The 57,031-nt window shown below is 55.1% G+C and carries 59 protein-coding genes and 3 tRNA genes (1 of these 62 cut by a window edge); 18 read left to right on the top strand and 44 right to left on the bottom strand.

The window, feature by feature from the left end; translation table 11 throughout:
* Positions 1-44: the end of a LysM peptidoglycan-binding domain-containing protein gene (locus WEB54_RS03825; RefSeq protein ID WP_368053407.1), read on the top strand. Its footprint begins 1,693 nt before the window's first position; 44 of the gene's 1,737 nt are visible here — the last part of the coding sequence; the start codon falls outside the window, past its left edge; the stop codon is at positions 42-44.
* A 70-nt stretch (positions 45-114) separates the two neighbouring features.
* On the opposite strand, the gene sohB is transcribed toward WEB54_RS03825, so the two are convergent.
* Positions 115-1,122, bottom strand: a complete 1,008-nt coding sequence (sohB, locus tag WEB54_RS03820; protein ID WP_368053405.1) for a protease SohB — start codon at positions 1,120-1,122, stop codon at positions 115-117.
* A gap of 113 nt (positions 1,123-1,235) precedes the next feature.
* Here sohB and WEB54_RS03815 point away from each other — a divergent pair, with 113 nt between their 5' ends.
* Positions 1,236-1,550, top strand: a complete 315-nt coding sequence (locus WEB54_RS03815; RefSeq protein WP_368053403.1) for an SCP2 sterol-binding domain-containing protein — start codon at positions 1,236-1,238, stop codon at positions 1,548-1,550.
* Between the two features lie 25 nt (positions 1,551-1,575).
* Here the strand turns inward: WEB54_RS03815 and WEB54_RS03810 are convergent, their stop codons facing one another.
* Both WEB54_RS03810 and WEB54_RS03805 read right to left on the bottom strand, forming a co-directional pair.
* A complete protein-coding gene (locus WEB54_RS03810) occupies positions 1,576-2,232 on the bottom strand; it encodes a multidrug transporter (protein ID WP_368053402.1) in 657 nt (218 codons plus the stop codon).
* Positions 2,233-2,241: 9 nt separating this feature from the next.
* On the bottom strand, positions 2,242-3,897 hold the full coding sequence (locus WEB54_RS03805) for a hypothetical protein (protein WP_368053400.1): 1,656 nt from the start codon (positions 3,895-3,897) through the stop codon (positions 2,242-2,244).
* A 429-nt stretch (positions 3,898-4,326) separates the two neighbouring features.
* Here WEB54_RS03805 and nhaB point away from each other — a divergent pair, with 429 nt between their 5' ends.
* The 4 genes from nhaB to WEB54_RS03785 all read left to right on the top strand — a co-directional run bounded on the left by nhaB (position 4,327) and on the right by WEB54_RS03785 (position 8,966).
* Positions 4,327-5,838, top strand: coding sequence for a sodium/proton antiporter NhaB (gene nhaB, locus WEB54_RS03800; protein ID WP_368053398.1), 1,512 nt, complete (start codon positions 4,327-4,329; stop codon positions 5,836-5,838).
* A 53-nt stretch (positions 5,839-5,891) separates the two neighbouring features.
* On the top strand, positions 5,892-6,896 hold the full coding sequence (gene dusA, locus WEB54_RS03795) for a tRNA dihydrouridine(20/20a) synthase DusA (protein ID WP_368053396.1): 1,005 nt from the start codon (positions 5,892-5,894) through the stop codon (positions 6,894-6,896).
* A gap of 77 nt (positions 6,897-6,973) precedes the next feature.
* The gene (tal, locus tag WEB54_RS03790; RefSeq protein WP_368053394.1) at positions 6,974-7,900 is read left to right on the top strand and encodes a transaldolase; all 927 of its coding nucleotides are present in this window, start codon (positions 6,974-6,976) and stop codon (positions 7,898-7,900) included.
* 208 nt (positions 7,901-8,108) lie between these two features.
* Entirely contained in the window at positions 8,109-8,966 is an 858-nt protein-coding gene (locus WEB54_RS03785; protein WP_368053392.1) for a DNA replication terminus site-binding protein, read from the top strand.
* Between the two features lie 117 nt (positions 8,967-9,083).
* Here WEB54_RS03785 and sthA read toward each other — a convergent pair whose 3' ends face one another.
* The 9 genes from sthA to WEB54_RS03740 form a co-directional block, all read right to left on the bottom strand.
* Positions 9,084-10,478: a Si-specific NAD(P)(+) transhydrogenase gene (sthA, locus tag WEB54_RS03780; RefSeq protein ID WP_368053390.1), complete on the bottom strand. Its 1,395-nt coding sequence runs from the start codon at positions 10,476-10,478 to the stop codon at positions 9,084-9,086.
* A 50-nt stretch (positions 10,479-10,528) separates the two neighbouring features.
* Positions 10,529-10,771, bottom strand: coding sequence for a (Na+)-NQR maturation NqrM (gene nqrM / locus WEB54_RS03775; protein WP_368053388.1), 243 nt, complete (start codon positions 10,769-10,771; stop codon positions 10,529-10,531).
* 80 nt (positions 10,772-10,851) lie between these two features.
* The gene (locus tag WEB54_RS03770) at positions 10,852-11,769 is read right to left on the bottom strand and encodes an FAD:protein FMN transferase (protein ID WP_368053386.1); all 918 of its coding nucleotides are present in this window, start codon (positions 11,767-11,769) and stop codon (positions 10,852-10,854) included.
* Between the two features lie 135 nt (positions 11,770-11,904).
* A complete protein-coding gene (gene nqrF, locus WEB54_RS03765; protein ID WP_368053384.1) occupies positions 11,905-13,131 on the bottom strand; it encodes an NADH:ubiquinone reductase (Na(+)-transporting) subunit F in 1,227 nt (408 codons plus the stop codon).
* A gap of 18 nt (positions 13,132-13,149) precedes the next feature.
* A complete protein-coding gene (gene nqrE, locus WEB54_RS03760) occupies positions 13,150-13,758 on the bottom strand; it encodes an NADH:ubiquinone reductase (Na(+)-transporting) subunit E (RefSeq protein ID WP_368053382.1) in 609 nt (202 codons plus the stop codon).
* Entirely contained in the window at positions 13,758-14,417 is a 660-nt protein-coding gene (locus tag WEB54_RS03755; protein WP_368053380.1) for an NADH:ubiquinone reductase (Na(+)-transporting) subunit D, read from the bottom strand. Before WEB54_RS03755 ends, nqrE begins: the two co-directional genes overlap by 1 nt.
* A 2-nt stretch (positions 14,418-14,419) precedes the next feature.
* Positions 14,420-15,202, bottom strand: coding sequence for a Na(+)-translocating NADH-quinone reductase subunit C (locus tag WEB54_RS03750; RefSeq protein ID WP_368053378.1), 783 nt, complete (start codon positions 15,200-15,202; stop codon positions 14,420-14,422).
* Entirely contained in the window at positions 15,192-16,394 is a 1,203-nt protein-coding gene (locus tag WEB54_RS03745; RefSeq protein ID WP_368053376.1) for an NADH:ubiquinone reductase (Na(+)-transporting) subunit B, read from the bottom strand. The genes WEB54_RS03750 and WEB54_RS03745 overlap by 11 nt, the downstream gene beginning before the upstream one ends.
* Before the next feature lie 3 nt (positions 16,395-16,397).
* Positions 16,398-17,735, bottom strand: coding sequence for a Na(+)-translocating NADH-quinone reductase subunit A (locus WEB54_RS03740; RefSeq protein ID WP_368053374.1), 1,338 nt, complete (start codon positions 17,733-17,735; stop codon positions 16,398-16,400).
* Positions 17,736-18,072: 337 nt separating this feature from the next.
* On the opposite strand from WEB54_RS03740, the gene mfd reads away from it, so the two are divergent.
* Positions 18,073-21,531 (top strand): transcription-repair coupling factor, encoded by a 3,459-nt coding sequence (gene mfd, locus WEB54_RS03735; protein WP_368053372.1) that lies wholly within the window; start codon positions 18,073-18,075, stop codon positions 21,529-21,531.
* 8 nt (positions 21,532-21,539) lie between these two features.
* Positions 21,540-22,334 carry a CsiV family protein gene (locus tag WEB54_RS03730; protein ID WP_368053370.1) on the top strand — a complete coding sequence of 265 codons (795 nt, stop codon included), beginning with the start codon at positions 21,540-21,542 and terminating at the stop codon, positions 22,332-22,334.
* Between the two features lie 104 nt (positions 22,335-22,438).
* Here WEB54_RS03730 and WEB54_RS03725 read toward each other — a convergent pair whose 3' ends face one another.
* Positions 22,439-23,191, bottom strand: coding sequence for an S-methyl-5'-thioinosine phosphorylase (locus WEB54_RS03725; RefSeq protein WP_368053368.1), 753 nt, complete (start codon positions 23,189-23,191; stop codon positions 22,439-22,441).
* Positions 23,192-23,322: 131 nt separating this feature from the next.
* Positions 23,323-23,398, bottom strand: a tRNA-Arg gene (locus tag WEB54_RS03720).
* Between the two features lie 146 nt (positions 23,399-23,544).
* On the opposite strand from WEB54_RS03720, the gene WEB54_RS03715 reads away from it, so the two are divergent.
* Complete coding sequence (locus WEB54_RS03715) at positions 23,545-24,090, top strand: YecA family protein (protein ID WP_368053366.1); 546 nt, start codon at positions 23,545-23,547, stop codon at positions 24,088-24,090.
* A 198-nt stretch (positions 24,091-24,288) separates the two neighbouring features.
* Here the strand turns inward: WEB54_RS03715 and WEB54_RS03710 are convergent, their stop codons facing one another.
* The 3 genes from WEB54_RS03710 to WEB54_RS03700 all read right to left on the bottom strand — a co-directional run bounded on the left by WEB54_RS03710 (position 24,289) and on the right by WEB54_RS03700 (position 27,039).
* Positions 24,289-24,594: a BolA family protein gene (locus tag WEB54_RS03710; protein ID WP_368053364.1), complete on the bottom strand. Its 306-nt coding sequence runs from the start codon at positions 24,592-24,594 to the stop codon at positions 24,289-24,291.
* A 98-nt stretch (positions 24,595-24,692) separates the two neighbouring features.
* On the bottom strand, positions 24,693-25,205 hold the full coding sequence (locus WEB54_RS03705) for an exonuclease domain-containing protein (RefSeq protein WP_368053362.1): 513 nt from the start codon (positions 25,203-25,205) through the stop codon (positions 24,693-24,695).
* Positions 25,206-25,320: 115 nt separating this feature from the next.
* Entirely contained in the window at positions 25,321-27,039 is a 1,719-nt protein-coding gene (locus tag WEB54_RS03700) for a protein-disulfide reductase DsbD family protein (RefSeq protein WP_368053360.1), read from the bottom strand.
* A gap of 448 nt (positions 27,040-27,487) precedes the next feature.
* Between WEB54_RS03700 and WEB54_RS03695 the strand changes: the two genes are divergently transcribed.
* Both WEB54_RS03695 and WEB54_RS03690 read left to right on the top strand, forming a co-directional pair.
* Positions 27,488-28,684 (top strand): transposase, encoded by a 1,197-nt coding sequence (locus WEB54_RS03695; RefSeq protein WP_368053358.1) that lies wholly within the window; start codon positions 27,488-27,490, stop codon positions 28,682-28,684.
* Positions 28,681-29,019: a hypothetical protein gene (locus WEB54_RS03690; protein ID WP_368053356.1), complete on the top strand. Its 339-nt coding sequence runs from the start codon at positions 28,681-28,683 to the stop codon at positions 29,017-29,019. Before WEB54_RS03695 ends, WEB54_RS03690 begins: the two co-directional genes overlap by 4 nt.
* Positions 29,020-29,022: 3 nt before the next feature.
* On the opposite strand, the gene WEB54_RS03685 is transcribed toward WEB54_RS03690, so the two are convergent.
* Complete coding sequence (locus WEB54_RS03685; protein WP_368053354.1) at positions 29,023-29,571, bottom strand: sugar O-acetyltransferase; 549 nt, start codon at positions 29,569-29,571, stop codon at positions 29,023-29,025.
* Positions 29,572-29,712: 141 nt separating this feature from the next.
* Here WEB54_RS03685 and arsC point away from each other — a divergent pair, with 141 nt between their 5' ends.
* The 3 genes from arsC to WEB54_RS03670 are packed head-to-tail and all read left to right on the top strand — an operon-like array spanning position 29,713 to position 31,063.
* Positions 29,713-30,060, top strand: coding sequence for an arsenate reductase (glutaredoxin) (gene arsC / locus WEB54_RS03680; RefSeq protein WP_368053352.1), 348 nt, complete (start codon positions 29,713-29,715; stop codon positions 30,058-30,060).
* Complete coding sequence (gene wrbA / locus WEB54_RS03675; protein WP_368053350.1) at positions 30,061-30,660, top strand: NAD(P)H:quinone oxidoreductase; 600 nt, start codon at positions 30,061-30,063, stop codon at positions 30,658-30,660.
* Complete coding sequence (locus WEB54_RS03670) at positions 30,650-31,063, top strand: DUF2069 domain-containing protein (RefSeq protein ID WP_368053348.1); 414 nt, start codon at positions 30,650-30,652, stop codon at positions 31,061-31,063. The genes wrbA and WEB54_RS03670 overlap by 11 nt, the downstream gene beginning before the upstream one ends.
* Here WEB54_RS03670 and WEB54_RS03665 read toward each other — a convergent pair.
* Positions 31,060-32,034 (bottom strand): GlxA family transcriptional regulator, encoded by a 975-nt coding sequence (locus WEB54_RS03665; protein WP_368053346.1) that lies wholly within the window; start codon positions 32,032-32,034, stop codon positions 31,060-31,062. The genes WEB54_RS03670 and WEB54_RS03665 overlap by 4 nt on opposite strands.
* 134 nt (positions 32,035-32,168) lie before the next feature.
* On the opposite strand from WEB54_RS03665, the gene WEB54_RS03660 reads away from it, so the two are divergent.
* From WEB54_RS03660 to WEB54_RS03650, 3 genes are all read left to right on the top strand, one after another.
* A complete protein-coding gene (locus tag WEB54_RS03660) occupies positions 32,169-34,010 on the top strand; it encodes a beta-ketoacyl synthase (RefSeq protein ID WP_368053344.1) in 1,842 nt (613 codons plus the stop codon).
* Positions 34,011-34,114: 104 nt separating this feature from the next.
* The gene (locus WEB54_RS03655; protein ID WP_368053342.1) at positions 34,115-34,273 is read left to right on the top strand and encodes a hypothetical protein; all 159 of its coding nucleotides are present in this window, start codon (positions 34,115-34,117) and stop codon (positions 34,271-34,273) included.
* Positions 34,270-35,427 carry a cation diffusion facilitator family transporter gene (locus WEB54_RS03650; protein ID WP_368053340.1) on the top strand — a complete coding sequence of 386 codons (1,158 nt, stop codon included), beginning with the start codon at positions 34,270-34,272 and terminating at the stop codon, positions 35,425-35,427. The genes WEB54_RS03655 and WEB54_RS03650 overlap by 4 nt, the downstream gene beginning before the upstream one ends.
* Positions 35,428-35,508: 81 nt before the next feature.
* Here WEB54_RS03650 and WEB54_RS03645 read toward each other — a convergent pair whose 3' ends face one another.
* The 24 genes from WEB54_RS03645 to pyrB all read right to left on the bottom strand — a co-directional run bounded on the left by WEB54_RS03645 (position 35,509) and on the right by pyrB (position 55,711).
* Complete coding sequence (locus tag WEB54_RS03645) at positions 35,509-35,892, bottom strand: DUF2914 domain-containing protein (protein ID WP_368053338.1); 384 nt, start codon at positions 35,890-35,892, stop codon at positions 35,509-35,511.
* Between the two features lie 48 nt (positions 35,893-35,940).
* A complete protein-coding gene (gene aroC, locus WEB54_RS03640) occupies positions 35,941-37,044 on the bottom strand; it encodes a chorismate synthase (RefSeq protein WP_368053336.1) in 1,104 nt (367 codons plus the stop codon).
* A gap of 134 nt (positions 37,045-37,178) precedes the next feature.
* Positions 37,179-38,120, bottom strand: a complete 942-nt coding sequence (gene prmB / locus WEB54_RS03635; protein ID WP_368053334.1) for a 50S ribosomal protein L3 N(5)-glutamine methyltransferase — start codon at positions 38,118-38,120, stop codon at positions 37,179-37,181.
* A 102-nt stretch (positions 38,121-38,222) separates the two neighbouring features.
* Positions 38,223-38,855 carry a methyltransferase domain-containing protein gene (locus WEB54_RS03630; RefSeq protein ID WP_368053332.1) on the bottom strand — a complete coding sequence of 211 codons (633 nt, stop codon included), beginning with the start codon at positions 38,853-38,855 and terminating at the stop codon, positions 38,223-38,225.
* Positions 38,852-39,682 carry an alpha/beta fold hydrolase gene (locus WEB54_RS03625; protein WP_368053330.1) on the bottom strand — a complete coding sequence of 277 codons (831 nt, stop codon included), beginning with the start codon at positions 39,680-39,682 and terminating at the stop codon, positions 38,852-38,854. Before WEB54_RS03625 ends, WEB54_RS03630 begins: the two co-directional genes overlap by 4 nt.
* A gap of 67 nt (positions 39,683-39,749) precedes the next feature.
* The gene (locus tag WEB54_RS03620) at positions 39,750-40,553 is read right to left on the bottom strand and encodes an alpha/beta fold hydrolase (RefSeq protein WP_368053328.1); all 804 of its coding nucleotides are present in this window, start codon (positions 40,551-40,553) and stop codon (positions 39,750-39,752) included.
* A 104-nt stretch (positions 40,554-40,657) separates the two neighbouring features.
* Positions 40,658-41,098, bottom strand: coding sequence for a histidine phosphatase family protein (locus WEB54_RS03615; RefSeq protein ID WP_368053326.1), 441 nt, complete (start codon positions 41,096-41,098; stop codon positions 40,658-40,660).
* Positions 41,095-41,391, bottom strand: a complete 297-nt coding sequence (locus WEB54_RS03610; protein ID WP_368053324.1) for a DUF4389 domain-containing protein — start codon at positions 41,389-41,391, stop codon at positions 41,095-41,097. Before WEB54_RS03610 ends, WEB54_RS03615 begins: the two co-directional genes overlap by 4 nt.
* The gene (locus WEB54_RS03605; RefSeq protein WP_368053322.1) at positions 41,391-42,428 is read right to left on the bottom strand and encodes an NAD(P)H-dependent glycerol-3-phosphate dehydrogenase; all 1,038 of its coding nucleotides are present in this window, start codon (positions 42,426-42,428) and stop codon (positions 41,391-41,393) included. The genes WEB54_RS03610 and WEB54_RS03605 overlap by 1 nt, the downstream gene beginning before the upstream one ends.
* A 90-nt stretch (positions 42,429-42,518) precedes the next feature.
* Positions 42,519-42,941, bottom strand: a complete 423-nt coding sequence (locus tag WEB54_RS03600) for an anti-anti-sigma factor (protein WP_368053320.1) — start codon at positions 42,939-42,941, stop codon at positions 42,519-42,521.
* Positions 42,942-43,025: 84 nt separating this feature from the next.
* Positions 43,026-44,210: a response regulator gene (locus tag WEB54_RS03595; protein WP_368053318.1), complete on the bottom strand. Its 1,185-nt coding sequence runs from the start codon at positions 44,208-44,210 to the stop codon at positions 43,026-43,028.
* A 178-nt stretch (positions 44,211-44,388) separates the two neighbouring features.
* Positions 44,389-45,192 (bottom strand): VacJ family lipoprotein, encoded by an 804-nt coding sequence (locus WEB54_RS03590; RefSeq protein WP_368053316.1) that lies wholly within the window; start codon positions 45,190-45,192, stop codon positions 44,389-44,391.
* An 11-nt stretch (positions 45,193-45,203) separates the two neighbouring features.
* A complete protein-coding gene (locus tag WEB54_RS03585) occupies positions 45,204-45,551 on the bottom strand; it encodes a hypothetical protein (protein ID WP_368053314.1) in 348 nt (115 codons plus the stop codon).
* A gap of 233 nt (positions 45,552-45,784) precedes the next feature.
* Positions 45,785-46,609: a MinD/ParA family protein gene (locus WEB54_RS03580; protein ID WP_368053312.1), complete on the bottom strand. Its 825-nt coding sequence runs from the start codon at positions 46,607-46,609 to the stop codon at positions 45,785-45,787.
* 191 nt (positions 46,610-46,800) lie between these two features.
* Positions 46,801-47,166, bottom strand: coding sequence for an Hpt domain-containing protein (locus tag WEB54_RS03575; RefSeq protein WP_368053311.1), 366 nt, complete (start codon positions 47,164-47,166; stop codon positions 46,801-46,803).
* A 121-nt stretch (positions 47,167-47,287) separates the two neighbouring features.
* Positions 47,288-49,078, bottom strand: a complete 1,791-nt coding sequence (locus tag WEB54_RS03570; protein WP_368053309.1) for a SpoIIE family protein phosphatase — start codon at positions 49,076-49,078, stop codon at positions 47,288-47,290.
* Entirely contained in the window at positions 49,075-49,380 is a 306-nt protein-coding gene (locus tag WEB54_RS03565) for an STAS domain-containing protein (protein WP_368053307.1), read from the bottom strand. Before WEB54_RS03565 ends, WEB54_RS03570 begins: the two co-directional genes overlap by 4 nt.
* A 554-nt stretch (positions 49,381-49,934) precedes the next feature.
* A tRNA-Pro gene (locus tag WEB54_RS03560) sits at positions 49,935-50,011 on the bottom strand.
* Positions 50,012-50,064: 53 nt separating this feature from the next.
* A complete protein-coding gene (locus WEB54_RS03555) occupies positions 50,065-50,427 on the bottom strand; it encodes a MerR family transcriptional regulator (RefSeq protein ID WP_368053305.1) in 363 nt (120 codons plus the stop codon).
* A complete protein-coding gene (gene ihfA / locus WEB54_RS03550) occupies positions 50,405-50,707 on the bottom strand; it encodes an integration host factor subunit alpha (RefSeq protein WP_028671389.1) in 303 nt (100 codons plus the stop codon). Before ihfA ends, WEB54_RS03555 begins: the two co-directional genes overlap by 23 nt.
* A gap of 2 nt (positions 50,708-50,709) precedes the next feature.
* A complete protein-coding gene (gene pheT / locus WEB54_RS03545; protein ID WP_368053303.1) occupies positions 50,710-53,085 on the bottom strand; it encodes a phenylalanine--tRNA ligase subunit beta in 2,376 nt (791 codons plus the stop codon).
* Between the two features lie 41 nt (positions 53,086-53,126).
* A complete protein-coding gene (gene pheS, locus WEB54_RS03540) occupies positions 53,127-54,143 on the bottom strand; it encodes a phenylalanine--tRNA ligase subunit alpha (protein ID WP_368053301.1) in 1,017 nt (338 codons plus the stop codon).
* Between the two features lie 145 nt (positions 54,144-54,288).
* Positions 54,289-54,765, bottom strand: coding sequence for an aspartate carbamoyltransferase regulatory subunit (gene pyrI / locus WEB54_RS03535; RefSeq protein ID WP_368053299.1), 477 nt, complete (start codon positions 54,763-54,765; stop codon positions 54,289-54,291).
* A gap of 1 nt (position 54,766) precedes the next feature.
* On the bottom strand, positions 54,767-55,711 hold the full coding sequence (gene pyrB, locus WEB54_RS03530; RefSeq protein ID WP_368053297.1) for an aspartate carbamoyltransferase: 945 nt from the start codon (positions 55,709-55,711) through the stop codon (positions 54,767-54,769).
* A gap of 287 nt (positions 55,712-55,998) precedes the next feature.
* Here pyrB and WEB54_RS03525 point away from each other — a divergent pair, with 287 nt between their 5' ends.
* A complete protein-coding gene (locus tag WEB54_RS03525; RefSeq protein ID WP_368053295.1) occupies positions 55,999-56,313 on the top strand; it encodes a ComEA family DNA-binding protein in 315 nt (104 codons plus the stop codon).
* A gap of 549 nt (positions 56,314-56,862) precedes the next feature.
* Here WEB54_RS03525 and WEB54_RS03520 read toward each other — a convergent pair.
* A tRNA-Gly gene (locus tag WEB54_RS03520) sits at positions 56,863-56,937 on the bottom strand.
* Between the last annotated feature and the right edge of the window lie 94 nt (positions 56,938-57,031).

Here is a 57,031-nt window from a genome sequence, read left to right as displayed (position 1 = left end):
GTCAGCATCTGACTCTTTATGTAGATGTAACCCGCTTGCAATAGACTTCGCCGATCGGCCATGCTGCGCCATAAGGCACTGCTTGGCCGATCAAACAAGAAAGCGCCTCTCAGCTCAAGGAAAATAGCGGTGAGACAGTGCGTCAACAGCGCCCTGAACAGACGATGAAAATGCCTTTTTGAGTCGCTGATCGACCCCTACCTGCGGAACCCAGGTAACAGAGACCACGTCGCCGCTTTTCGCTTTGGCCAACAGATACGCATCGCTGGTCTCCAGCTGATCCACCAATCCTAGTTCACGGGCATCTTCGGCCAGCCAGAAATCACCTTCAGTGACGACCGCCAGATCCAATTGTGGGCGATAGCGCCCTACCAACTCTTTAAACCGCTCATGAATGGCTTTGAGATCTTCCAGCAACTTCTCCCGGCCTTCTTCGGTTTTCTCACCCATCAGGGTCATGGGCGCCTTATGTTTACCCGCCGTCAGCACTTCTACATCCACCTGATGGCGTTGCAACAGCTTATGAATATTAGGCACCTGGGCCAATACTCCAATGGACCCGAGCACCGCAAAAGGTGCTGCGATGATGCGATCGGCAATACAAGCCATCATATAGCCCCCGCTGGCGGCCACTTTGTCGACGCACACCGTCAGTGACAACCCGGCTTCTTTTAGCCGAACCAGTTGCGAAGCCGCCAGACCATAACCCGACACCGCACCCCCCGGACTTTCAAGGACCAGAACCACCTCATCACCGGTACTCGCCACCTGGATAATGGCCGTTACTTCCCGGCGCAAACCATCCACCTGAGAGGCGTGGACATCGCCTTTAAATCGCATTACCCAGACGTTTGAAGACGGCTGCTCGGCCGCTTTTTTTTGTTCTGCCTTTTGAGCTTTGTGATGAGCTTTATAGGCTTTCTTCGACATCACCTCCTGGCGAACCCGGTCAGCGCTGGATTCCAGCCGAGTGTTCAGTTTATCGATCTGTAACCGCCCGCCAGATTTTCTGGAAGCACCACTGCTTCCCTGTGATGCCCGGGCTACCACAACCAGCGCGATCACCAGAATAGCCACCAGGGTGATGGTTTTTAATACAAATGCCCCGTATTCAGCCCACACAATTTTCTCCTTTTCATCAGTTAAACTTACGTTTCAAACAATCGTTTGATTTTACCCACTCGGCTCTCTACAATCCACCCAATGTCATTCACCCACACACCGGAGAGCAGACCATGGCTTCGACCGCAGACATGTTCAACAACATCGAATCCCAATTCAACGCCGACGCTGCCTCGGGTCTGGATGTTGTCTTTCAATTCAACATCGACGACAGCGACACCTACCATTTGATCGTTAAAAACAAGCAGTGCAAACTGGTATCCGGCGAGCATCAAGACCCATCGGTTACCCTGATCATGAATGAAGAGACCCTGAAAGAAATCGCTTCAGGCGATTTGAATGGCATGCAGGCATTTATGGCAGGTCGCTTGCGCACTGAAGGCGATATGATGCTGGCAACCCGCTTGTCGGATCTGTTTTCACTGTAATCGACTGAGCCAAAGCATCTGGTTTTCAGTCAGAAAACCACTGCCCCAGCGCTTCGCGAGCCGGTTCATTGACCGGTCTCGCGACCAACCCCTGTGCACCCAACCCTACCTCGAACAAGCCATTATCGACCATTGGCAGATACACACTACTGCCGAAACGTGCGCTGATCCAGGGTAACCAATCGCTGACCATACTGACCGACCAGAGTGCACCCGCCCGCAGATCAATGACGGTGCGTGGCGCATTCAGCTCCTGCTCCAATGATTGATATCGTCCGGTTATACGGTCCAGCCGATACACCGGCTCCATACCCAGCACAACCAGCGGACCAGACCAGATAAGGATACGGGCATCCAACTGCCATTCATCTCCATTTAACACCAGACTCCGGCGCTGCTGATCCTGATTGGTCTCCAGATTGACTTCATAGGCCTGCTCACCTTGTCGCCGAAAAGAAACCGTCGCCACGACGGTTTCCCGGGTAAAGGCCCGATACGCGGCCAAATCAAACATAAACAAGGAGATGATGAGCAATCCGACCAGGCAAACCACACCCAGAGCGCCGCGCACAAAGCCCCGAATCCAACCACGACGCAACAGCAGACGCAAGGCGATATAGGCTAGCACCAGGCCCGGTAGAACCAGCAAGGCAAACAATGGCCATTGCGTCATCAGCTTCATGATAGGGAATTACACCGACAGCGCTGCCAGGCTGTGATTGGCGAGCTTCAGAATATCTTCATTGGCCGAGTCACTGAGTAAGCCTTCCAGGAAAAACTCCAGACTCGACAAGGCATCAGCAAAGGATTCCAGTTGCCCGGGATCAACCATGGTGCCGGACTCTTCAAGATCCCGGCGGATGTAGTTGATGGCTCGCTGAATCAGGTCAGCGGCGGTTTTACTATTAAGGAACACAAAAGCCCCTTTCACGCTATGGAGCGTCGGCACCACATTGGACAAATGCAACCGATCGCCCTGAGAATCCATATAGGCGGTGATGGCCCGTTTCGCCAGGGCCAGACCGGCTTCGGCTTCATCGATCAGTACCACCCGGGCATCGTGCAACTGGGCGAGCGCCGCCTTGCTGTCACCGTTGCCCTCCAACTGTCGCTGACCCTGTAAAATACGGGATAACGCACTTTCGGCGTACAGCACGGCATCGGCAATGGTCAGCAACTGCTCATTGGACGGCGCGGCATTGTCGGCCCAGCCAGCGATAACCTTTGCCTGCTGTTTCAACACATTCGCTGGGCTTTGCAGACCCAGCATTACATAGACGTCCGCCACCTTGGCCATGCGCTCCTGAAGAATGCGCGCCGAAAAACCGCTATCGCCACGGGCCGCCTGATCAACGGTGTCTTTGATCACCGAGATGTCCTCTTTCAGCGCATCGGAAACACTCGATAGCACGCTGCGACCGGGGCTGAACAATATTTGCCGCTGCTCTTCGAGCATGTCATCGCTTTGTCCAAGCGTCGGCAACTTGTAATATTTGGCAACCTGCCGAGCCCTCAGGCTCTCAGCCGGGTTCATCGCCAGCAAAAACAGAAATTCTTTCATCAGCGCAAGCGACGGCTGCTTGTTCAACGATTTCGGCGCGTTGCTGATCAGGTCTTTGAGGTGGCGGTCGAGTTGGGCGAACAGCATCTTGCGCGGCCCGGTCATCAGGGCACTGCGATTGGCCATTGACTCAAGCGCACCCGAAGCAACCCACCACAACGGGGCACAGGGTGCGTTGGCCAGCAGTTGATCTATCCGGTTAAGAGCCAACCCCATGTACTTGAAAGCACCCACAGTCCGCTCACCGCGTAACAGGTGTAGCAGCCCCGCCTGGTACATGTGTCGGAATTTTTTAAGCTGGCGGATTTTCTGGGGCGAAAACTCGAAGACTTTGCTATCAGCAGGCTTGCCAGGCTTGAACGAAAACTGGAAAAAATGCCCTTCTCCGAGCAAAGAGACTCCCCTCGCCCGCCGAACCAGATTGATGGTCGGCAACAGGACAGCGGGAATCGCCTTCTGACCAAGACTGAGAAATTCCAGGTAGCGGCTGAGAACAACCAAACCACCACTCATGGCATCCAGTTTGATACGTACATCGTCGTTGTCGGCTGACTCGCCTGTGGGTATGGCATTGATCAGAGTGTTGAACTCATCGCACAGAGCAATGGCACCTTCTTCTTCCAGCACCTGAAAGATGCCCCGCATTTGCCCAATCAAATCCTGTGATTGCTGCAACTGCACCAGGTCGCTGGTGTCCGAACTAAAACTCTCGAGCGCAGACTGCGCTTGCTGCAGCGTGGCTTCAAGCTCGGTCTTGATCGCTTCCTTAGATGTGGCTGTACTCATCGTTCACTAACCTTGTTGCGGGACACACGTACAGGACGTGATCGACAACCGCCTGCTGCCGTGGCGGCGACTCCGATGGGGTCTTACTGTTCGCCAGCCCGGGACCCTCATCATACCGATGATCAGCCCAGTTGCGCAGCGAACCGGTAAAAACGGCTTCCCCTTTGCCAGTATACCCAGCAACGGACCCTTGCATCAGTGTTCCACACTCATTTTGTTAATAAAAGCACATATTTAGCGCCGATTCCTTAGGTTTTCTCTTAACGACTAGGCATCGGGGTTACCGAAAGGCGACCCGAAATTGTTGTTTTCCTACAACTCGCTTGAAATTCTCCCGAAAACGGGTACCTTGGGCGCGCTTTGCGCGACCCGTACAGGCAGCATAAGGGTTGTGGCAATACCGCTTTCACATTACCCGAAGAGCTCCTGATGAACACCTCGCTTAGTCAGTCTTTTGTTAAGAACTTTCTGGGGCACAGCCCCAACTGGTACAAGAAGACCATCGTCGTCTTCCTGATCATTAACCCCATTTTGTTTTTCAGCTTGGGGGACAGCGGTCCGTTAATCGTTGGCTGGATGCTGATTGGGCAGTTTATCTTCACTCTGGCCATGGCATTGAAGTGCTACCCACTGCAACCCGGAGGCTTGCTGGCCATCGAAGCCGTTGTCATCGGCCTGACCAGCCCGGAAGTCGTTTACCACGAAGCGGTGACCAATTTCCCGGTGATCATGCTGCTGATGTTTATGGTCGCTGGCATCTACTTCATGAAAGACTTGTTGCTGTTCATATTCACCAAACTGCTACTGGGGATTCGCTCCAAAACCCTGCTTTCACTGATGTTCTGCGGCGCTGCGGCCTTTTTGTCCGCCTTTTTGGATGCACTGACGGTAACTGCCGTGCTGATCAGCGTCGCCGTCGGTTTCTATTCGGTGTATCACAAGGTGGCCTCCGGCAAGCACTTTCACCACGACCACGACCACAATATGGATGAAGGTGTAGAAGACCTGCACCGCGAAGATCTGGAGTCATTTCGTGGCTTCTTGCGGTCACTGCTGATGCACGGCGCCGTAGGTACCGCACTGGGGGGCGTTTGCACCCTGGTAGGTGAACCGCAGAACCTGCTGATCGCTCGTATCGCTGGCTGGGATTTTGCGGAATTCTTCATCCGGATGGCCCCGGTCACCATGCCCGTATTGGTCGCTGGCCTAACCACCTGTGTGCTGCTCGAAAAGCTAAAGTGGTTCGGTTATGGCTCTAAACTGCCTCAGGTCGTGCGCAGCATTCTTGAAGATTATGAAGAGCACCAGCAGACCAAACGTACTCGCAAAGACATCGCCAAGCTTATTGTTCAGGGTATTGTCGCCATCTGGTTGATACTGGCTCTGGCTTTTCACCTCGCTGAAGTCGGCCTGATCGGTCTGAGTGTTATCGTGCTACTGACTGCCTTCAATGGTATTACCGACGAACACAACATCGGTAAGGCGTTTGAAGAGGCGCTGCCGTTCACCGCGCTGCTGGTTGTGTTCTTCACTATTGTCGGCGTCATTCACAGCCAACACCTCTTTGCGCCCATCATCGCCTGGGTACTGAGCCTGCCGGTGGATATTCAGCCCGGCATGTTCTTCATAGCCAACGGCCTATTGTCGGCGATCAGCGACAATGTCTTCGTCGCAACGGTTTATATCAATGAAGTCAAGCTCGCGCTCGAGGCTGGTGACATCAGCCGTGAACAGTTCAACCTGCTGACCGTTGCCATTAACACCGGCACCAATTTGCCATCGGTGGCCACCCCTAATGGTCAGGCTGCCTTTCTGTTTCTGCTGACTTCGGCCATTTCGCCCCTGGTGCGCCTGTCGTACGGTCGTATGGTGGTGATGGCGTTCCCCTATGCCATGGTCATGGCGACTTTCGGTTATATTGGCGTCACTTATTGGCTATGATGCGCACCTGAACCTAGTGGACGGTACTCAAGGTGCCGTCCATCCGTCCGGAGATGACTTTGACCTACCCGCATCGCTTCAGCGTAGCCCCGATGATGGACTGGACGACCAGTGAATGCCGTCAGTTTCATCGCCTCCTCTCTCGCCATGCACTGCTTTACACCGAAATGGTGACTACCGGCGCACTGATTCACGGTCATCGCGACCGGTTTCTGGCCTATACCGAGTGCGAACACCCGCTGGCACTGCAACTGGGTGGTTCCGATGCACAGGACCTGGCGAAATGCGCTAAAATGGCGGAGCAATGGGGGTACGACGAGGTAAACCTGAATGCTGGCTGCCCTTCCGACCGGGTTCAGAATGGCATGATCGGTGCGATACTGATGGCGCATGGCGCCCTGGTGCGGGATGGCCTGAAAGCCATGCGCGATGCGGTGTCGTTGCCAATCACTCTGAAACACCGCATCGGCATCGACGATTTCGACAGCTACGAGTTTCTGCGCGACTTCGTCGGCATCACCGCCGAATCCGGTTGCGATACCTTCATCGTCCATGCTCGCAAAGCCATTCTTAGCGGCCTGAGCCCCAAAGAAAACCGGGAAATACCGCCGCTGGACTATGATCGGGTCAAACAGTTGAAAGCAGATTTTCCCCACCTGAACATCGTCATCAATGGTGGGTTGAAAGATCATGAAGCCTGTCTGGCGCTATTGGAAGCGGGTATTGATGGTGTAATGCTTGGCCGTGAGGCCTATCAAAACCCATTGATTCTGCAGTCAGTGGACCCAACCTATTACGGACAGTTGGCACCGCTACACACCCAATCCGAACTGGCCAGCGCTTACCTGTACTGGGTTGAGCAACACCTGCAGCAAGGAAAGGCGCTGAAGTATGCCGTACGACATACCCTGGGTCTGTTCCAGGGCCAGCCCGGTGCACGCCGGTTTCGCCGTACTCTGAGCGAAGGGATGCATAAACCCGACGCCGGACTGGACTTGTTGAAACAGGCGTTGTCTGAAGTTGTACTGACTGACGCCGAGGCACCGGTACCTGCCTGACGGACTATGAGTCGATGTTTCAGGCACCTATTCAAGCCACCATCACTGGCCCCCGGGTCAGCCATAAGAGAGACAACATGAGCAAACTTGAACAGTTGAAAGAATACACCGTCATCGTCGCGGACACCGGCGAACTCGAGTCCATCAAAAAATTCAAACCCCAGGATGCGACGACCAACCCCTCTCTGGTTCTGAAAGCCGTTGAAAGCGGACTGTACGACAGCGTGATCAAACGTTGTATGGCCGATGCCAGTGATTTCGACGATGGTATCGACCGCCTGATCACCTCCATTGGTCAGGAAATTTTGCAGGAAGTACCCGGCTACGTCTCCACCGAAGTGGACGCGCGTCTGTCATTTGATACCGAAGCCACCCTGAACAAAGCCCATCGACTGATTGAGCTGTATGAAGATGCCGGGTGGAGCCGTGATCGCATTCTGATCAAGATTGCCAGCACCTGGGAGGGCATTCAGGCCGCCCGGGTACTGGAAAAAGAAGGCATACATTGCAACATGACCCTGCTGTTCAGCATGGAGCAGGCCCAGGCCTGCGCCGATGCGGGCGCAACGCTAATCTCACCGTTCGTAGGTCGCATCATGGACTGGTATAAGAAAGACACCGGCCAAACCTACACCGGCGAGAATGACCCGGGTGTAATCAGTGTTCGGGAGATTTTCAAACACTATAAAGAGCATGGCTACCCGACCATTGTCATGGGGGCCAGTTTCCGCAATACCGGTGAAATCGAGGCCCTGGCAGGTTGCGACCGCCTGACCATCAGCCCGGCGTTGCTTGAAGAACTGAGTGAAGACAAGGGCGAACTGAAGCAAGCGCTGGTTGCTCCGGCGGCTACCGGCAAGAAGCCCGAAGCGATCACCGAATCTGATTTTCGTCTGGGCATGAACAACAACCCTATGGCGACTGAGAAACTGGCGGAAGGTATTCGCAAGTTCATAGAAGATCAGATTAAGATGGAAGGCATTATCAAGGCACACTCAGCCTGAAACGGTAGCGGGCCCCTCCGGGCCCGCATTGTTTTGAATAGGGTCTGCCGCCACTGACGTGTCTTTATTGGTAGCCCTCCCTTAAGTCCGCGTACGCCCCCCATCACAGCAAAGTTCAAATTCTGCCGCAACACCAGCCCCTGGATACCTTGGCAACCGGATCAGCATCCATTAAACTGAAAACAACGCTTAAGATAACGGTATAAACATGAGTGACAAACAACTCTTCGACGAGTTCGAACGTTTGCGCCGCGCCATTTCGGCGTTCTCACGATCAGTCCATCAATATGACAGCGCTCACTGGATTGCTCCCTGGAACGGCGCCGTACGCGCGCCCGACCTCGAAGACCTGCTGCTAGACCTGTGGTATCAGGACGACCAGGACGGCCGTGAAACGCGCGTCTACCCCGGGCTCATTGCTCTGAACCGGGAACAAATCACGCTTGCCGCCGAAGTGAATATGGCCAAAGACCGGTTCCGGAACCGGGTTCAGTCGATCAAAACAGCCGACTCCATTCACTGGAGAGAACTGCAGGGCCAACTGGCCCGCCGCTACAAAGGGTTAAACGAAACACTGGGCCGGGAGGGACTAACCCGCTTACATTTAAAACAGGTATTTCGGCACATTCCTCTAGTGGTGAAGCGGCCCGACCGGGTTGGCTTCAGTTGGTACACCAGCGGTCGCTCCATCCAGAAGATCACCAAAGCGGACGCCTGGGAACGGTTGATAAAACTTAATACTGAATCGGCGCACATTCGTATCCAGATGGAACGCCTGGCGTCACTGCCAGATTCCGAGCCCCTGGCCCGGGTTCAGAAACAGGCGCCGCTGCTGCGCGCCAATCTGGTGTTTGCTGACGGACGCCGAAAATCACTGAATGTATCTTTACCCCTGCTGTTTCCCAGCCAGGGCATCAACGAACTACCGGACTTCTCAATCCCCACGGCGACGCCGCCCGGCGAACGGCAACGTCTGGTTCGCAGCGATAACCGGCTTGAAGACGACGCTTTTCTACCCTCCATTCGCGTACACCGCTACCAGCAGCCCAAACGCGGCGTTTACTGAATACGCCCGGTGCGTAAATACGCCTAAGGCAGGAATGAGCGCCAAAAAAAGCAGCCACCAGGGCTGCTTTTACAAGTTAATAAAGGACATCAGGTTACTACCACACCTGGCATCCTGTCAGAAAATACGATTCAAACCATTCAGTGCCGCAACCCGGTAGGCCTCTGCCATAGTGGGGTAATTGAAAGTGTGTTCAATGAAATACTGAATATTATTACCACCGTTTTTCTGCGCCATGATCGCCTGACCAATGTGCAGAATTTCAGCCGCCTGGTCACCAAAGCAGTGAATGCCCAATAACGCCAGGGTATCCCGATGGAACAGTAACTTCAGCATACCCACGTCTTCGCCAGTGATCTGCGCACGGGCGGTGTCTTTGAAATAGGCCTTGCCGACTTCATAAGGCACCTTGGCCTGGGTCAGTTCGCGCTCGGTTTTGCCCACCGACGAGATCTCCGGGATGGTATAAATACCGGTCGGTACATCGTTGATGTGCCGGTAGGTATTGTTGTCTACGATCACTCCGGAAGCGCTGCGCCCCTGATCGTAAGCGGCACTGGCGAGGCTCGGCCAGCCGATCACGTCCCCAACCGCATAAATGTGGGGCACTGAGGTCCGGTAAAACTCATCCACCTCTAACTGACCACGACCGTTGGCCGTTAACCCGGCAGCGTCCATATTAAGCTTTTCGGTGTTACCAGACCGGCCGTTGGCCCACATGAAGGCATCGGCTTTAATCTTCTTGCCGGAGGCCAGTGTCAGTACAATGTGGTCATCGAAGCCGTCCACACTCACAAATTCTTCATTGTGGCGCACCAGTACACCATGACCGCGCAGGTGATAACTGAGCCCATCGGAAATTTCATCGTCCATGAACGCCAGCAAACGGTCACCCGGGTTAATCAGGTCTACCTTGCAGCCAAGACCGTTAAAAATAGAAGCATATTCACTGCCGATAACACCCGCCCCGTATATCACCAGATGCCGGGGGGTTTCGTTGGAATCAAGAATGCTGTCGCTATCGAACAGGCGGGAATGGCTGAAATCCACTTCAGGTGGACGGTAAGGCCGTGAACCCGTGGCTACTATAATCTCGTGAGCCGACAGGATGTCAGCCTGATCGTCTGACCGGTCTACCTTAATCGTATGCGGGTCGATAAAGCTGGCGACACCGTAATACAGATCCACACCATTACGGCTGTAAAAGCGCGCCCGCATGGACACCTGCTTGTCGATTACCCGGTGTGCCGATTCCCGAACCTGACTGTAAGATAGCCATTTTTGCTCGGAGATATGCCGGAACATGGGGCTGCGATTAAACTGCATGACCTGATTGACCGCGTGACGCAGCGCTTTGGACGGAATGGTTCCCTGATGCGTGCAATTCCCTCCCACCAGGTGCCGCAGATCGACTACCGCGACTTTCTTTCCTGCCTTGGCGGCATTCATGGCCGCACTTTCACCGGCGGGACCACTGCCGATGATCACCAAATCGTACTGAGCTTCCGACATCGTCTCTCCTATAAATACAACCAGACCGCGAGCTACACGAGTACGGACTGTTACTTTGTCGCGTCAACACCCAGGTCAGACAAAACCTTTTGCCGGGCTGCGTTGCGCGCAGACTTTATTTCAGTGTCGCACTTGCCCTTGTCACCGCCGCACACGTCGCATTCCGCTTCCATGCCCACAGCAGCCATACCGCCACAGGAGCCTTTTATCGGCTGACGACCAAAAATAACCCCAACGGCCATCGCCGCAATGATTAATAACATGAAAACAAAAACTGCAAAAAAGGTCGCCATAAGCACCTCCAGTGAAACGTGCATTAAACTCGAAACCTATTAACCCATGGCCAACAGGTCCCCGAGCTGCACCGATCAGTTTAGTCGCTTTGTCCGAATAGGGATTCGAATCGGGCAGACAGTGTTTCAATGTAGCCCTCCCCGTCCCTCTGAATCAGATAGACCGCTAGATCAAGCTCTCCGGCAAGCGTCATCGCATCTTCAGCGCCCATCACCATAAACGCGGTGGCGTAGGCATCGCTGAGGACACTGCGTTCACCTAACACCGTTGCCGATACCAGATTGTGCCGGATGGGATAGCCCGTTTCCGGATCCAGGGTATGGGAGTAACGCTGACCATCCTGTTCGAAAAAATTACGATAGTCACCGCTGGTTGCCATGGCCCCATCAGACACTTCCAGGACCTTATAGACGGATCGTTGTTCGCTGTCCGGGGTTTCAATGGCAACACGCCAGGGCATATTATCTGGCTTGCTACCGGAAAAGCGCATCTCACCGCCAATCTCAACCATATAGTTCTCGAACCCCCTGACCTCAAGCAAGCTGGCCACCTGATCTACAGCATAGCCTTTGGCTATTGCCGACAAATCCAGTTGGCGCGGCGCTGACTTGCGCAACTTATTGGCGGTGGAATCAACTTCAATTGCCTGCCAGCCAACCATCGCCAATGCCGCTTCGATATCCGATTCGGTGGGCACCTGGTCTGTCGTCTCTTTGGGACCAAAGCCCCACAGATCAACCAGAGGGCCTACCGTAGGGTCAAACGCACCATTACTGGCCTCGGCAACTTCCAGCGCCAGACTGACAACTTCGGCCGTCATCGGTGAAACAGCGATCCAGCCGTCAACCGGTGATTCATTAAAACGGGAAACATCTGATCGGGGTAAATAGGTCGACATGGCCAGGTTTACTTCTTCAATCGCGGTACGGACTTCGGTATCCAGCGCACGCGCTTCAGATTCCTTGGCGACCAGACTGACCGTGTAGCTGGTTCCCATAGAGTACCCACTGAGCTTATGAACCTCAGTGGACCCCCAACCAGAACACCCCGCGAGCAGCCATGCCGCCAGGCATAACCACAACACGGGCATTTTCATCGTAAGAAACATTCCTTCTCCAGTTCAGAGAGTGGCTTACCCGCCAAAGTCGTCCAGCAGAATGTTGTCGCGTTCCACACCCAGATCTTCGAGCATCTTGATGCAGGCTGCGTTCATCATCGGAGGACCACACATGTAGTACTCGACGTCTTCAGGCGCTTCGTGATCCTTCAGATACTGCTCGTACAGAACGTTGTGTATAAAGCCGGTGTGTCCGGTCCAGTTGTCTTCCGGCAACGAATCCGACAAGGCCAGGTGCCACTCGAAATTGTCATTCTCTTCAGCCAGCATGTCATACTCTTCCGAGTAAAACGTCTCCCGCAAACTACGGGCTCCGTACCAAAAGCTGATTTTACGCTTCGAGTTCAGACGCTTCAGCTGATCGAAAATGTGTGAGCGCATGGGTGCCATGCCCGCACCACCTCCGATAAACACCATCTCAGCGTCAGTGTCCTTGGCGAAAAACTCACCGAAAGGTCCAAATACCGTGATCTTGTCGCCCGGTTTCAGGCTGAACACGTAGGAAGACATAATGCCCGGCGGGTAGTTCGTTCCCGGCGGCGGTGACGCAACCCGGATATTAAACTTAACGATGCCCTTTTCTTCCGGGTAGTTCGCCATTGAGTAAGCTCGAACGGTGGTCTCGTTTACCTTGGAGGTGTACTGCCAGACATTGAATTTATCCCAATCGGAATGGAAACGATCTTCAATATCGAAGTCTTTGTAATGCACTTCATGCGGCGGAGCCTCCAACTGAACGTAACCGCCCGCGCGGAAATCGACGTTCTCGCCTTCCGGCAACCGCAACGTCAGCTCTTTAATAAAGGTGGCGACATTGGGGTTGGATTCAACCGTGCACTCCCAGCGCTTTACACCAAAGAACTCGGGTTCTACTTCAATTTTCATGTCCTGCTTAACGGCTACCTGGCACGCCAGGCGCCAGCCTTCGCGCAATTCACCCTTGGTGAAGTGCTGCTCCTCCGTGGGCAGTGCTGCGCCACCGCCATCCAGAACTTTACACTTGCATTGTGCGCAGGTACCGCCGCCGCCGCAGGCTGAAGACAGGAAAATGCCATCATTCGCCAGGGTACCGAGCAGCTTGCTGCCAGCCGGTACGGTTATCGCCTTATCGGCATCTTCGTTAATTTCGATGGTTACATCGCCACTGCTCACCAGCTTGGAGCGAGCCGACAGAATTACGCCGACCAGCAACAGCACTATTACGGTGAACAGAACAACACCGAGTATGATTTCTGTAGTCATCTGTTCATTCCTTACCGGTTACAGGGAAACGCCTGAGAACGACATAAAGCCCAGGGACATCAGACCAACGGTGACAAAGGTAATACCCAGGCCACGCAAACCCGCTGGCACATCGCTGTACTTGAGCTTCTCCCGAATACCGGCCAGTGCCAGAATCGCAAGTGCCCAACCCACACCGGCACCAATGCCGTAGACCACCGATTCACTGAAGGTGTAGTCCCGCTCAACCATAAACAGCGAGGCACCGAGAATGGCGCAGTTCACTGTAATCAACGGCAGAAACACACCCAGGGCGTTGTAAAGTGCCGGGAAGTATTTATCGAGCACCATTTCCAGAATCTGGACGATGGCGGCGATCACACCAATGTAACTCAGATAGCCCAGAAAGCTCAGGTCAGCGTCCGGGAAACCGGCCCAGGCCAGCGCACCTTCACGCAACACAAAGTTAAACAACAGGTTATTGACCGGTACGGTAATCGTTTGAACAACAATAACCGCAATACCGAGACCAATAGCCGCAGATACTTTCTTGGACAAGGCCAGGAAAGTACACATGCCCAAAAAGAATGCCAGGGCCATGTTTTCGACAAAAATTGCGCGAATAAAGAGGCTGATTAATGCTTCCATTACATGGCCTCCTTCTTAACGTGTGCCTTCATGGTAAAGTCGCTTTCCTCAACCTGATCCTTGTACACAGTGCGCAGGATCCAGATAAAACCACCAATAATGAAAAATGCACTCGGCGGAAGCAGCAACAAGCCGTTGGGAATGTACCAGCCACCATTGTTTACCGTGGTTAGAATTTCCACGCCGAACAAGCTGCCAGAACCCAGGAATTCACGAATGACGGCGACAAATAACAAAACAACGCTGTAACCCAGTCCATTGCCAATCCCGTCGATGAAACTCATTCCCGGCGGATTCTGCATAGCAAAAGCTTCAGCACGCCCCATCACAATGCAATTGGTAATGATCAGACCAATGAACACCGACAACTGCTTCGACATTTCGAACGCATAGGCCTTCAAAATCTGATCTACCACGATCACCAGTGAGGCAATAATAGTCATCTGCACGATGATCCGGATGCTGCTCGGAATCTGATTGCGAATCGTCGAAATAAACAGGTTTGAAAACGCGGTTACCGACGTCAGTGCAATACACATCACAATAGTGACATTCAAGCTGGTGGTCACAGCCAGCGCGGAACAGATTCCAAGAATTTGCAGCGCAATGGGATTGTTGGCAAAAATAGGTGCCAGTAATACCTTCCGTGTCTCAGACATGATCAGGCTTCTCCCGCTTCAAGGTTAGTCAGAAAGGGTTTGAACCCACGCTCGCCCAGCCAATACTGAATCAGGCTCGTTACACCGCGGCTGGTCAGCGTTGCGCCGCTCAGGCCGTCGACCATGTGCGTCGCTTCCATTTCATTGCTGCGGTTGACCGACCCTTTCTTAACGGCCAACTCAACACTGCCCTGATCGCCATAGACTTCTTTACCCTCAAACTGCTCTTTCCAGTTGGGGTTGTCGACTTCGCCGCCCAGCCCCGGGGTTTCGGCATGCTCGTAAAAGCCGAATCCGCGAACCGTGTTCAGATCGCTATTCAGTGCTATGAAACCCCAGAGCGTAGACCACAGGCCATAACCTCGAACAGGAAGAATCAGCGTCTGCAATTGCCCTTCACTGTCATTGATCAGGTATACCTCAGTGTACTGCTCACGACGCCCGATACCGGCAATATCTTCAGAGTCCGGGATCGATTTGGACAGTGCCGGATCACGAATGGAATCCCGTGGCTCAAAGGTTTCAGTATCGAACTCATCCGAAAACTCGCCGGTTTCCAGATTGATCAGTCGGGTTTCAACTTGCTCGAACTGTTCCTGTACAGATACGCCATCCTGCAGCAAGCCAGCTGCTGCCAGAATGTTGCGGCGCAAATCCAGTTGACGGTTTTCCTGCTGTACCGGGCGCAACACAACCGCCGCTGTTGAAACAACAATGGCGCACACCAGGCACACCAGCAAGGCAACCTTGAGAACATTGGTGATGGAGTCTTTATTACTGGACACGAGCAAGCCTCCGTTTGATGTTTCGCTCAACCACGAAATAGTCGATGGTCGGTGCAAAAATATTGGCGAACAGAATGGCCAGCATAATGCCTTCCGGGAAGGCCGGGTTAACGACGCGAATAAGTACCGTCATTACGCCGATCAATATGCCGAACCAGATTTTACCGGTATTGGTCATCGAACTTGAAACCGGGTCGGTGGCCATGAACATCATGCCAAAGGCAAAACCACCAATAACCAGATGCCAGTACCAGGGCAGTCCGAACATGGGGTTTGACTCAGAACCGATCAGGTTGAACAGACTCGACAGCAGGATCATACCCACCATGGTGCCCAGCACGATCCGCCAACTGGCAATACCCATTACCAGCAGTACCGCACCGCCCAACAAAATAAGCAGCGTAGAAACTTCACCGATAGAGCCCTGCTGTATGCCCAGGAAGGCATCAAACCAGGTCAGGCTGCCCAGCATGCCTTCCACCAGACCGTCGCTGAAGGCATGGCTCAGCGCTGTTGCACCGGAGAAACCGTCGACTGCGGTCCATACGGCATCGCCGGACATACTTGCCGGATAGGCAAAGTACAGGAATGCACGGCCGGTCAGTGCCGGGTTAAGGAAGTTTTTGCCGGTTCCGCCAAAGATTTCCTTGCCGACGACGATGCCGAAGGTAATACCCAGTGCCACGGCCCATAACGGCAACGAAGGCGGGCAAATCAGTGCAAACAGTACCGAGGAGACAAAGAAGCCCTCATTGACTTCGTGGCCCCGTACCATGGCGAACATGACTTCCCAGAACCCACCCACGATGAAGGTAACCGCGTAGATTGGAAGGAAGTAAGCGGCCCCGTAGATGAAGTTATCCCAGATACTGGACGGATCATGCCCAGCAAACAGACTGATCAGCGCCTCGCGCCAGCCGTCGTTGATCGCCAGACCGGCCTCAATGGCGGTGTTCGCCTGGAAACCCAGGTTCCACATGCCCCAGAACATGGCCGGAAAGGTGCAAAGCCATACCGTGATCATGATGCGTTTCAGGTCCATACCATCACGCACGTGAGCCGTGGTGCGAGTAACGGAGTTGGGCATATAGAAAATGGTGTCTACCGCTTCAAAGAGCGCATACCATTTTTCGTACTTGCCGCCTTTTTCAAACAGCGGCGCCATGTTATCTAACGTTGTTCGTAATCCCATGCCTTACCCCTCCAGCTCGATGCGAGTCAGATTTTCCCGCAGGATCGGGCCATATTCGTACTTGCCAGCACACACATAGGTACAAAGCGCCAGGTCTTCTTCATCCAGCTCCAGTGCGCCCAGCTTTTCCGCCGAATCCAGATCACCCACAATCAGCGCACGCAGCAGCTGAGTTGGCAAAATATCCAGAGGCATTACCTTTTCATACTGACCGACCGGTACCATCGCCCGTTCAGAGCCGTTGGTGGTCGTGTTGAAGTCGAAGGTTTTACCCTTCATCAGCTTGGACAGGTAAATATTCAGCACCGAATGGCGGTTCTTACCGGCATGCAGGTAATGCAGGATCGGGCGTTCACGGCCTTCCGCCAATACACTGACCTGGGAGTGGTAGCGCCCCAGATAAGCCACTTCTTCCAACCCGCCACGACCGCCAAACACAGAACCTGAAATCAGACGGTTCTCGCCGTCCTTCAGTTCATCCCGCGTCAATTCGATCAGGGACGCACCGGCGCGAGTACGAACCAGCCGGGGTTCCTTCACCTGAGGGCCTGCCAGTGCAACGATGCGATCGGTCGGCAGCACGCCGGTAACGATCAGCTTGGCCAGCGCGATAACGTCCTGATAGCCAATCGTCCAGACTACCTTGCCGGCGTGCACAGGTTCCAGAAAATGAATGTGGGTACCGGCATTGCCAGCGGGGTGAACACCGCCAAACTCTTCAACCGATACGCCGTCAGCCGTTGGAATTTGACTACCTGGTGCCTTGCACACCCAGACTTTTCCCTGAGTGAGCTTGGTCAGCAGGGTCAGACCCTGAGTGAAAGCGTCTGTGTCAGTCGCGATGATGGTCGCCGGATCGGCCGCCAGTGGATTAGTGTCCATGGCCTGCACGAAAATGGCCGCCGGTTCAGAATCAATGGCGGGAACCTTGGAATACGGGCGAGTTCGAAACGCCGTCCAGGCACCTGATTTCACCAGCGTTTCACGCAACGCCTCGGTACTCAGCGTATTGAACTGATCAGCCGGTGTTGCGTCGAACTGTTCGTGGTCATCGCCATCCAATTCAATCACCACGGATTGAAACAGACGACGAGCGCCACGATTAATAGTCTTGACCAGTCCGGAAGCGGGAGCTGTGTATACAACGCCTTCGTTTTTCTTGTCGGTAAAGACCGGCTGGCCCAGTTTTACCCGGTCGCCTTCCTTTACTAACATGGTCGGTTTCATACCGTTGTAGTCGTAACCGACCAAAGCCACTGTGCTGACCGGCTGACCGTCCGAAATTTCCTGACGCGGAGCGCCGGAAATGGGCAAGTCGAGCCCTTTCTTGATCGTTATCATAGTGTGCTCTGTCTAATGACTCGCGCTGCACGCCAGGGCACGCACGGCACCCGGACACAACGTTCATCATACATTGCTTTCAGGCTGGCCAAATCCAGACCGATTCATGCCCTGTTAGGCATAATGCGGAACGACGGCAAACCCACCCCAAAAATCGTGCGCTAGTATAAAGATCAGTGGTTTAGATGGCTACCTTAGTATGAGAAACCTTTTTTCGCTGTCCTCCCCGCCAAACTGCGGTCAACCGGCAGATTCGCAAGCCGTAGCGCTGGGCGATGCCTGCCAAGTCTGCTAGCATTCGCGCCCTGTTTCCGGTTGACTTGAAAACGCTAAGCCCATGCACAGCCCTTCGTTGAATATCCCCCAGCAGCCTGGCGATCACCGCCACATCGGCCAACTCAGCGGTGCCGCCACCGGCTGGTACCTGGTTCAGGTCATGAAACAGCATCAGGGCACCCTGCTGCTGATCGCCGATACACCGACAGACGTTGACCGTCTGGTACAGGAGTTAAGGGTCTTCAAAGGGTCGGAACCCTGGGAAATTCTGGCCTTCCCTGACTGGGAAACCCTGCCTTACGATAACTTTTCGCCGCATGAAGACATCATTTCAGACCGGCTCAGTGTACTGAATGCCCTGGCGAAAAACCCCCGGGTGGTCTGCATTGCCAGTGCCGCCAACCTCAGTCACCGGCTCGCCCCCAAAGAAGCCATCATCGGCACTGCCTTTGACTGGCACCAGGGTCAGACCATCGACATAGCCCAGCAGCGCCGACAACTGGAGTCGGCAGGCTACCGAGCCACCGACACTGTCTATCAACACGGTGAATTTGCAGTCCGGGGTTCGATTCTGGACATATTTCCAATGGGCTCCGAGCAGCCTATTCGCGTCGACCTGTTCGATGAAGAAATCGAATCGATCCGGCACTTCGACCCTGAAACGCAGCGTTCCGGCGACACCATTAAGCGTATTACGCTGTTACCGGGTCGCGAAGTCCCCCTGACGGAAACGGGCATCGCCCATTTCCGTCAGGCTTTTAGGGAGCGCTTCGAAGCCGACTTTTCCCGTTGCCGGACCTATACCGAGGTCAGCGTGGGGATCACCCCCGGTGGCATCGAATACTTCCTGCCGCTGTTTTACGAGCGCACAGATACTTTTTGGGATTACCTGCCCGAGCAAACCCTAATTGCCCACCAGACGTCGCTGGTCGAGCAACTGGACCACTTCTGGCAGGAAGTGGAAAGCCGATACGAGAACCGTCGACACGACATCACCCAGCCTATTCTAACCCCCCGGGAGCTGTTTACCCCGGGTGATGAGGTGTTTACCCGGCTCAACCAGTTCAGGCGGTTATCACTGAGCGCCGCACCCGTTCGTGAGCAAAGCGGGCATCTCAACCTGACAACAGAGTCGCCCGCCGATTACCCGGTAGACCACCGGGCACAGGAACCTCTGAACCGGCTTGAATGCTTTTTAAAAGAAACCCGCCACCGGGTTCTGTTCTGCGCCGAATCCCTGGGGCGTCGGGAGTCGCTTAAAGAATTGCTCGAACGCATTCGAATTCGTCCTGAACCGGCTGACACCGTATCCCAGTTTCTGGATCAGTCCGACGCGAAAATTGGTCTGACGGTAGCTCCCCTGAGCCAGGGTCTGGTATTGGCCGATGCCGGTATCACACTGATCAGCGAGCCCCAGCTGTTTGGCGACTATGTTGTTCAGAAACGGCGCCGGGATCGTGCTCAGTCGGATCAGTCCGACCAGGTGATTCGCAACCTGACCGAATTGAATCCGGGCAGCGCCGTGGTGCACCTCGATCATGGGGTGGGCCGCTATCAGGGCCTGGAAACGCTTGAGCTTGACGGCCAGGCCCAGGAGTTCCTGAAGCTCAGCTATGCCGAAGGCAGCCACCTGTACGTCCCGGTCAGTAATCTGCATATGATCAGCCGGTACTCGGGCGCCGATATCGACAACGCTCCGCTGCACAAGCTGGGTCACGATCGCTGGAGTAAAACCAAGCACAAGGCGGCCGAAAAGATACGCGATACAGCGGCTGAGTTATTGGCGCTGTACGCAACGCGCGAAGCGCGCCGCGGCCACACCTTCCCGTTCGACGAAATCGAATACGCCCAGTTCAGCGCCGGTTTCGGGTTCGAGCCGACCGATGATCAGGCCGACGCCATTCAAGCGGTCATCAAAGACATGCGTCGCCCCCAACCAATGGACCGGCTGGTCTGTGGCGACGTCGGCTTTGGCAAAACCGAAGTGGCCATGCGCGCGGCTTTTATCGCTGCCAACGCGGGTCGACAGGTCGCCATTCTGGTGCCCACTACCCTGCTCGCCCAGCAACATTTTGAAAATTTCAACGACCGCTTTGCCGACTGGCCGGTGCGGGTCGAGGTGCTCAGTCGCTTTCGCAACACCGGCGAAACCAAATCGGTGATCGATGGCCTGACCGACGGCAAGGTCGACATTGTCATTGGTACCCACAAGTTGCTGCAAAAAGACATTAAGTTCAAAGATCTGGGGTTACTCATCATTGATGAAGAGCATCGTTTCGGCGTCACCCAGAAAGAGCGCATCAAAGCACTCCGCGCCAATGTCGACATCCTCACACTGACCGCAACCCCGATTCCCCGCACCCTGAACATGTCGATGTCTGGCGTGCGTGATCTGAGCATTATTGCCACCCCTCCGGCGCGGCGCCTGTCGGTGAAAACCTTTGTGCGCGAACGCGACGATGCCCAGGTCAAAGAAGCCCTGCTGCGCGAGATTCTGCGCGGCGGCCAGGTGTACTACCTTTACAATGAGGTCAGCACCATTGAGCGCACGGCCCAGGCGCTGAGGGAACTGGTGCCCGAGGCCCGGATTGTCTCTGCCCATGGTCAGATGCCGGAACGGCAGCTTGAACGCATCATGTCGGACTTCTACCACAAGCGCTTCAACGTATTGCTGTGCACGACCATCATCGAAACGGGCATTGATGTGCCCACGGCCAACACCATCCTGATCGAGCGCGCCGACCGCTTTGGTCTGGCCCAGTTACACCAGTTACGAGGCCGAGTGGGTCGCTCACATCACCAGGCCTACGCCTATATGATGACGCCGCCCTGGAAAACGCTAACCAAAGACGCCAGGAAGCGGCTGGAAGCCATCGGCGAAGCCCAGGACCTGGGAGCAGGGTTTACCCTGGCCACGCACGACCTGGAAATACGGGGTGCCGGTGAATTGCTGGGTGAAGAGCAAAGCGGCCACATTGAAGGCATCGGCTTTTCGCTCTATATGGACATGCTGAACAAGGCCGTTAAAGCCATTCAGAAAGGGGAATCCTTTAATCCCGCAGATATGGATAACCCCGGCGTTGAAGTCAACCTGCGCATTCCCGCCCTGATCCCAGCGGACTATATTGGCGACATCAATACTCGCCTAACACTCTATAAGCGCATTGCCTCCAGCGAAGACGCCGATCAGTTGCGCGATTTGCAGGTTGAAATGATTGACCGTTTCGGGCTATTGCCAGAACCGGTGAACCATTTGTTCAAAGTGACCGAACTGCGCCAAAAACTGGAACCGCTGGGAGTTCAGCGCATCGATATTGGGCTGTCCGGCGGCACCATTGAGTTCAGCAAAAACACCAGTATCGACCCTTTCACCCTGGTACAGCTGATTCAATCTCAACCGCACCGGTTCAAACTGAAAAACGGCACCATGTTGCATATCGTGACCGACAGCCCAACGCCGACGTCACGGTTTGACACGGTCGAAGAAATCATCACACTGGTCAGCAGGAAACCTCAATGAGACACTTCATGACCGTTCGAACGATCTGCATTATCCTGCTGACAGGCCTGATGTCACTCCCTGCCATGGCAGAATACGAGGGTAGCTGGTTTCAAATTGAAGTACTGATCTTCGAACAAACCGGCAATCGCCCGGAGAACCCGGAGCGCTGGCCAACCTATCCCAGCCTCGAACGACGCTCACCAACCCTGTCTGTCACCGAACCCGACGACGAGAGCTCGAGCGAACAATTATTGCCCGTTCCGTTCACCCCACTGAGCGAGCCCGAGTGGACACTCAGCGCAGAAAAAGTTGCTCTGGAAGAAAGCCGGAATTACCGGGTGTTACACCACCAGAGCTGGGTACAGCCAGTGCCGGGTAGGAACGACGTTATCCCGATACGCATTGACGCTGGTGAAGTCTACGGCAGCCAGCACGAACTTCAGGGGTACCTGGAACTCTACGTCGAGCGCTATCTGCACCTGACCACCGACCTGCAACTGGTACGCTACACTCAGACCGACAACCCTTTCCGGCTGATTGACGAAGACGCCAGTGCAGACAACAACACCTCGCCGTTTATGGGACTGAGCCTGGACCAGCAAGCCAGCGCTCTGGGCAGTGAAGTCTTCGACACCGAGATCATCACCTCCAACAATAACCAGTATTACGTCGCCACTGAAAGCATCGAAATGAAGCAGCGCCGGCGCATGCGCAGCACCGAGCTTCACTACATCGATAATCCGGAATTGGGCCTGCTGATATACATCGTCCCGATTGAGATCGACACACTGGACGATTCGAATCCGACAGAAGCGCCATAACGTTCGTAGTCACATCAGATCCTGAAATAATAAAAGCCAGCAAATGCTGGCTTTTATTATTTCATTTCGGTGCGCCGGAACTGAGCAGGCAGATCTGACTACAATCAATCGGCATAAAACCGATTAACAGCGGTCTGCACAATGCGTTTCACCCGCTCCATACCCGCCGCCAGGTTTTCATCGATTTCCTTGATGGTAATAACCCCCTCCCCTTTACCCGCCGCCGGATTCACCACAACCGACAAGCTGGCATAGCGCAACTTCAACTCCCGGGCAAGCGCAGCTTCAGGCATACCCGTCATACCCACCAGATCACAGCCGTCCTGCTCCATTCGGAAAATTTCAGCAACGGTTTCCAGCCTCGGGCCTTGCGTAGCGCCATAGACTCCGCCGTTAATAACCGGTTCAGAGACTTCTTTGGCCGAGCTGAGCAGCAACTGTCGCAGGCTCTCGGTGTAGGGGTAACTGAAGTCGACGTGGGTGACGCCGGAGAGTTCGCCTTCAAAGATGGTGCCATCACGACCGTGGGTATAATCAATGATCTGCACCGGCACCACCAGCGCCTGGCTGGTCATATTGCGCGTTATGCCACCGACCGCATTGATAGCAATCACATCGGTGGCATAGAGGTTCTGCAAGGCCCACAAATTGGCACGATAGTTAACCTGGTGGGGCGGTACCCGATGCGGGTGGCCATGACGCGCCAGAAACAGTACCCGATAACCATCCAGTTCGCCTTCAAGTATGGGGGCAGAAGGAGACCCAAACGGCGTCTGTACATCGTGAGCGTTGAAAATGGTAAGCCCCGGTAGCTGTGTCAGACCGGTCCCGCCTATGATTGCCAGTGTATCAGACATACCCTACCTCGTTTCCATTGACTGAAGCCTCTGGCGGATCCGGAAAACCGGCACTGCCCAGACAGGTTACGCTATTCTGAGGATGGCATCGACCCATGGGAGTCGAGCAGCCTGCCCCTAACGACAAATACTGGTCTCCCCGCCTGGACTCGAACCAGGATTTAAGCCTTAGGAGGGCCTCGTTCTATCCAGTTGAACTACGGGGAGCGACCGCACCATTGTAACGGCCCTCGCCAGACATGGAAACCCGTTTGCGAACAGCAACTTACCGTTATTCAACAAAGTCGAACGCGTATTCAACCGGGTGACTAACCCGCTATACTCTGCACTCACTAAATAGCGGAGCCTGCTCAATGACCTCAGAGACCGATCTCGACGCCCTGGCCGACTGGCTGGAAGATGACCAACGCGGCGAAGACTGTCTGGACATTCACGGTCTGCATGGCTATCTGACCGCACTGGTAATCGTCCAGGAACCCCTGACAGATGACTGGCTGAAAGACACCCTGGGGCAACCCCTGTCCGACCTGCCGGAAGCAGACGCTCAGCGCTACGCAGACAGCTGTGTAACGCTCTACCGTGAAATATCAGATGAACTCTATTCAGACGACCAGGTCGCACTCAGTTTCGAGCCAGACCCCGAATGGGAAGAGTCAGACATGCAGGCCTGGGCGGTTGGCTTCATGGAGGTGGTGTTTGCCCTGCCCGACCGCTTCACACATGCCAGCGAAGATGACCTGGCAATGCTGTTGTTGCCGATAGAAGTGGCCTCGGGTTTGTTTACCGACGAACCTGACTATCGGCCGCTGTATCGCAACAAAGCCCTGCTCAGCCAGATGTTCAATGACATTCCGGATATTCTGACCGACCTGTACCTGCTGCTTAACAGCCCCGCCTGAATCATCACTCAAGTTTCGGAGTTCGGGTTTGCAATGTTGCCGATGGTCCGTGCCAGGCACCGGGTGTACCTGTCCGGGGTCGGCGTAAACCCATCCATGGGGCCTAGACCGCAACATCCATGTTGCGGACTACCCCGGACAGGTACACCCGGTACCCGGCACTTGGTTAGGAGCGAACTCGGAAACTTGAGTTATCATTCACCCGATGCGGCTTCCACCCCGGCAGTCGGGTGAGGCCGGGGCTTGCCCCTGCCATTCATCGGGTGTGTAGGCATGGATGGCCAGGGCGTGAACCGGGCCGGCCAGCTCATCCTGAAGCAGCTGATAGATTTTCTGATGTCGCTGAACCGCGCGAATACCCGTGAACGCCTCGCTAACAATCTCAACCCGAAAGTGAGTTTCACTGTTCTCGGGTACCGAATGTTTGTGGCTTTCGTTTTCGACGGCCAAATGGCTCGGCTTAAGGGCCGCCAGCTTGGTTTCTATGGTGCATGCAACAGACATTACAGACTCGCTCGCAGTGGGATAACAGAATAAATCCGGGTGACAGTAACAGAAAATCGGGGCAAACCAAGCGGATTCAAGAGGCCGGAAAAGTTTGATCAGGGCCGCTTTAATTGCGCCTGATATTCCATCAGCGCCGTAGCTTCGAAGGTCATTTGCAGCAACCGGGCATCTTCACCTGCCCGGTGATGGCTGAGCGCGTTTTCCGCCCGTATTCTCTGTTTGGTGTTATCCCATACCGACAACTGGTATTCAGTAAGGACGCGCGGCAGCGTTTCAAGTCGAAACGTCATGGTACGACGAGCACAATAGTACAGAAGCGCCAGCCAACCGGAGTCGAAGCCCCAGCCATCGCTATACAGGATCTGACCTTCCAGCATTTCGTTAAGATGGTCGGCAATGGTGTCGACACCCAAGCCCTCCCGGGACAGTTGCTCCCGGGTAATACCATGCAGTTCAGCCGCCTTGTCATTCCAGTGGTCCCAATCTGACTCGGGACGCACCAGCCAGGACATTGCTTCGCCGGTTTCTGTTGCCACACCTATTTCGATCGGGTAACTACCCCGCCCGAATCCGGAAGCTTCAATATCAATAATGCCTGGCAATAACATCGGTGTGGGTCACTCTCTCCATTCAGTCGTTTTTGGGGTGCGGCTATCCTGGCCCTCTATGGTAAGGCTTCAGGCGGTAAACGCGGGCGGCACACCCTTGGTTAACGACGGCGTATCAGGACGCGGAAAAGGTGCGCTCAATCAGCCCGGGCGTTAACACCTGAGGCAACAATTGCACCGGTCCACCATCGCCGGGAAAGTAAGCATAGAGAGGAACACCCTGGCGGTCAAAGCGGGCAATCAAAGCATCGACCTCGGGCGAGGGTTTAGTCCAGTCGGCCCTCATCAACTGAATGCCCTGTTGTTTGACCAGTGTTTCGAACCGGTCGCCCGACAACGCCACATGCTCATTGGCTTTACAGGTGATGCACCAGGCGGCGGTAACATCCAGAAACACCGGTTGACCCAGCATTTGATAGCTGTCGAGCATGGCAGCGTCGTAAGGCTGCCAGATGTCTACCTGGGGGCGCTGGTCGAATACCATTACAAAGGCCAGTGCTACCAGCGCGACCCGAAGTCCGCTCTTGGCGAAACGCGCTACCAAGCCGTTGGCAGATGACACCGACAGAGCTGGCCAGATCGCCATGGTCAGCAAAATCAAGCCAACACCCACCGACAACAGCGCCGTAGTTCCCTGAATTTCAATCAGCACCCAGAGCAGCCACAGCACCGTGGCAAACAACGGAAAGGCCATTAACTGACGGAAGACGTTCATCCAGGCGCCCGGTTTCGGCAGTCGGCGCGCCAGACCCGGCAGATAGGTAATGGCCAGTATTGGCAACGCCATGCCAAAACCCATGGTCGCGAAAATCAGCAGTCCCACGGCTGGCGGCTGCAACAGCGCAAAGCCAATGGCCGATCCCATAAACGGCGCGGTACAGGGCGTAGCCACCAGCGTTGCAAGTACTCCGGTAAAAAAAGTACCCGATGCACCCGGCTTTTGAGTCAGCGTTTGCCCGGCACCCATCAGGCGCTGCCCGACTTCAACGTAACCCGCCATGGCCAGCGCCAATACATAGAACAGCAGAATCAGCCCGGCTACAAAGTACGGAGATTGCAACTGAAAGCCCCAGCCGACCCAGGCACCAAAATGCCGCAACAGCAACAGCACACTGGCTACCGCCATAAAACTGAGCACAACACCCAGGGTGTAGATCCAGCCATGAAGGCGTGAGTGATCGGTATCTTGCCCCCACTGAGCCAGGTGCATTGCCTTAAGCGACAGCACCGGGAATACGCAGGGCATCAAATTCAGGAGCAACCCGCCAAGCAGTGCAAATACCAGTGCCAGGGCCAGTGACAGACTGACCACGCCTGACCCGACCTGCCCGGTGGTATCAAAGGCGCCGCCGGGTACCGATCCGGCTGCGGAGTTGGCGGTCGTACCGGATACCTGTGCTGCCATGGCGTTACCGTTGATATCAAACACCCGGGTCTGGGGCGGATAACACAGACCGGCATCCGCACAGCCCTGATAAACCACCTCAACGATTCCCTGATCCGTCAACACCGGGTAATCTGCCGACATGGTGCCGTAATAGACCGGCATTATTTCCTTGAAGGTCTCGTCATATTTTTCCAGCACATTGAAGGACAGCACTCCCTCCCCTACCTCGGCGCCATCTCGGGTGTTTACCCGGTGCTGATCCCGATAGAGGTAATATTCATCCGCTATGTCCCAGTGCAATGACAACTGGCCACCGTTCCGCTCAACCGTTAACTCAAAGGCCTCGTCCACGGGCAGAAATTCCGATGCAACAACGTTGACAGTGCCCATCAGGCCGATCAGCAAGAAGACACACAGCGTCGGGATCTTGGCTAGTTGCTTCAACATTCAGTATTAACCTTGAGAATTCGTTGATTCGGGGTCACCCGGGGGTGACCAGTGTACCGGACACAGTCATCAATGCATCGCATAGTAAAAAAGTCACCTCCAGCGTTACCAGGCAGCTTTCGGCTTCTTTACCTTTGAACATGGCTATCGTGGCGAGGCTACCAGCCATAATACAGTGATCGCTATGACGGTTACCGCCCGGGGCGCATCGGGTACCGGCCAAAATTCGCTGTATCATCTCAACAGACAAACTGGTGTTGTCACGGTACTGAACAACTCGAACGCAATGTCCATTGCATAAACCCATTGAGTCCTGTCTAGCACGAGTAACCCGAAACGTCGCTTATTGCCGCATTGACGTCATCATTCCGTAAGAACCGGGTCATCTAAGTTGGAGGCGAGTGACGGCCGCCTTATACTGAATGTCATCAAAAAAGAGGAAACAGATATGTCCCTGGCAACAGGCCTTTTACAGTGGCAGTGGTGGCACCCGGTGGTCTATACGCTGATACTGACGCACATCACCATTATTGCGGTCACTGTTTTTCTGCATCGGCACTCAGCCCACCGGGCGTTGCAATTGCATCCGACCGTTAAACACGCCTTCCGGTTCTGGCTATGGCTGACCACCTCGATCAAAACAAAAGAATGGACGGCCATTCACCGCCGCCATCACGCGACCTGTGAAACTGAGCAGGACCCGCACAGCCCGCAAGTACTGGGTATCAAAAAAGTGTTGTTCGAAGGCTCGGAGCTGTACAAGAGCGCGGCCGATCCCGCAACCCTGGCTCGCTTTGGCAATGGCACGCCCGACGACTGGTTAGAACGCCATCTGTACAGTCACCCAGTCGGTAACTACCTCGGAATTGGCTCTATGGCGGCCATCAACATTGCCTTGTTTGGCCCTCTGGGCCTGACTATCTGGGCGGTACAAATGCTCTGGATTCCTATCTGGGCGGCAGGCGTCATCAATGGCCTGGCGCACTACTGGGGGTATCGCAATTTTGAAAGCCCGGATGCCGCACGAAACCTGGTGCCTATCGCTGCATTTATCGGCGGTGAAGAGTTGCATAACAACCACCACACCTACCCCAATTCGGCCCGGTTGTCATCGCGCTGGTATGAATTCGACATCGGCTGGTTTTATATTCGGACCTTGCAGACACTGGGCCTCGCCTGGGACATTCGCCAGGGACCGGTGGTTCATAAAATAGCCACCAAATCACTGATTGATGCTGATACAGCACTGGCCGCCGCCAACGACCGCTTCCACATCATGGCTCAATTTAAACGGCAAGTTCTGAAACGCACCATTCGCAACGATCGCCGCATAAAAGCATCGGCCGGAGCCCACTACCGCCGACTGGTACTGTGGATGTCGGAAAGCCAGGAACACTGGGATGATGCCCGTCACGACTGGATGAATAGCTTCTTTGAAAAACACCCGGAGTTGCGCACCCTGCACCGCCTTAAAGAGGAACTCAACCACATCTGGTCATTGCGCACCCGGTCCCGCGAGGAATTGATGACAGCGTTCAGAGCCTGGTGCGAGAAAGCCGATGCAGCCGGTGTTGAGGCACTGTCCGAGTTTTCAGCCATGTTGCGTCAGTACACCCTGAAACCTGCGGCAATCAGCATCCGATGACCGATACCAACGCTCTACTTCATGTCCTGGAAGGCCTGCGCCTGCGCCAGATGACAGCAACCTATAAAACAGTGGCCGAAACCATCGGCCTGACGCCCCCTGGTCAGATTCAGGCTCTGGCAATGTTACTGGAAGCTGTGCAAGAGGATGACGCCCGGCTCGGGCGACCCCAGCGCGCCGCCCTGGTAATACAGAATGGCAAAGACCCCATTCCCCGCCCCGGTTTTTTTCAGCAGTTAATTGCCCTGGGGGTCTATCAGGGCCGGGACCGGGGGGCGGAAGCTGCCATGTGGCATCAGAATGAAATTGAGCGTTTGTACGACCCCATTCTTTAGGGTTCAATCCGGCAGATCCTTTACCCATCGGGCCGGGTTACCCGCGACCAGAACGCGGGCTGGCACAGATTCACGAACCACTGAGCCCGCTGCGATGACGGCATGATCCCCCACCGTCACACCCGGTAAAATAATGCTCTGCCCTCCCACCCAGACATTTCGGCCAAGTGTGATGGGAGAAGCATACTCCTCTCCTTGTGCCCGCTGAGCCGCCGACAGCGGATGCGTCACGGTATAAAGATGTACCCCGGGGCCCAGCAGGCTGCTTTCGCCTATCTCGATCCAGGCGCTGTCCAGCAGAACACAGCCAAAATTCAGATAAACCCGATCGGCCAGTCGAATCTGGGTGCCATAGTCCGCCTGCACTCCGGGCTCGATAAAGGTGTGCTGACCACAGCGATCAAACAGAGCGGTCAGTCGCCGCAAATTCCCGGGCGTAGGCGCATGGCCGAACCGGGCACACCGCTCCCGTGCCTGGAAACGCAGCTGTCGCAATTCGGCATCCAGCGGGTTAAATACAGCGCCGCTGCGCATTTTCTCAAATTCAGTCATTGGGTATCCCTTGTGCCTTATGGTGTCACTCTGCTGCTTTACTCATTACAATCCCCTTCTGATTTTTCAGCTTGCCTTCTCACTTAAGTACCGGAAGACTCAGGCAAAACTGAAAACCCATTTTCTGACAGGATATCCGCCATGACCACCGCCGTCTTATATCACAATCCGCGTTGTTCCAAATCAAGGGAAGCCAAGGCATTGCTTGATGATAAAGGTGTCGACTACGAGGTCAGACTGTATCTCAGCGAACCCTTGTCAGTCGGGGAACTTCAGGCGCTGGTTAATCAGTTGGGTATTCCTGCCGCAGACGTCCTACGTCGCAAGGAAGCCGACTACGAGACAGCCGGGCTCGATAACAGCAGCAGCGAACAGCAGATTCTGGAAGCCATCGCCCGATTTCCCAAGCTACTGGAACGGCCCATACTGGTCACCGCCAAAGGGGCTCGCATTGGTCGCCCGCCCGAAGCCATTCGGGAGATTTTGTAAGTGCCCTACTTGCTGATTCTGTACTACAGCCGTCATGGCAGCCTGGCACAACTGGCAGAGGCCATCGCTTCAGGCGTTGATGAAGTGGCGGGGATCCAGTCCCGGCTGCGCACGGTCCCGGCCGTACGTGCAGACACTGAAGCCCCGGGTAATGACATACCCGATGAAGGCCCCCTGTTTTGCACACTCGACGATCTCGCCGGTTGTCACGGTCTGGCGCTCGGTTCACCTGGCCGTTTCGGCAATATGGCCGCATCGTTAAAGTACTTTCTTGAACAAAGCAGTTCACTGTGGGTGTCTGGAAAGCTGGTGGGCAAACCTGCCGGTGTGTTTACCAGTACAACGACCCCACATGGTGGCCAGGAATCGACTTTGCTGTCGATGATGATCCCCCTGTTGCACCATGGCATGATCATCACCGGGCTGCCCTTTACCGAAAAAACCCTGCACGATGGTTTTCACGGTGGCACACCCTACGGCAGCTCTCACGTCGCCGGGCCGTCACACCACCCATTAACCGACGACACTCGTCAACTGGCCAGAAACCAGGGAAAACGCCTGGCACAACTTGCACTGAAGGTAGCCGCTCATGACGGATGAAAAACGCCAGATCGTAAACATTAATCGTCGCCTGCGCACCAGCTACTGGCTAATGCTGGCCGCTATTTATGCCGGTGCGTTTCTGTACGGGCCCGCTTACAGCAGTATGCCTGTGGGTCAATGGATTGCGTCCTGTCTGGTTGTCGGGTTCTTTGTCAGCCTGCCCTTATTGATCGTTATCATGGTGGTAATTCGCCCTACTGCCGGCGGAGTTAGCTGGATGAGTTTTCTGCTGTTGGGTTATCTGATTTATGGCATTGTTCTGATCTTCTCGCCCCGCGGCCTGCTTGCTGGTTTAATGCTGACCGGCACCACGCTGAGCACCTTCATCTACGCTATTGCCTGGTTGCGTCCGCTTAAAAAGGCCGCCAAAGCCCGCGCAAAGACTAAACAGCCGGGTTAACCGGCTGCAAAAACCTTGCTGCGGACCACCTTGCGGTAGGCGCCAGGTGTCAGCGATAGCTTTTGCCGGAATATTTTTCCGAAATAGGCCGGGTTGCGGTAGCCACTGACTTCAGCCACTTCCGCCACGGTCAAATTGGTATCCCGCAGCAACTCCCGCGCATGTTCCAGACGCAGCCGCTGTACATATTCCATCGGGCTTTCGCCGGTCGCCAGCGAGAAACGTCGACTGAAATTACGCACAGACTGGTCCAGCAACATCGCCAGCGCCGTCACGGTAATGTCATCGGCCAGGTGCTGACGTACCCAGGATTGCACCAGACTAACCCCCTCGTCGTGATGAATGGCACCACCCGGTTCAAAATACGGGGTTGAAAAGGTTCGCTTTAATTCATGCATAAACTGGCGCTCAACCAGCGCCAACGCTTCCTTGCCATAGGTCTGTTCAATCAGGAACAACACCAGGTCCGTCTGGGAGTTGATCGATCCGGCGCAATAGATCCCCTCATCGTGAGTGACGAAATGATGACCTTCAAAGCGTATGTCCGGATATCGCCTGGCAAAACGATCCAGGTAATACCAATGCGTGGTGGCCACACGACCGCGAAGCAAGCTGGCTTCGGCTAAATGGCCCACACCGGTGCCGGTAGCCGCCAGCCTCGCCCCGCCCTGATATTGCCGTGCCAGCCAGCGCTGCAGCGTCTGGTTGCGTTGCAGCACTGGCCAGGGCGTGCCCCACAGGGGCGGTACAAACACCAGGTCAGCCTGATCGGCCTGTTCAAAACCGATGTCCGGAACAATGCGCAGACCACCGGCCAGCGTCGATGTTTGCGACGCGCCGACTACTTGTAAGGTCAGATTGTTCTGATGCCGGTGCCGGACTCTGTGCCGACTGGCGGCATAAAACATCTCCAGCGGCAGCGCGACACCTGTCATCAGGGCCTGCTCACACACAACAAAGGCAACTTTCATTGGCCAGGGTTCTCAAAAAAAGGATTTACAGCTTATTTTGAACATTATTAGGCTGAATTGTAATACCCGATAGCTGAGACAGACACTATAGTCTTGCGCATTGATTTTGGTTAACGAACCACAGGCGCTATTTCATGAAAAAACTTCCCGTCATCACCGGCTTCGGAGGCATCAACCCGGCCGGCCGTGTTTCAATGCATCACGCATACCGCCGCATGGTTCATGACGCATTGGACGACCAACAAATGGCGTCAACCTGGCAGGATCTGGCCCGCCTGATGAAGCTTGATCCGACGTCAACTGACCGGCAGACCCTGCTCGATGGCACCCTCATACGCCGCATCAACCCAGCCAGCCACTTCGACCCGGATGCCGTGCTCACGCATCGCAAAGCAACACTCAAACAGCCCGAAGGGCTTCGCTTTCAACTGAAGCGCTCTCAATTACCGAAGCCGCTGCCAGCTGGCTGGCAGGTCACCGACGCCAGCGTTGATCCGGTTGAGGTGCAGGTCGATCGGGACCTGGCCGTGCTGTTGCCCGAAACCTATCAGGCGAAAGTCTCCTCAGCGGGTACGCTGCCCGAGGGCTTTAACCCGGCCGACTACTACAACGCGGCGCACCATCCGCGTGGCCTGCAAATGGCGGTCTACGGCGCCTCCGATGCGGTCCGGTCGCTGGGCATGTCGTGGCAATCCGTGCTCGACCGGATCCGGCCGGACCAGGTATCGGTTTATGCTGGCTCGTCCATTTCGCAAATGGATCAGGCGGGCCTGAAAGGCTTGTACCAATCGCCGCTGACCGGCAATCGCATTACCTCGAAGATGATGCCGTTGTCGATGCCGGAAATGACCGCCGATTTCATCAACAGCTACATTCTCAACAGCGTCGGCAATACCGGCTCCAATGCTGGCGCCTGCGCCACCTTTTTGTATAACCTGCGCCAGGGCATTGCCGACATCGCAGCGGGCAAATGCCGTGTCGCCATCATAGGCAACTCGGAAGCGCCAGTGGTACCGGAGATTATGGAAGGCTTCCGCATCATGGGTGCCCTGGCTGAAGACGAACAACTCAGACAACTCGACAATAGCGACGTGACGGACAACCGCCGCGCCTGTCGGCCGTTCTCATCCAACGCCGGTTTCACCATGGCGGAATCCAGCCAGTTTGTGGTGCTGATGGACGATGAGCTAGCCCTGGAAACTGGCGCTACCATTTACGGCAGCGTTGCTGACGTTTTCGTCAATGCCGATGCCAACAAGAAATCCATTTCCGGACCCGGGGTCGGCAACTACATTACCCTGGCCAAAGCCACCTCACTGGCCCGCGCCATCCTGGGTGACGCAGGACTCCAGCGCACCTTTGTGATGGCCCATGGCACCGGTACACCACAAAACCGGGTCACCGAATCGCACATCTTTAACGAAGTCGCCAAGACCTTCGGCATCGAGAACTGGACCATATCGGCGATCAAGTCCTATGTCGGGCATTCACTGGGCCCTGCGGCGGGCGATCAGCTCACGGCCGCGCTGGGTGTCTGGGCTGAAGGCTGGGTTCCCGGTATTCGCACCATCGATCACATCGCTGACGACGTTAACCGGTCACACCTGAACATTCTGATGAACCACCATTACGCCGGTGATCACGGAGCCGATATGCTCGGTACCCTGATCAACTCGAAAGGCTTTGGCGGTAACAATGCCAGTGCACTGATCCTGTCGCCAGCCAGGACCCTGTCGCTGATGACAGAACGTCATGGCGACCGGGCCATGACCGACTGGCAGCATCGCAACGAGGCCGTCAGTGAGGCACAGCAACGCTACGACGCCGACACCCGGGAGCAGGGACTGAACGTGATGTACTCGTTCGGAGAATCCGTAATGTCCGACAAAGACCTGTCATTCGGCCGCAACAGTTTGACGCTGAGCCAGTTCAAAAATGCGATCGATTTACCCACGGTGAATCCGTTTACCCGGTAACCATATCCGCACCGCGCTGTCGGCCTAACCGGTTGCAGCGCTCTAAATCCCGGGTTGCCTGAGGTATACTGCGCGCCGAACTCAGCCAGCCCCGATTTAATACCATGAGCCATTCCCGTTTCGACAAATTCAAAACCGTCTTGCACCAGCACCAGCCTGATATGGCGCGGTATTGTAACCAGAAAGGGCTACCCTATCCGGAACTGGATGAAGATGGAGACATGATTCCTGCTACCGATGCTGCCTACCGGGGACGCGTATGAACGCCACCAATGACCAGCCTATTCTGAGCCGTGAGGCACGCAAGAAAGTCATCGACCGAACCAACTGGATCTGTGTCGCGGTGGATGCCATTGCCTTCGTGATTAAAATCGTGGTTGGCGTCAGCGTTAAATCACCGGCGCTGATCGCCGATGCCATGCACAGCCTCAGTGATCTGGCCGCCGACGTACCGCTGATCATTCTGGCCAAGGTCTCGCATCACGACGCCGACGCCGAACACCCCTACGGTCATGCCCGGTTTGAAACCCTGGGCACGGTTATGCTGGGTGGGCTGTTATTGGCGGTCGCAGCAGGCATTGCCTACGAGAGCATCCAGTTGTTTTTTGCGGATACCCGCCCGGAACCCAGCCTGGCCGCGCTCATCACCATTATCATTGCCCTGGCACTCAAAGAAGGCTTGTTTCATTACGCCATCAGACAATCTCGTCGTGCGCGCTCACCGTTATTGGAGGCAAACGCCTGGCACGCCCGTTCGGACAGTATGTCGTCTCTGGTGGTGCTGGTTGGGGTGATCGCCACCCTGCTGGGTTATCCAACGGTCGAGATCATAGCGGCTGTCATTGTCGCCGGGCTGATCGGCCACATGGGCATCACCCTGACCTGGAACGCGCTTCAGGAACTGGTAGATCGGGGTGTCGACCGCAAGCAGCAACAGGCGTATCTCGATGTGCTGGCGTCGGTGCCCGGGGTAAAAGACGTGCATATGCTGCGCACCAGAATGATGGGGCCGAGCGTGTTTATTGACGCCCACATTCAGGTAGGAGGCTATCTGAGTGTGTCGGAGGGGCATCAAATCAACGAATGGGCACTGCGGTCTATTAAGGAAAAATTCAGTGACGTCACCGACGTTACGCTGCACATCGATCATGAAAAAGATCTGGACGGCGACGTACCGACGCACCTGGCACCCCTGCGCCCGGCTATTGAAAACCTGCTGTTTGAGCGGGGTATACGCGATTATGACCGGCTGAATATTCATTATCACCGGCAAAAAGCGACTCTGGAAGTGTTCCTCCTACCGGGTCATAACATCGATGGATGGCGGAATCAGTGCGATGCCATCGTACAGGAAGTACCCTGGATTGATGCCATATATTTAAGCACCACTCTCCATACAAGCCGTGCACCAGATTGATAACCTGGCGTCCGGGCTTCACCAGCACTCAATCAGTTCTGGTGAAGCGCGGCAGGCAGATAGTTCGTCAGACAACCAAGGTTAACGATCAATCAGCACGCTGATGCTGTTGCGCGTGAGAATATTGCCGTTCGGACCGTGGACCTCAACCGTCCACAACCCATTCCATTCGGGCAGAAGCTCCTTGCTTGAGTAAACGCGCCAACGCGGGCCTTCCACCTGAAATTTAACATCCGCCATAATCTGGCCTTTGAAGCGCCAGCGATGCATCACTTCAGTGCCCTCCATGTCCACCAGCTCAGTGAAGTAAAACAAGGGGTTAATGTTGCTCGCTGTGGTGAGATGATCAACCGGTTCGCGGTCGGTAATGCCGCGGGTAAAATGGCTTCGAGCGACGTCGGCTATGGCCGCCATGGGCAAGGTCACAGCCAGTAGCACGACCAGCGCTTTTTGGGTAATTGTCATTCTGTACTCCCGACTTCTTATAGGTTGAGCCTGGTACCCATGCCTCGGTCAGGCACCGGCAACGCTCCCTGGAATGGGCGGCAACGGTGGTACTACGCCCGCATTCTGCGCCCGGTGGCGCAAAAAATGGTCCATCAGCACAATGGCCATCATGGCTTCAGCGATTGGCACGGCGCGTATGCCGACACAGGGATCATGCCGCCCCTTGGTGATCATTTCAATTGGCTCGCCACTGCGCGTGATGCTTTTGCCCGGCACAGTGATGCTCGATGTCGGTTTCAGCGCAATGTGCGCCTCAATCGCCTGACCCGTCGACAGACCGCCGACGATGCCACCGGCATGATTGCTCAGAAAACCTTCCGGCGACAGTTCATCCCGGTGATGACTGCCTTTCTGATTAACAACCTCAAAGCCATCGCCAATCTCAACCCCTTTAACCGCATTGATGCTCATCAGTGCATGCGCCAGATCAGCGTCGAGGCGATCGAAGATGGGCTCACCCAACCCTGGCATCAGCCCGGTCGCGCGCACGCTGATGCGAGCGCCAATGGAATCACCTTCTTTGCGCAGTGCCTGCATGTAGGCTTCCATTTCCGGCACTTTGTCCGGGTCGGGGCAAAAGAAGGGGTTGGCTTCAACCGCGCTCCAGTCGATCCGCTCGGCTTTGATCGGCCCCAGCTGACTCAGGTACCCCTGAATCTCAATACCCTGCTGTGCCAGAAACTGTTTGGCGATGGCACCGGCCGCCACGCGCATGGCTGTTTCACGCGCTGAACTGCGGCCGCCACCACGATAATCCCGGAAGCCGTACTTCTGGTCGTAGCCATAATCGGCATGCGCTGGCCGGTAGGTATTCATGATGTCGCTGTAGTCATTACTGCGCTGATTGGTGTTTTCAATCATCAGACCAATGGGTGTACCCGTGGTGCGGCCTTCAAACACGCCACTCAGAATGCGAATGATGTCGTCTTCGCGACGCTGCGTGGTGTAGCGACTGGTACCCGGTTTGCGCCGGTCCAGGTCATGTTGCAGAACGGCTTCGTTCAGCTCGAGCCCCGGAGGGCAACCATCAACAATGGCACCCAGAGCCGGGCCGTGACTTTCGCCAAAGGTGGTTACCGTGAACAAGGTGCCGTAGGTATTTCCAGACATGAGCGTGCATCACTCCATCAAAACCGGCCTGAGTACAGGCCAAAAAATTGCAGGGCTGCTGTCACCAACAGCCAATTCAGTCGATCACCGCTATTCACGCAACGTTGCTGGTGTACTCCGTTGTACGACGGTATTTACTTGAAATTCAACCTGAGTTCAGACGCCGACACCAGAAAAACCCCATGCCCGCCCCGGTCAAATTCCGGCCAGATCAGATTCATTTCAGGATAGGCGGTCATCAGGACACCAAAGCTGTTGCCCACTTCACAGACCAGCCAGCCATCGTCCGATAAATAGTCTGCCGCTTCGCGGAGAATGCGATGCACCAGTTCCAGACCATCGGGCCCTGCCGCCAACCCCAGCCTTGGTTCATGATGAAACTCGGCCGGCATGGTGTCGAGATCATCTTCATCGACATAGGGTGGGTTGGCAACGATCAGATCGTAGGTTCCGTCTTCCAGCGCGGCAAACAAATCGCCCTGAAAAACTCTGACCTGATAGCCCAGATCTTTTTGATCCACATTATCGACCGCAATCGAAACCGCCGCCTCACTGAGATCAGTCAAATCAACACTGGCGTCGGGAAATGCCCGCGCCATAGCAATGCCTATGCAACCACTGCCCGTACACAGATCCAGTATCCTGCCCGGTGATTGCTGCAGCCAGGGTGTAAAGTGCGTTTCAATGAGTTCCGCGATGGGGGACCTGGGAATAAGAACATCTGGGTTAACCCGAAACGGCTCGCCACAAAACCAGGCCTCTTCCAGCAGATAAGCCGTTGGCATTCGTTCCAGACAACGCCGTGCAATCAGCGACCAGAGCATTCGACGCTCACGCGGCAACAGGGTTGCCGAGAGCACCTCGGCCGGTGCATCCCAATTAAGATCAAGCGCGCGCAAGCAGAGAAACACAGATTCATCCCAGGCTGACTCGAAACCATGCCCGAAAAAGACCTGATGTGCATCCATGGCGCTGGCGGCAAACCGCACCCAGTCGCCCAGGCGCGTGAAATGCTGAACACACTCGGATTGGTCGTCAGCACTGGAAAAATTGACCGCAATATCGGTTAAAGCCATTTAAAATTAGGTTCCGGACGATGATAGGTAACGCGAAGTATACCTTGAGCCGACCGATAACTTTAGCCGGTCATCGAAATTCACCGACGGGAGGCCAGCAGATTACTGCTTGAGCAAAGAAAAGGTTGCGGTCTGGGTCGGCGCACCCAGTTCAGGGTCGGTTTCACCGATGCCTGCGAACCGCACCGCATAACCATTACGCGCGGCCACACCACGCGACCAGTGCATAAACTTCTGCCGATCCCATTCGAATTTGTGATCCGCCTCCCTAAACTCTCCCGGCGCCAGTCCGAGCAAGGGGTTATATTCCCGGTTCGGTGTCGTCATAATCAATCGGTGTGGTCTCATCTGACCAAACACCGCGTGCTCGACCCGGGAAAGATCGTTCGGCTTAACATGCTCGATGGTTTCCACCATGGCGGCCATATCAAAACCCGTCAGAGCAGGGTGCGGTTCGGCGTAGGAACCGGCCACCAGTTTCAGCCGACCGCTGGACAGACTGTCGGCGAACATGTTGCGCGCGACAGCCAAGCCAACACCCGAGGATTCCAGGCCGACCAGGTACTCAAACTGCGGATCGTTAATCAACCGGACCAGCAAGGCACCTGAGCCGCAGCCCAGGTCCAGCACACGTCGAGCACCACTGTCCCGGATTTGTCGATGCACGCTGTCCAGACGCTCCTCGTGCAGCGGCGAGGTTCCGGGTACTGCGTTGGAAAGATCGGCTAAATTCAAGTTTCATCCTCTCCCGAAGCGTTAAGATCCGTCGCTTGCGCGCGCGAATCGGCGGTAATTGACGAATGGGGCTCAAGCAGGGTGTTAATCCAATGGGCTATGGGTGCCGGATTTTCCATGTGAGCGTGATGTCCCCCGCCGAAGCGTGCCAGTGACAATGAAGCGATACAGCCCAGCCTGCCATCCAACACAGACGACGCCCGCCCAAGTGGGCTGTCTTCAAACAAGGCCAGATCCAGTGGGCATTCTATACGACCCAACAATGCCTGCACCTGATTTTCTGTCATTCGCCAGGCGCTGTCCTGCCGGAGTCGGCGATCATAACGGTGGTACCAGCCGCTGTCACCCAACCCCACACCCCGTTTGGACAGCATCCGGGCACTGGCATGTGACAACGGAAAACGCCCGCCCACCCGCACCTGCCACAGGGCGTCGGGGGTTGCGTAGTAACGCCGGCCACCGGGTTTGGCCTGGCGTTGCTGGTAATTGCGCCGCAACCGGTCCAGATTGCCATCATCGGTATCGGTCAGCGGCCCCAGCGCGTCCAGACAAATCAATCGCTCAATACGCGGGTCAAAAGCAGCCAGCATTTGCGCCAGAATAGCCCCCAGAGAATGCCCCAGCAGGGTGTAGCGCTCCCAGTTCAATTCATCCAGCAATCGCCCCAGCACTGGCAACCACTGAGTGATGGACCAGCCGTCCACCATGGCCAGAGGCGCCGACGCGCCGTGGCCGGGAAGATCCAGCGCCCAAATCTCGACATCGGGCAGTTCTCCGGATAGGGGTTTAAAACTGAAGGCATTGTCCAGAAAGCCGTGCAGTGCCAAAACCGGCCTTCCCCGCCCCAACACGACGCCTTGAACTTGCCCGCCTAACAGGGAAACTGACCTCATCTCAGGCGGCCTGATGGGTGTTCAGACGGTGAATCAGCGATAACACCGTTGCGGCGGTCTCATCCGGGTGTTCCAGTGGAAACATATGGCTGCCTGGCAACCGGGTCCCGACCAGATTCAGTTTCTGCTTCATCCGCAAGTACTGATGCTTGCGCACGGTATCGGTATCGCGCCCCAGAATAACACCGCCCGGTACCTGCAATTGCCCGGGCCGAACCCAGAGGGTGTGTGGTACGGTTCGGAAAATGGCCAGCTCAACCGGAACCTCAAAGGATAATTCAACCGTCCCGTCGGCATTGGTTCGGGTCGCGCAAGCCAGGTAATCCTGAATACAGTCCTGATGAAAGTGCCGGAACAGGTCACGTGTCTGAAAGTAGGATCGGGCTTCGTCAACACTGGGCCAGGTACGCCGCCGGTGCTTCGACCGCCCCGCCGGGGTCAGATTGTCAATCAGACCCAGTGCCTTGACGCTGCGCACCACCCAGCTTTCAAACCGGCTGAACAGCGGCACATCGAGCATGATAATGCTGGAAAACAGATCCGGGCGCTCCAGCGCGGCCATAATGGTCAGACCACCGCCCAGAGAATGGCCCAGACCAATGACTGGCCGATCACACTGGCGCTCAATGTTGTCGATCAGTTGCCGTTTCAGGTGAGGCCAGTTATTGGTTACCGGATAATGCGGATCGTGGCCTATTAACGGCAGTGTTTTTAGGTCAACATGAGGCGTTAGGCCATCCAGCATGCGACGGTAAGTAGCAGACGGAAAGCCATTGGCGTGTGCGAAATGCAGTTGGGGTTTCATAACAACCAAAAATTAACAGACCAGAGGACAATCTACCCCAGCCACCCGCTGAATTCAAACGATCGTTTGAACCTGAGCGGGTTGATCACTTCACCCTGCCGCTGTTACTTGAGCCAAACCAATTCGGCACCGCCAGGCATCCAGTCGGACACCCTCAGACAGGCCAGGTTGGCTGTACCAAGCGGCACACCGCCCGGTAAAGCGGTTAACTGACTGGCAAGAGAACTGAGCAAAGGATTGTGGGCGACCAGCAAAACGCGCTCCTGAGTAATCGCGCCGAGCCATTCCAGAAGTGAGGGTATTGAACTGTCCGGAGTGAGGCCATCGTTCAGGTGGTAGCCTGTTTGACCCGTCTCGGGCAAGACCAGGTCGGCCGTTTGCCGGGCACGCAGGTAAGGACTGCAAAACACCACGTCCACATTTTCCAGCTCGATCGCCACCCGGGTTACTGCTTTTCGCCCGCTGGGTACCAGTGCCCGCGACGCATCATCGGCTGCGCGCCCATAAGCTTCCGCTTCGCCGTGACGCAACAGATAAAGAATCACCGGTCGAGGTCCTGCACATCGGTCGGGTCGTCAGGCCAGTCGCTAAACGGGAAGGGTTTGTTATGGCTGAGGAACGTGAGGTAATCGAGTATTTGTTTCTGGTACAGTGCCAGTCGCTGGCAAAACCTGACCAACTGGGGATTGGGGTTGTCTTCAAACCAGGCCAATACCCACTGCACAATGGCGAGTACCGCCGTTACCAGCAGACTGATGCGCAGGATGACCCAGAACAGAATCATACACAGCGCCCGTATAACCTGGTGTTCCTTTTCTTCACGATTCAGCGATGCCATCAGATGCCTGCTCCCATGAATTCAACATCCTGTGCGAGATCACCCGCCATCAATTGGCCAGCCACGTCAGCAATGGGTTTGTCTTCGTAAATAATGGCATAGAGCCCACTCGCCAGCGGCATGTAGATCCCCATCTCACCGGCTTTTTCATGCACCATACGCAGGGTGTTGATCCCTTCGGCGGTTTCACCGACACGCTTGATCGCCTGCTTCAGCGAATCCCCCTCACCAATGTAGTAGCCAACGCGATAATTGCGACTGAGTTTGGAACTGCAGGTGACGATGAGATCGCCCACACCCGCAAGCCCCAGAAACGTCATTGGGTTGGCGCCCAGACGTACGGCAAACCGGGACATCTCGGCCAGAGACCGGGTAATGATCGCCGCCCGGGTGTTTTCAGCCATCCCCAGCGCAGAGGCCAGACCAGTGATGATGGCATAGATGTTTTTAAGCGCACCGGCCAGTTCCACACCATAGATGTCGGGGTTCCCGTACACGCGGAAATACTGGCTGCTCAGCATGGTCTGCACCTGGCTGCGCAAGGGCTGGCTGTAGGAGGCTATAACGGTCGCGGAAATCTGATGATCGGCAATTTCTTTGGCGAGATTGGGGCCACTGATGCAGCCAATGTCGTGGGCTGGTGCCAGATCGTGCAGGATTTGACTCATCAGCCGGAAACTGCCGGGCTCTATGCCCTTGGTTAAACTGACCAGCGCCGCATGCGGTTGTAACAACGGTACCGCTTGCTCAACCACTGACCGAAACGCTTTGCTGGGCACCGCAACAAAGACACAGTCAGCGTCGGCTACGGCTTCATTAAGGTCCAACACGGGTGTGAGGTTGGAACTGAGTGCATACCCCGGCAGATAACGGCTATTTTCACCCAGAGTGCGGATATCGTCGGCTTGCTTTTCACTGCGCATCCACAATCTGACGCGATGCCCATTGGTCGCGGCGATGTTCGCAATGGCGGTGCCAAAGCTGCCACCCCCCAACACGGCGATGGACTGTGGCGACCTCTCGTTGGCATGTGTCACAAATCAGTACTCCCTAAACAAAGACGCGCGACCGATTAGAGTCGCGCGTTCAAGACCTTTTGTATACCGCTGACCGGCCAATGTGGACAGTCAGTGTGGCTGATTTTCCATGCACTCGACCAATTCCCGGAAGGTATGCCGATTCTGATCATTCAATGACATCAGAATTTTATGCGCTTCCAACACCCGTTCATGGGCTGACCATTCATCGAGTGGCTCTTCGCTTTGTTCGCTCAGGGCTTCCTGGGTATCGACATCGGCATTGGGAACGATCACAAACACCCTGTCACGAAATCCCATGGTATCAACGATTCGGGTAATGTCTGCCCGGCTGGAAATCAACGTTGGTACATGTCCCATCACCGGCGTAGCCAGACGGGAAATTTTGGCCAAGAGCCCGAGACTGGTACTGTCTATGCCCTCGGCATCACTGAGATCAACGATCACAGAGATGAAGGCGGGATCGTCAACCATATTCTTGAGGCAAGTATCGAGTGTTGTGCACAACGTCATGCGCACATCTCCTGTCAACTTAATGACATAAGAGCCCGACTTATTCGCCATTAAAACGCGACCGGTACTCATCTATTATCCGACCTACTTAACCCTTTCAACCGTAAGGACTGTAATGTCGTCTGAGGCAGACCGGGTTTTACCCTCGCTCGTCATCTGCATCAAAACGTGCTGCATAGTATGGGTTGGGTCAGCACCTAACTCAAGTAGATGTGCCTCCTTTTCTTGCAATGATACGTCAGCCAACAACTCTAGAAAGCCATCGGACACGACAGAAAGGCGCTCGAATCCGTCCAGTTTCTGACGCCTGTTTTCAAAGGTCGCATCGTCGAACAAGCCGACGGCCAGACTCTCCGGCTCAATCGCGCGGCAGACCTCGCGGGTACAGAGCACCGGGGCTGGGAAATGGGCGGCCGAGGCGTAATCGAGGGTGTTATCTTCTGTATCGATCACACCGTAGAACATGGTGGCATGCTTGCCAGTCTGGGTGCGAATCAGCTCCAGATTGATCTGGCGCAGCACCTGCGCCGGAATCAATACGACATCGGAGGCGTCGTTCTCCATTTCATCGCGTAAACGGTCAATCTGGTTCTTGATCAACAGGGTAATCAATGCAGAACTGGCGCCATGGCCCGACACGTCAGCCATATAAAACACCAGTTTCCCCGGGATGACCTGAAAGTAGTCGACCAGATCGCCACTCAAATAGTTGGAGGGCACCATTTGGTGGCTGATGCGGTATTGATCATGAGTCAGCGCAAATTCCGGGAGCAACCGCTGTTGCACCGCCCTGCCAGCCTGTAAATCGAGTTTGAGCCGGTCTACGTGATCCTGCAACTCCTGGTTGCGGGATTCCAGCTCAACGCGATAGCGATAATTTTCCTTGACCAGAAAGGAGCGCTCGAGCGCCCGCTCAACGGAATGCTCCAGTACGCCGAGATCAACGATAGGCTTCATCAGGTAGTCGCTGGCACCCAGCCGCAATGCCTCAACCACATCGGTCATCACCCCAGCACCCGACACCACAATCACCGGTACTTCATCGGTGAGTTCCATAATGCGGCGCAACAGCGACAAGCCGTCCATGACGGGCATACGAAGGTCACAGATGATCAGATCCGGCGACTTTTTCTCGTACAGAGCCAATGCCTGCTGCCCGTTTTCTGCTTCCAGTACGGTATAGCCGCTGTCTTCGAGGTAAGCGACAATCGAATCCCGGATGGCTTGTTCGTCATCAACAACCAAAAGTGTGGCTTCAGTGAGTGGCATCTTGTTGACTTCCCCAGGGTATTGCAGGCAACTTAACGGGGTGGGTCAGCGAACGCAACCACTGAATGGTTTCGTGATCCCGAAACTGGTTGATCAAACCAACGAAAGACCCGAACGGGAGAGTTGAGCTTGAGCTAAGAAGCGGCAGGCACCTTTTATGCTCCTTGCTCAAAGTGACCTAAAACGACTCATCGATAAAGGTTTCGTCAGATGCTTCCGACTCTCCGAAGCCGCTTTCATCGACAAAATCGCTGTCTGAGGCTGTGCCTGTCGGATTATTCAGGAAACTGTCGGACACGTTGTTCCCGTCGGACACGTCATAGTTGCGTTTCGACAAATACGCTTCGCGCAACACAAGATAACCATCGCCACCGATGAGGCTATCAGATGCCAATAGATCCGCACGTGTCTGCAAACCGTCCAGCGTTGCCAGACCCGTCCGTTCCAATAGGTTAAGCTCGGAATATTGCAGTGGGCTCAGCCAGATATCGCCTAGAAAACCCGAGCTGTCGCGAATACTTGAAGGCCCCAATAGCGGCAACACCAGATAGGGTCCCGGACCCATACCCCAGACACCGAGTGTCTGCCCGAAATCTTCAACTTTGGGCTCGATGCCAATGTGACGGGCGACATCGAATACTCCGAGCAGGCCGACAGTGGAATTAATCAGAAAACGACCGGTGGAGGATCCAGTGGCGCGCCATTTTCCCTGCAACAGATTATTGGAGGCGTTACGCCCCTCGCCAATGTTCTGAAAGAAATTGCGCACACCACGTTCAAACGGGTCAGGCGTGACCGCTTGGTACGTCACCGACAGCGGCCGCAATATGGCCTGGTCGAGACCATCATTCACCCGGTAAATAAAGCGGTTAGTGGGTTCAAACGGGTCGTGACTCTGAGCTAAAGCCAGTGGAGCCAGTACCAACGACCAACCCAGCAAGGTCACGCTGGTAACGAATCGAAGTATCGGGGTCAGAGTCAAAGGGGGTGTCCTTAGGCGGTGTGCCGGGCATCACTCATCCATTGCGCCAGGGCTTGCTCCGCCCGGCTTTGGGAGCGCTGGGATGCCAGTTTATCAACCACAGGCTCAGCAGCGCTGCGTTCTGGTTTTTTTGCTACCGGTGCCGTATCCGGAGTCTGGGCAGAGTGCATCAACAACTGTTCAAATAGGCTGGGTGGCGTGCGAATCTGTTTTTCCAGGTGCTTGACTCTATTGCCGACGCCAATGACACACTGCCCTATCATCTTCACTTCCTGGCCCAACGCCTGAGGCGTCTGCCCCAGTCTGGCTTTCAGTTGTTTGATCTTACGCCCGTGGCTCCAATTTACCAGACCAAGCATGACAATCAAGCCCGCCAACCCGAAGGTCGGCCCATATGAATACCCCAGTGCGATCAATGTTGAACCATAGCCATTGTGCGTTACCCCCCTTCACCAGTCAGTGTCTTGACGTTTCAGAGGGTTATGCACAAGTCGCGTCAGACGGCCTGTTCGCTCAGAGATCGGCAATCTCGGCCCACTCACGTTCGGTCAGCAGCTTCTCAATTTCAATAGTGTACTGCTGCACCGACATCTCAGACAACTCCCGCTCCGTAGACGAGTCGCTCAACAAAAAACTCCAGATTCCCTCTGGGAGTGCTGGGCAGGGGCCATGTGGCCACTTTCTGGGCGATCGACCGGTAAGCTACCGCCGCCTTGGAGCGTGGGTAGGCCTCTATGACCGCTTTTTGCCGTTGAACCGCCTTACGCACCGATTCATCCATCGGTACTGATCCCACATACTGCAAGGTGACATCCAGAAACCGGTCCGTCACTTTGGACAGTTTGTTGAACAGATTCTGCCCCTCCGACGTGGTGCGAACCATATTGGCGACCACCCGGAAGCGTTCGACCTGACAATCCCGGCTCAATACCTTGATCAATGCATACGCATCAGTCACCGATGTAGGTTCATCGGTGACTACAATGATCGCCTCCTGGGCGGCCCGCACGAAGTTGGTGACGGTTTTGGAAATACCCGCGGCGGTATCGACGATAAGAACATCCATCTGATCACCCAGCTCGCTGAAAGCCGCAATAATGCCAGCATGTTCGCGCTCACCGAGGTTCGCCATTTTCTGGGTACCGGAAGAAGCCGGGATGATTTTCACCCCGCCCGGTCCGGGCACCAGAATGTCGCGCAACTCGGCATTGCCACTGAGCACATCGCTAATATTACGACCCGCCGGTATGCCCAGCAGAATGTCGATGTTGGCCAGACCGAGGTCCGCATCCAGTAACACGACGCGTTTGCCGAGTTCAGCCAGAGCGACCGCCAGATTGACCGACACATTGCTCTTGCCAACACCGCCTTTACCGCCAGTGACGGCAATCACTTGAATAGGATTCAAACCACTCATTCGATTCTGCTCTCCAGTCTTGCCACAGTATAGGCAATTAGCGTCGCTTTGTCGGTGCTTGTGCTCAGACCAACAGCGGCCGGTTTCCGCAGAGACGACAGGACATTCGCCAGAGGTATAGGGCAGATTACCCCGGGACTATCGCAACATGGCAACCAGACGCTTAAGACGGTAATCAGCCTGTTATCAGATTATAGATAAGAACCGCGCATCAGTGTTTCGACCTGATTCAGTTCTATTTCGATCCGATCTACCAGGCCCTTGGATCCCTGAGTTCGGCCTGAGCGAGCCAGGTCTTCAAGTTCACGACACAGATCGGACAATTGCTTGGCGCCAACATTCAGCGTGCTGCCCTTGAAGCTGTGCGCCGACTGACGAATATCTTCGGGGATACCTGAATTGGCGGTACGCACCAGTTCCCGCACGCGGACTCTGGCATCGGTGAGAAAGGTGTCGATCAGATCCGGGAAATCGTCTTCCAGCAGAGTCTTCAACTCCCCCAGTATCGTTACATCCAGATGGTCTTCTATCTGCATGGGAGTATCAGAATCAGACATGGCGGCCTCGCGTTGGGTAATTGAGTAGCGCACACCGTCCCTGGAGCTCCGTAAACCGGGTACAGACGATAATAGGCGGTATTGGGCGTGTTTTACAGTCGAAGCCGACAAGTTCCTCTGTTTAGTTGCCAGTGTGCTTTACCACGACTCCGTTCCTTGGCCAGCGCACGACGGCTCTAACCGACCGTCCTTCATCCAGATAGGTCAATTCGTCGCTCAATTGCTGGATCAGCGTAATACCCCGGCCACTGTAGTCCCAGTTCACATTAGGCCGCAAGACCGAATCAGCCAAATGATCCGTCGCACTTTGCGCGTCAGTGGTTAGGTCCCCATCACCGTAGTTGGCATAATCGAACCCGGTTCCGGTGTCGGTGACTTCCATAATCAATTCGCCGCCAACCGGCAGCGGGCGATGGGTCAGCGTAAGACGGACGCTGCCATTGGACAGCGCCGCCAGCGCCTGTTCACGTCGCAAATAGTATTGTCCAAACCCCTGTGGGCCGGTCTTCAGGCTGGAGTCGAGTTCCAGCACGCCATGTTCCAGGGCATTACTGAATAATTCGGCGAGCAAGGTATATAGCTGCCCGCCCAGGGGTCGAAGCCCTTCGACTTCCATCAACAGATTCATCACCAGCGGTAACGGATTAAACGCAGCCAGGCTCTGGTCATGCAAGGCCAGGCTCAGGGTCCAGTTGACAGGTCCCCCAATAGACCCCTTGCTCGACTCGTAGGTGGTCATACCAATCTGTTCTATATCGACCATTTTGGCGGTGACCAGAGTAATGTCATCATCGCGGTCGCTGCCGCCCATAAAGCGGTCAACCTGGTCCAGTATGGCCTGGAAAATCAGGTCCGGACTGTCTGTGCTAGCAAATACCTGATTCAACCGGTCTTCGCCAAACATCTCATTGGTGCTGTTACGACTTTCGACTATTCCGTCAGACCACAAAAACACCCGGTCGCCGTTGTGCATCACGACATCCTGACTGTGCGGGTCGAACTCCTGCGGGTCCAGAACCCCCAGGGGCAAATGCGTGCTGGCAAACCGCTCAACCTTGCCGCTCTGCTCGCGAAACAGATAAACATCGGGCACGCCACCAACCCAAACCCGGGCCGACTTGTTGTGAAAGTTCAATTCCACCATGGCTCCACAGCAGAACACACCCACCGGCAATATTTTGCACAGTTTGCTGTTAACTTCACGCAGCACTTCTTCCATCGAGAAGCCTTTGGAGGTCATCCCATAGAATATTTCTGCCAGGGGCATGGCACCTATGGCGGCGGGCAACCCGTGGCCGGTGAAATCGCCCAGAAACAGCAGCATACCACCGTCTGGCTTGCGCTCAGCCAGCACGGTGTCACCGTTAAACACAGCCATTGGCGACAGCGAATGTTGAATATTGGGAAGGTTCAGACACCCGGAATGAGCCACGTTGTCAAAAACGGTCTTGGCTACTTGCTGCTCCAGCAACATTTGCCGGTTATGGCGCTGCAACTGGGCATGCATGACCCGCATGCGGCTGAAGGCGTTGATCTTGGCTTTGAGAATAACCCGGTTGTAGGGCTTTGACATGAAGTCATCGCCGCCACTGTCGAGGCATTCCGCCAGAGATTCAGCATCTTGCAGTGAGGTAAGGAAAATAATGGGCACCAGGTCGCTGTCTGCCAGTGCTTTGATGGCGCGACTGGCTTCCAGGCCGTTCATGACCGGCATCAGGGCATCCATCAGCACAATATCAGGCGAGTGCTGCTTAAACAGTTCGACCGCCTCACGACCATCGGTCGCCAGCAGCACCTCATGCCCCTCCCGGCGCACAATGGCCTGAAGTATCATCCTGTCGGACTGATTGTCATCCGCGATCAGTACTCGCAGCCCCTGACCCGTGGGTTGGCTGGCTGGCTTAATGGTCATTCGATCCTGAACAACTGTCCGAAATTGGAGATGGTCAGGATTTTGCGAACGTCCTCATTGCAATTCACAATGCGGATCTCGGAATGGTCGCCCCCGGCATGATCCCGAAGTAACAGCAGCATTCCCAGGGCAGAACTGTCCAGGTAGGTGGCATCGCACATATCAATGGTATAAATATTGATGTCCGGCGAGGCATTCTCGTAAATCTGACGAAACTCCTGATGCGAACTGAAATCAAACCGGCCAGTGATCTTAATGGTGATCTCGCGCCCGTTGTCGCTGGGAATTGCCGACACTGTCATAATAAATCCTCTGTGGTGTATTGGGCTCTGGGTGGGCGCCCTTGTTATTTTTTTAGCGGCTCCAGGAGGATAACACCTCCCGATGATCTGGCCCGCAATCGGTTACTTTACTGGTTGCACTGGCGAGCTGGCAAGCCTGCACCTGCGTTATCGTCCCGGTCCGGACCGCTGCGCCATTTGACCGACCCACTCATCCAGTGCTTTTTGCTCTTTGCGGCCGGGCCAGGGGCCGACCCGTCTTCATCGGCGATGGTGGTGCCGCAGGCTGGCCCGGTACATTCTGAATATCGAGACGATGATCGGACATCTGTATTCCCCTTAAACACCCCCGCGGTCAAGAGTGTAAAAAAACCAGTGATCCTGGTCTATTCGGGCTCAGGGCAACAAAAAACAGTCGCTTTACGCTCGAAAAGACCACTGACAAGGGAGACAGAGCAAAGGATGGGCCAATCTTTGACGCTTGGGGCAGAAGACCGACAACACATATTGAATACTGCTGGGTAATTCCAGACACAAAAAAGCCAGCTCAGTGGCTGGCTCTTTTGTGATGTTTTTGGTCGGGCATGCAGGATTTGAACCTGCGACCCTCGCCACCCCATGACGATGCGCTACCAGACTGCGCTAATGCCCGAAAACGTCGCGAATAATACGCTAAGCAGTTGAAAAATCAAACCTTTTTGACGATTAATCGTCAGAGAGTAACTTCAGTACCGCTTCGAGTTCGCGAATCATATCCTGAATCAAAGCCTGGTGTTGGTGTTGCATCACCTCGCTCTCTTCAGGATCGGACAGTTTCTGCCGGGCGCCCCCAATGGTAAAGCCATCTTCATAAAGCAGATGACGAATCTGGCGAATCAGCACGACATCATCCCGCTGGTAATAACGACGGTTACCCCGACGTTTTACCGGGCTGAGCTGCGGAAACTCCTGTTCCCAATAACGCAGGACATGTGGCTTGACCGCACACAGTTCACTGACTTCACCAATGGTGAAGTATCGCTTCCCTGGGATAGGAGGCAATTCATTATTCTGGCTCGGTTCCAGCATATGCCTCGACTTTTACCTTAAGCTTCTGACCGGGACGAAATGTCACCACCCTGCGCGCTGAAATCGGGATTTCTTCACCCGTCTTCGGATTCCTGCCAGGACGCTGACGCTTATCTCTGAGGTCAAAATTGCCAAACCCCGAGAGCTTAACCTGCTCGTTGTGCACTAGCGAGTCGCGAATCTCCTCGAAGAAGATTTCGACCATTTCCTTTGCTTCACGTTTATTCAGGCCAAGCTCTTCGTACAAGCGCTCTGCCATCTCCGCTTTGGTCAAGGCCATTCTCAGTTCCTCAGCGCAGCATCGAACCTCGTCTGCAAGGTATTGATGATCGAATCCATCAAACTGTTTACTTCTTCATCAGTAAGAGTGCGCGAAGGATTCTGCCAGGTCAAGCCCAGAGCCACGCTTTTTCGTTGCGAATCAATGCCTTTGCCGCGATAGATATCAAACAGGGTCAAGCTTTCAAGGTCTTCTCCAGCTATCTCACGAACACTGTTCATCAGGTCCGCAACCGGTGTTTCCTCGTCGACAACGACCGCCAGATCACGCGTACTGCCGGGGTAACGAGACAAAGCAGTGAAAGCAGGCAACTGAGTTTTGGCAATCCGGTCCAGCCGCAGCTCAAACAGAAAGGTCGGTTGCTTGATATCAAATTGTCGCGCCAGGCTCGGATGCAGGGCACCGATGTAACCAACCAGTTTGCCATTTCGTTCAATTCGAGCACTCTGCCCCGGGTGCAGCGCCGAATGCCGGCCCGGCAGAAAATCAAACTCCACACCCTTTACCAGCGCCAGTACTTGTTCAACATCGCCTTTAACATCGAAAAAGTCGAGCAACTCACCATTCTCATACCAGGCTTCCGGCAGGCGGCTGCCGGTCGCAATACCGGACACCATCGCGATCTGCTCCGTTCCCTTGGCCGTTACCCGGAAACGCAAACCGGTCTCGAATAGCCGGACCCGGTCTTGCTGCCGCTTCAGGTTGTGTGTCAGTGCCTTGACCAGGCCAGGCCATAAAGACACCCGCATCACCGCCATATCCGCAGAAATGGGGTTTGCCAGTTCAATGCCCGCTTCTTTCGGGAACATAGCCTGCTGCAACGCTGGCTCAACAAAACTGTAGGTGATGGCTTCCTGATAGCCGAGCGCGGCCAGCCGATCGGCAACCGCAGCCGTTGTCACTCGCTGCTCGGGTTTGCCACGCGGCCCCAGTGCCGCTTTGGGCTGGGTAACCGGCAGCCGGTTATAGCCGTAAATGCGGGCAATTTCTTCGACCAGATCGGCTTCAATCGCCATATCAAAGCGCCAGCTTGGCGCTGCCACTTGCCAGGTGCCCGGAGCGGTCTCGTTAAGCACAAAACCCAGGCCGGTAAGAATCCGGTCAATCTCATCACGACTGATTTCCAACCCGAGCGCAGATTTAACATGGTCAGCACTCAGCGAAATGACGGCCGCTTCCGGCACATTGGCTGTTACTTCGTGCACCTGTATTGGGCCAGGCTCAGCACCACATATGTCCATTAACAGACGCGTCGCTCGCTCGACCGCAACTTCCTGCAAGGCCGGGTCGACGCCGCGCTCAAACCGGTGGCTCGCGTCAGTGTGCAACCCGAAACTGCGCGCCCGACCAGCAATCTCGATCGGCGCGAAGAAGGCGCTTTCCAGGAATACGCGACGAGTCTCCGGCGACACGCCGCTCTGTTCTCCACCCATAACACCCGCCATCGCCAGCGGGCCAGCGGCGTCGGTAATAAGCAGAACGTTCTCTGCTAATGTAAGGATCTGTCCGTCCAGCAGTTCGAGGGTTTCATTATCCTGCGCCCGGCGGACAACGATACCCCCTTTTAAACGATCCAGATCAAAACCGTGCAATGGCTGACCCAGCTCTAGCATCACATAGTTGGTCACATCTACTACCGGGTCGATCGAGCGAATGCCCGACCGGCGCAGTCGTTCAACCATCCACAAAGGTGACTCTGCCGCCACATTCACATTGTTCAGCACGCGACTTACATAGCGCGGGCAACCCACCGGGTCTTCCAGACTGACCGGGAAGGTATCCTGATGCGTCGCCGCAACCGGTTCAATCGCCGGCGCTGTCACCGTAAGATCATTCAGTACTGCAACTTCGCGGGCCAGGCCAGCAATGCTCAGGCAGTCGGCGCGGTTCGGGGTCAGATCAATCTCGATGTTCAGATCGTCCAGGTTCAGCAGCGTGCGTACGTCTTGCCCTACCGGCGCTGACGCGGCCAATTCAAGAATGCCATCGTGGTTATCGGATAGCCCCAGCTCTTTTTCGCTGCACAGCATCCCCTGGCTTTCGACATCCCGCAGTTTGGCTTTTTTAATCTTAAAATCGCCCGGTAATACGGCCCCAACCTGCGCCAGCGCTACTTTAAGACCGGCACGGGCGTTGGGCGCACCACAGACTATCTGAACGGTACCCTCGCCGGTATCGACACTACACACCTGCAGTTTATCGGCATTGGGGTGCGGCTCGCAGCCGGTGATATGGGCAACAATAACCCCGGAGAACGCCTCAGCCACCGGCTCGGCGCCGTCCACTTCCAGGCCAGCCATGGTGATTTGATCCATGAGTGCCTGTGCATTAAGGTCCGGGTTGACCCACTCGCGTAACCATTGTTCGCTGATTTTCATATTCTGTTAACCATCCTGACTGTTTGACGGACTACCGGGGTTCAGTTGAACTGGCGCAAAAACTTAAGGTCGTTCTCAAAGAACAGCCTTAGATCGTTAACGCCATAGCGCAACATCGCCAACCGCTCGACCCCCATGCCAAACGCAAATCCCTTATAGGTAGTGCTGTCGATATTCGAGGCTGCCAACACGTTGGGATGCACCATGCCGCAGCCCATTACTTCCAGCCACCCGGTGTGGCTGCACACACGGCACCCATCACCCTGGCACATCACACATTCGATATCGACTTCGGCTGAAGGCTCGGTAAACGGGAAATAGGACGGGCGAAAACGAACCGCCAGTTCTTTTTCGAAGAACACTCGCAGGAACTCTTCTACCGTGCCTTTCAGATCGGCGAAGCTGACGTCGGTATCGATCATCAGGCCTTCCATCTGGTGGAACATGGGTGTGTGCGTCAGATCGGAATCGCAACGATACACCCGCCCCGGGCAAATCACCCGGAAGGGGGGTTTGCCAACTTCCATGGTCCGTACCTGCACCGGTGAGGTGTGGGTACGCAGCAAGGTGGTGGCGTCAAAATAGAAGGTATCGTGCATGGCGCGCGCCGGGTGATGCGACGGGATATTGAGCGCTTCGAAATTGTGGTAGTCGTCTTCAATTTCCGGACCGACGGCAACGTCGTAACCGATGGCGGTGAAGAAGGATTCCATGCGACGCAGCGTTTGAGTCACCGGATGCAAACCACCCTTACCTTGCCGACGGCCGGGCTGGGTGACATCCACCTGCTCTTCGGTTAGGCGCTGACTCAGCGCGGCCTCTTCCAGCTCGGCTTTGCGCAAGGCAATGGCATCAGCAACCGCTGTCTTGACCTCGTTGATCTTTGCACCCGCAGCCGGACGTTCCTCGGCAGACAGAGCCCCCAAGCTTTTCAACTGGGCGGTAATCTCGCCTTTTTTGCCCAGAAACCGGACTCTAAGGTCATCCAATTCCTGAGTTTCCTTGGCGTGGCGAACCGCTTCCAGAGCGCGTTCATGCAGTTGAGCTAGGGTTTCCATGGACTGTCGAGACTCCCGTCGGAAATAGGCTGTAAAAAGCCTTTACTATAGAGATGAGATTAAAATAAGCAACTGAAAAACAAGGCTTTTTAGCGCTAAAACCGTGAACGGCACTGCATTGGGCAGTGCCTTTGACACACCCGGCTCAGAGGCTGCCTTGCTCAATAAACAGGCTATCGGCGAAGGCACGTTCACAATAGTGACACTTCAGTTTCACGGCGTCGGCGGCGACCAACACACTGAACCGGGTATCGACCGGCTCATTGTGCGTGATGCAATTGGTATTGGGGCATACAAACACGCCAACAAAGCGCTCGGGCAAACCAATCGGGAATTTGCGGACTACGCGGTAGTCTTCAATGATATTGACCGTTGCCCGGGGTGCAAACAGCGCCATTTCGGCGGCATCACTCTCGGTAAAACGCCACTCGTCGATCTTGATCAGATCTTTAAGGCCACCACCATGGCTGGGCAGGTTCAGACCTACGGTCAGGCGGGCCTTAGCGTTCTTGAGCTGTAAACGCCCCAGAATGGTCAACCCCTTCCCGGCCGGAATATGGTCGATGACGGTGCCGGACTGGATCGCCTCAACCAGCATTTTATCCCGGTTGGTTTCAGACATATCAGCGTGCTCCCGGAAATGGCAATTCAGTGGCTTCGTTCAGTACGCCGGACAACAAGGCCTGGCGAGCGTACACACCGTTTTCGGCTTGCTGGAAATAATAAGCATAGGGTGTCCGGTCAACACTGGGATGTATTTCATCGACCCTGGGCAGCGGATGCATCACCCGCAGGTTGGTTTTGGCCTGAGTCAGCATGTCGGCCCTCAGGATAAACTGAGAGGCAATGTGTGTGTATTCCGTCGGATCCAGACGCTCTTTTTGCACCCGGGTCATGTACAGCACATCCACCAGTGGAATAACCTCCTCCAGCGACTCAACCCGGGTGAAACGAATGCCCATAGACGCCAGGTTATCTTCAATATAAGCAGGCATTACCAGGGCATCCGGAGAAACAAAATAGAACGTCGGACTAAAATGCCCCAGTGCCTGGGCCAGCGAATGCACCGTACGGCCGTATTTCAGATCCCCCACCAGCGCCACAGACAGCCCATCCAGCCGCCCCTGACATTCGGCGATCGATACCAGATCGAGTAAGGTTTGGGTGGGATGCTGATTAGCCCCGTCTCCGCCATTGATGACCGGAACCCCAGCCACCTCAGCCGCCAACCGGGCCGACCCTTCCTGCGGATGACGCATAATAATGGCATCGGCATAAGAGCCGATCATTTGAATGCTGTCTGACAGGGTCTCCCCTTTTTTGGCCGAGGTATTACCACTGTCGGAAAAACCGATCAGGGTACCACCGAGTCGCTGAACCGCGGTCTCGAATGACAACCGGGTGCGAGTTGACGCCTCAAAAAAACAACTGGCGATCAGCCGATCCTTCAACAGTGGAAGTGGCCCGGAGTGTTTGAGCTCGGCCGAACGATTAACGATGAATTCGAGATCAGAGCGCGACAAATCGCCTATGGAAATAACATCACGTCGATAAAGAGGGTTGCTCATGTACCTGCCCAAGCAAGATTTGGCGCATTATAAAGCAAGACGCAGGCTATACAATTCTTGCGGCCATCTTATCCAGCACCCCACGCCCCGGAAACGGTTTTTCATCATGGCCGAAAACTTGTGATCAACTTCACAACAGTGTTCGAAAGGTGTTACCAGACGCCACCAGGAGTATACCCTCAGTATACTTGAACAATGGTTGTTCTTTCCGGCTGGGTAGTTTGCTACTTTTATTTCGCCCGCTGTAACGGCACTAAAAAACACTCAACAACCAATAAGGAAAGACGATGTTGAAAAAAGGAATCATCACCCTGGGACTGGCGATCAGCTGCTTACTGCCACTGGCACACGCAGAGGATACGACCACCGAAACAGCAACCGCAGAATCCGTTGTACTGCACGTTGATATCAACAATGACTCCGCCGAAAAACTGGCCGACTTGCTCGACGGCGTCGGTCTAGTCAGGGCCGAGGCCATTGTGGCCTACCGCGATGAGTTTGGCCCCTTTATCGCACCTGAAGACCTGATGAACGTTCAGGGCATCGGGCCAGCGACCCTCGAAAAAAACCGGGATCGCATTCAGGTAGGCATGACCGACTGATAACCAAAACACCAGGGACGGAAAGCGGCCAGGAAGGCAGTAAAGACAGGCGTAGGGTTCACCAGGTGCAGGATCAGGGACGACAGCAGGACGCTGGCTAGTGTGGCGGGAAGCCAAAGACAAGGCAGTTTCAAGGGACCCCCGAACCACCCGTTCGGGTAGCGCAGGGAGCCGCGCACAGGGAATAAACGCAGGGAGTCAGATTCAGGGAAGTACGAGTAGGGAAGCTGTCGCCAGGGAAACGGAGCACCAGGATCGGTGTTACCCACCAGGCATCAAGACAACCGGGACATCTGATCAATGTTCCGGTTTTTTTATCTGGCGAAATGTGATGGATCGCAACGAGATGAAATCTCAGTTCCCCATAAACAGAAAAAGCAGCCCTTGGCTGCTTTCGCTTTAATTTGGAGCGGGATTAAACGCCTGGAGCGTTTAACGACGCGTTAGCGCCCGAAGGGGCCATCACAGGGAGGTGATGGATCGCAACGAGATGGAATTTCGGTTCCCATAAACAGAAAAAGCAGCCCTTGGGCTGCTTTCGCTTTAATTTGGAGCGGGAAACGAGATTCGAACTCGCGACCCCAACCTTGGCAAGGTTGTGCTCTACCACTGAGCTATTCCCGCGTATTTTGTCTCAAGAACACTAAAGGTTCTGAAAACAAAAAATGGTATCCCGTAGGGGACTCGAACCCCTGTTACCGCCGTGAAAGGGCGGTGT

The organism is Saccharospirillum sp. (genome assembly GCF_040881935.1).
GTDB lineage: Bacteria > Pseudomonadota > Gammaproteobacteria > Pseudomonadales > Natronospirillaceae > Saccharospirillum.
This window is presented reverse-complemented; position numbering and strand designations above follow the sequence as displayed.

Bases quoted from the DNA above. Each gene is read 5' to 3' on its own strand.
- WEB54_RS03815 (WP_368053403.1), top strand. From the start codon at position 1,236: ATGGCTTCGACCGCAGACATGTTCAACAACATCGAATCCCAATTCAAC.
- WEB54_RS03810 (WP_368053402.1), bottom strand. From the start codon at position 2,232: ATGAAGCTGATGACGCAATGGCCATTGTTTGCCTTGCTGGTTCTACCG.
- WEB54_RS03805 (WP_368053400.1), bottom strand. From the start codon at position 3,897: ATGAGTACAGCCACATCTAAGGAAGCGATCAAGACCGAGCTTGAAGCC.
- nhaB (WP_368053398.1), top strand. From the start codon at position 4,327: ATGAACACCTCGCTTAGTCAGTCTTTTGTTAAGAACTTTCTGGGGCAC.
- dusA (WP_368053396.1), top strand. From the start codon at position 5,892: ATGACTTTGACCTACCCGCATCGCTTCAGCGTAGCCCCGATGATGGAC.
- tal (WP_368053394.1), top strand. From the start codon at position 6,974: ATGAGCAAACTTGAACAGTTGAAAGAATACACCGTCATCGTCGCGGAC.
- WEB54_RS03785 (WP_368053392.1), top strand. From the start codon at position 8,109: ATGAGTGACAAACAACTCTTCGACGAGTTCGAACGTTTGCGCCGCGCC.
- sthA (WP_368053390.1), bottom strand. From the start codon at position 10,478: ATGTCGGAAGCTCAGTACGATTTGGTGATCATCGGCAGTGGTCCCGCC.
- nqrM (WP_368053388.1), bottom strand. From the start codon at position 10,771: ATGGCGACCTTTTTTGCAGTTTTTGTTTTCATGTTATTAATCATTGCG.
- WEB54_RS03770 (WP_368053386.1), bottom strand. From the start codon at position 11,769: ATGGGAACCAGCTACACGGTCAGTCTGGTCGCCAAGGAATCTGAAGCG.
- nqrF (WP_368053384.1), bottom strand. From the start codon at position 13,131: ATGACTACAGAAATCATACTCGGTGTTGTTCTGTTCACCGTAATAGTG.
- nqrE (WP_368053382.1), bottom strand. From the start codon at position 13,758: ATGGAAGCATTAATCAGCCTCTTTATTCGCGCAATTTTTGTCGAAAAC.
- WEB54_RS03755 (WP_368053380.1), bottom strand. From the start codon at position 14,417: ATGTCTGAGACACGGAAGGTATTACTGGCACCTATTTTTGCCAACAAT.
- WEB54_RS03745 (WP_368053376.1), bottom strand. From the start codon at position 16,394: ATGGGATTACGAACAACGTTAGATAACATGGCGCCGCTGTTTGAAAAA.
- WEB54_RS03740 (WP_368053374.1), bottom strand. From the start codon at position 17,735: ATGATAACGATCAAGAAAGGGCTCGACTTGCCCATTTCCGGCGCTCCG.
- mfd (WP_368053372.1), top strand. From the start codon at position 18,073: ATGCACAGCCCTTCGTTGAATATCCCCCAGCAGCCTGGCGATCACCGC.
- WEB54_RS03730 (WP_368053370.1), top strand. From the start codon at position 21,540: ATGACCGTTCGAACGATCTGCATTATCCTGCTGACAGGCCTGATGTCA.
- WEB54_RS03725 (WP_368053368.1), bottom strand. From the start codon at position 23,191: ATGTCTGATACACTGGCAATCATAGGCGGGACCGGTCTGACACAGCTA.
- WEB54_RS03715 (WP_368053366.1), top strand. From the start codon at position 23,545: ATGACCTCAGAGACCGATCTCGACGCCCTGGCCGACTGGCTGGAAGAT.
- WEB54_RS03710 (WP_368053364.1), bottom strand. From the start codon at position 24,594: ATGTCTGTTGCATGCACCATAGAAACCAAGCTGGCGGCCCTTAAGCCG.
- WEB54_RS03705 (WP_368053362.1), bottom strand. From the start codon at position 25,205: ATGTTATTGCCAGGCATTATTGATATTGAAGCTTCCGGATTCGGGCGG.
- WEB54_RS03700 (WP_368053360.1), bottom strand. From the start codon at position 27,039: ATGTTGAAGCAACTAGCCAAGATCCCGACGCTGTGTGTCTTCTTGCTG.
- WEB54_RS03695 (WP_368053358.1), top strand. From the start codon at position 27,488: ATGTCCCTGGCAACAGGCCTTTTACAGTGGCAGTGGTGGCACCCGGTG.
- WEB54_RS03690 (WP_368053356.1), top strand. From the start codon at position 28,681: ATGACCGATACCAACGCTCTACTTCATGTCCTGGAAGGCCTGCGCCTG.
- WEB54_RS03685 (WP_368053354.1), bottom strand. From the start codon at position 29,571: ATGACTGAATTTGAGAAAATGCGCAGCGGCGCTGTATTTAACCCGCTG.
- arsC (WP_368053352.1), top strand. From the start codon at position 29,713: ATGACCACCGCCGTCTTATATCACAATCCGCGTTGTTCCAAATCAAGG.
- WEB54_RS03670 (WP_368053348.1), top strand. From the start codon at position 30,650: ATGACGGATGAAAAACGCCAGATCGTAAACATTAATCGTCGCCTGCGC.
- WEB54_RS03665 (WP_368053346.1), bottom strand. From the start codon at position 32,034: ATGAAAGTTGCCTTTGTTGTGTGTGAGCAGGCCCTGATGACAGGTGTC.
- WEB54_RS03660 (WP_368053344.1), top strand. From the start codon at position 32,169: ATGAAAAAACTTCCCGTCATCACCGGCTTCGGAGGCATCAACCCGGCC.
- WEB54_RS03655 (WP_368053342.1), top strand. From the start codon at position 34,115: ATGAGCCATTCCCGTTTCGACAAATTCAAAACCGTCTTGCACCAGCAC.
- WEB54_RS03650 (WP_368053340.1), top strand. From the start codon at position 34,270: ATGAACGCCACCAATGACCAGCCTATTCTGAGCCGTGAGGCACGCAAG.
- WEB54_RS03645 (WP_368053338.1), bottom strand. From the start codon at position 35,892: ATGACAATTACCCAAAAAGCGCTGGTCGTGCTACTGGCTGTGACCTTG.
- aroC (WP_368053336.1), bottom strand. From the start codon at position 37,044: ATGTCTGGAAATACCTACGGCACCTTGTTCACGGTAACCACCTTTGGC.
- prmB (WP_368053334.1), bottom strand. From the start codon at position 38,120: ATGGCTTTAACCGATATTGCGGTCAATTTTTCCAGTGCTGACGACCAA.
- WEB54_RS03620 (WP_368053328.1), bottom strand. From the start codon at position 40,553: ATGAAACCCCAACTGCATTTCGCACACGCCAATGGCTTTCCGTCTGCT.
- WEB54_RS03610 (WP_368053324.1), bottom strand. From the start codon at position 41,391: ATGGCATCGCTGAATCGTGAAGAAAAGGAACACCAGGTTATACGGGCG.
- WEB54_RS03600 (WP_368053320.1), bottom strand. From the start codon at position 42,941: ATGACGTTGTGCACAACACTCGATACTTGCCTCAAGAATATGGTTGAC.
- WEB54_RS03595 (WP_368053318.1), bottom strand. From the start codon at position 44,210: ATGCCACTCACTGAAGCCACACTTTTGGTTGTTGATGACGAACAAGCC.
- WEB54_RS03585 (WP_368053314.1), bottom strand. From the start codon at position 45,551: ATGCTTGGTCTGGTAAATTGGAGCCACGGGCGTAAGATCAAACAACTG.
- WEB54_RS03580 (WP_368053312.1), bottom strand. From the start codon at position 46,609: ATGAGTGGTTTGAATCCTATTCAAGTGATTGCCGTCACTGGCGGTAAA.
- WEB54_RS03575 (WP_368053311.1), bottom strand. From the start codon at position 47,166: ATGTCTGATTCTGATACTCCCATGCAGATAGAAGACCATCTGGATGTA.
- WEB54_RS03570 (WP_368053309.1), bottom strand. From the start codon at position 49,078: ATGACCATTAAGCCAGCCAGCCAACCCACGGGTCAGGGGCTGCGAGTA.
- WEB54_RS03565 (WP_368053307.1), bottom strand. From the start codon at position 49,380: ATGACAGTGTCGGCAATTCCCAGCGACAACGGGCGCGAGATCACCATT.
- WEB54_RS03555 (WP_368053305.1), bottom strand. From the start codon at position 50,427: ATGCTGGAACCGAGCCAGAATAATGAATTGCCTCCTATCCCAGGGAAG.
- ihfA (WP_028671389.1), bottom strand. From the start codon at position 50,707: ATGGCCTTGACCAAAGCGGAGATGGCAGAGCGCTTGTACGAAGAGCTT.
- pheT (WP_368053303.1), bottom strand. From the start codon at position 53,085: ATGAAAATCAGCGAACAATGGTTACGCGAGTGGGTCAACCCGGACCTT.
- pheS (WP_368053301.1), bottom strand. From the start codon at position 54,143: ATGGAAACCCTAGCTCAACTGCATGAACGCGCTCTGGAAGCGGTTCGC.
- pyrI (WP_368053299.1), bottom strand. From the start codon at position 54,765: ATGTCTGAAACCAACCGGGATAAAATGCTGGTTGAGGCGATCCAGTCC.
- pyrB (WP_368053297.1), bottom strand. From the start codon at position 55,711: ATGAGCAACCCTCTTTATCGACGTGATGTTATTTCCATAGGCGATTTG.
- WEB54_RS03525 (WP_368053295.1), top strand. From the start codon at position 55,999: ATGTTGAAAAAAGGAATCATCACCCTGGGACTGGCGATCAGCTGCTTA.